This is a genomic window from Rhizobium leguminosarum bv. viciae USDA 2370 (assembly GCF_002008365.1).
In the GTDB taxonomy this organism is placed as follows: Bacteria; Pseudomonadota; Alphaproteobacteria; order Rhizobiales; family Rhizobiaceae; genus Rhizobium; species Rhizobium leguminosarum.
In genome coordinates this window covers 113,988-162,746 of sequence record NZ_MRDL01000009.1, presented here as the reverse complement: position 1 = coordinate 162,746, position 48,759 = coordinate 113,988, and the positions used below count along the sequence as shown (strand labels likewise).

Genomic DNA, 48,759 nt, shown 5'->3' with positions numbered 1-48,759 from the left:
CGCTATTCCGCCGATCCTCGCCGAAACCTGCCTGAAAGGCCGGAAAACCAGGGGTTTCCGCGCATCCAGGCCGACCGACATCGCTGATTTGCGACTCCAGATCAACTACCATCGATAAACGCTGGTTATCGATGGTTAGACGTCGCTCCGATAAAAGCGGCCAGTAATGAACTCTAACTATGATATAGCGTTCGTTTAGCAAATCATTTACCATGATTTCAATGGCTTACGATATTTCGAAAATCAGCATATCAGCCCTGATACGGCCGGCTTTCGACGCCGGCATCGCGCTTGCGCGTTTGGACGAGCGCATCGCCCGTTCCCCAGTTGGCCAAGGCTTCCTAGAACGCTGTCAGTTCACCGACGCCTGCGCCTCGCTGTGGATCGAGGGCGAACTCGTCCATCTCGAAGACCTCGTCCTCCACGACGCGACGAAGGATATTCGCACACCCACCCACGAACTGACAATCGCCCGCGACGTGTTGCGCACCCGCCGGCGTATCGCGACCCAAATTCCGGAATGGGCACTCTCTCACGACGGCATCCGCACGCTGCGGAAGACCTCGGAGATCGGGTCGGTTGGCGGGGACGAGGCGACGACGACCGGCGTGTTTCAGCCAGCGGTCGCGATCGATCCGGAAGGAGAGAGGGACGATGTCGACGACATCGAAAATCTCCCCGGTCTCGACTATGCTGCCATTGATGCGATCCTCGCGCGCTCTGACGCCGCGATCGAACAAGCCAAAAAGCCTGGCCGGGCTCCGGCCAATCCGCTGGTCTATGATCTCGACTGGGACGAGGACGCGCGACTCGACGAATGGCGCGGCGTTTTCCGACAGGCGCAAGACCTGCCGGCGGTGCTTCAGGCCATCGTTGCCCTCGATGCCTGGAACGAGCTGTCGGTCCTGCAGCACGCGCCTTGGCTCGGGCGATTGTTGGCGGCGTCGATCCTGCGCCAGGCTGGCGTTACCACTGGTGCCCATCTCGCCGCTATCAATCTCGGCCTGAAAACCGTCCCCGTCGATCGGCGCCGCCACCGTGATCGGGAGACGCGACTGCTCGCCATTGCTCTCGGCCTGATCGCGGCCGCTGAGATCGGGCTGAAGGAGCATGACCGGCTGGCGCTGGCGCGAAAAATGATGAAGCGAAAGCTGGAGGGGCGGCGAACGTCGTCAAAATTGCCGGAGTTGGTCGAGCTGGTCATGGCGAAACCGCTCGTGTCGGCAGGCATGGTGGCCAAAACGCTCGAGGTCACGCCGCAGGCGGCGCGACGGATCGTCTTGGAACTCGGCCTCAGGGAGGTGACGGGGAGGGGGAGGTATCGGGCGTGGGGGATTTTGTAGCCAACTAAGGACGCCGCTGTCTTGAGGCGCCGCATTCAACCTCGTTAAATGACTGATAATGCAAGGTTATCGGACATATTTATGTCACGACATGGCGTGCTGTTGAAGTCAGCAAAGCTGGTGCAAACCGCGCACCCGATTTATACTTCGGCGCATGGATATCGAAGCGCGTCGAGGACGCTGGCCCACTTAGCCGAAATGCGGTTCAAAGCGAAATCGCCGCCTCCGAGGGCGGCGAAGAGGATACAGACGAGGAAGCATCCTTTAATGGATGATGCCGTTCGTCTGCAGCCGCTTTGTCATCGACGCGGGGCTGACGAGCATCGTCGTAGAGGCAAGTGCTATAGACAGGCCGAGCTTCATCGGAAAGAGCAGCAACTGATCCAACAATTGGCTGTAGGAAGAGGAGACTTCGGCGCTGCCGTCGGAGACACCGTACTGCAGCCTCGGTGGCGACTGGTTCAATGCCATTGAGATGGACGCAGGTTAAGACGGACATCGATCCGAAGCGTGTCCCCGTCAGAACCGTCCCGCCGCTCCCTTCCAAGACATCCGCATGGCGAGGCTATTGCGATGGCCAACGGCCTCTTGAACAGGCGGTCAAACGCCTGAAGAATGCAAGATGAGCGCCCGAAGTCGATCGCGGCCTTGGTATTCGCAGTGGTACCGCAAAGCCTTTAGGGGACGTCTTTGTAAAGCTCGTTTACCGAAGAGATATCGGTAGGAGAGAGACCGAACACTTTGAACCCGATCTGCCCAGGTTGGATAGCCAACTCCTCAGCGCGTTTACGCCCTTTCTCAGTTAAATCCATACATGCGAGCTCGTAATCGTCCGGCTTGAGTTCTCTCTTAAGGCATGCTTCGAAATCTTTATTGAGGTGGTAGTGCATGATCGATTTAAGGTCATGCTCGCCGATGTCGCGACCGTAGTTGTAATGACGGAAGAATATATCCGACTGAAACTCGCACTTTTCCTCCTGGTGCCTGCCACAAATACGGCCGGATTGACCAATTGCTTCATTCGCGGTGCTTCCTGGAAACTTGACCTTCAGGAGTTCATCGCGGTCGGCACGCTGCTGTTCGTGATATAGGCCCACAGCGTGTCCAGTTTCGTGCAGAACGGTCATGCCAAGGCGAGACCCCTGGTTTTCCACGCATACATCACCGATGACGATAGGGTGGGGGCTATTGGATCCAGTAAACCCGGCCTCAGTGAAACACCATCTAGGCCATTTTCCTGTCTCTAAGTTGCTGTCGTCCTCTTGCGCCAAGTAAAGCAAATATGGCTTCTTTCCGGACTTGTCTCTCGGCACCAGTTTCACCGTCATCGCCGACGCGTTCCACTCCGAGATTGCCTTCAGGACGACATCAGGTTTTGCAAGGCATTGCACCTTGGTGCAAACATCCGGCACCCCATTGCGGCAATCGCAAACCGCATAGGGTATCTGTTTAGAGGGCCATAATTTGTCAGCTTCGACGCCGGCGCCTGCACGCGCTTGCGCATTCAGCATGGCAGCGATGAACAAGGTGCTCAATATACCTACTACAAACTCGCGTGCCACGATCTTCATTTCAGTACCTCGCATCCAGAAAGGTCTAAGTTGGCCGTCTCGGCCCTCAGGCTAGTTCGACGGAATGGATAAAGGTCATTCTCCTCGTGGCGGGAACGCCGTTATGCTTAAAGCCCTCATCGGGCCGTACCTCGGTATTTTGTTCTAACAGGTAGATTTCGTACTCGACGATTGTCAGTCGCCATTTTCCGTCCCGCTCCGGAATTTCACCATTCCAAGTCATGAGTTCTGCGCCCTCGCGCTTCGCGGTAAGTGCAATCGTGTCACCCGTCGCCTGCCACAGGACAGCTTCTGCAGAGGGAGCATCCTTCAATGGTACTTCGGAAAACACTTCGACAACGCTCGTCACCCCAGACGAACCTCTCTCGACATAGCTGAAGCCAGATACAGTTACGGCTCTTTTGCCATCCTTTATGCCGCCCACGTACACGGTACGGGTCGGCGAAATCTGGACGAAGTCGGACGTCACGATCTTCGAAAGCGTTGCGCCGGCAATCGATTTTGGCTGATAGCGCGCGACGGCATACCTTATAAATGGGAAGTAAGCTCTGCCCGGATCCACCTGAACATCACACCAAACGACGTTCCGTTCAGCGTCGATCTCCACGTCGTAAGCAGCCAACGATATACGGCCAACGGGGATTAGGGAACTGTCGGCGATGTCGACCTGGTAGACCGGGACGTCAATCAACTTTTCACTGGCATTGACGAAATCATCGAGCGTGGGCCATCTTGATGTCGGGGCACCCAGTTTTCGCGGGTTGAACGCCCAGGATGATACCGCGTTGTTCAGTTCAGGCGGCGTATTCGAGAGCTCCGTTTCGCGAACAGAGAAAGCGGCCATCTCACCGGGGCCAGACGATAGCCAGGGACGTTCGAACAGGAAGCGATGTCCAGTGACATGGACATGTGATCGGCCGTCCTCGGTCGTCTCTTTCTTAAAGATTGGGAGGATCGCCCTTATTTCCGGCGCGTCCGGTGGTGCGCTGTTCAGAACCTCGACAGTTGCCGATCCAAATTGGGACAAAGCGTCCGGGTCTTTCAGAATCTCTTCCGGCATGAAGGAGCGAAAGCGCGAAGTTGCGCGCGCGCGATACGTGACAGTGCGATACCTTGTGTCCGGAAAGGCATGGACCGTTGGTCCTTGGCGGTTTGCAGTCTGCGCTTCGCGCTCCTTTGCAACCGGTCCATCGTTGCTCGCGCTATTTCGCCAAAAGCTCGCAGGGTGTCCCGCGACACCAAGCAAGGGTTCATCCGACTCTGTTAAGTTAAACCCAAAGGGCGGAAGGGTTGCCGGTACCTCCCGGTATACCTTCGACCACGGTTCATCAACAATGTCCGTCCACGACGCATGGAATTCGACCCGCCCGGTGCTGGGAACATGAACCGAGAATGCTTCGTCTACGAGTTTCACAGCGAGTGAATTGAGGATGCCTTTTTCTGCGCGGAACCGGTCTCCAAAGTGAGGTGTTCTGATTGGCCGTTGCGTGGCATGCACGAACATTACCTCCATTGGAGGAGTAACGAGATATTCCGAACCCGCAAGCACCTCGCCCCTCATGGAGGCTGTCAGTTCGGATTGATGCTCGGCGGCAAACGCTGCAATTGTCTCCGGTTTTTGAAAACTGAGAAGTGTTTCGAGGGAACTGGAAACCCAAAGGTTGCGATAGTCTTCTCCGCCAAGCGCCGACGACATCAACGCCCTGACAGTCTCGCCTGGAGGAACAGAGACTGTGATGCTGCCCGCGGCACTCGCAATTGAAGGCTTGCTGTCTGGGGCTCCCGGTCTGACGGATAGATTGACTGATCGCAGAAGGAGACGCTTCTTAGCCTCGTCGATACCGGGCTGTGATGGAAATGTGACTGGTCCAGAGTCGAGATCCCCCGACGAAGACCTTATGACAACGCCACGGCACATCGGGTCGGGAAGAAACGGCACATCCATTGTACCAGTGCCCGGGCCGGCAAGCTCTCCGGCTGTTTTGACGATGACATCATACGACTGGTCATCGCTCATCGCGTCAAATGATCCGTGCTCGTCCACCAGCCATAGATCAGCATCCGATGGCACGATCTGAACCGTGCTATCCGCAGCCGGACGACCGTCCAGTGCTCGGATGGCGACGGTTGTCCCTTTTTCACCTTGCTCGCGACCACTTTCAAATATCGACGGTGACCGTATCGGCTGGAGTCTCTGATTTTCGATGGTTGCCGTGCGAACGCCGAGGGTTGCGTCAGCGAGTATTGAAGATGCTTCCTTCAAAGACCACGCCTCTCCGGCAAGATCGACCGGTACAACGCAGAACTCATAGGTTTCACCATAGCGCTTGGTCTGAAGTGTGTCATCAACGACCACGCATTTAACGGCGAAATTTCTGAAGACCTCATCAACGATCTCCTGCGCACGACCGTCCTCGTCTACAGGGTTGTCGGTGCGCGGAGCCACAACGCTCCAGCCGTCCCAGTTGAACAAGAAAGGCGAGGTTGCGCTCTGGCCTGCCTGATCCGCCAGTACCTTCGTTATCTCCCCTTCATCCGGCCCCGGTGACCACGTAACCTCCCTCAGAGGACCACCGTTGAAGGAGTAAGTAAGTTTCCTGGAGCAAAGACTTCGCCAGACGCCCTCTGAAATGCTGCGGATGTAGACACGATATCCCCGGATCAGGCCGTCATCGGAGAAGATCAATTGACCGGGTTCAGGCTGCTGGGCGCTGACCCGGCGTGCCTGCTGTGTGTCGAGTGCAAGCAATCTCGTATTGTTGGATTTGAATTCGGTGACCAGGGGCAAGTCTTGACCGGCCCCTGGATTTTCGTTCGGCAGGTCAATTAGTGAGATGCCGCTCTGACGGAGGGCAGCAAGGGCTTTCGGAAAGGGTGGAGCAGAATGATAATCAAGCGGGACGACATCCGCTGCGACTGTCTGTCGAGCAGACTCTGCCAACTGTAGCGCCAACCAGTCAATTTCAAGATTCGTGAGCCTTCCCGTACTAGCTTCAAGTGATCGGAACCCTGCCCAGTCGGGTTGCTTGGAACCGTCCGATCGGCGTGGGTGAAACACTCCAAAATCGGTTGTGCCGATCTGCTGCTGGACATCACAGACAGTCCAAGGAGCCGAGACGAGCGTCTCATTCAACGACAATCGTACGTCAATCTTGACCCGTGCGATTGCGCCCAGGCCACCGACGACACTCTCGGGTATTGGAACATCGAAGCGAAGGACCAAACCGAGTTTCTGCGCCAGGCCGTTATGATCCTGAAGTGCCGAGACGATTTCGTGGAACTCCATTTCTGGCTGGATGGCCAGCGCGGTCGCTGGCGCGACCGTCTGGTTGACCGTGTGAAATGCAGAAAACTCTTCGAATGTCTTGATGATCTGAGCGGCGTCGCCGTTGGACAGCGCCCGAAACTTTGCGTCAGGCTCGGCACCTGTCAACGCCTGTATGACAGGATTTGCGCGTAAATCCGTCGAAGCGATTGAGAATGCTCGCTTGACAGTATTCAGTTCGGCAAAATACCCAAGTGACAGGATATTTGCGAGTGATCGGGCGTCGTATGATTTGACGTTCAGGGCCTGTGGCGCAGACGGTCCGAATGGCCGCACAACGGTATTGCCGGGGAAAACCGTTTCCCAGAACTTGGTATCTAACTCCAGTCCAGGCATTGGAAGAAAATTAAGTTCCGGGCTGAACGAGGCTTCAGTTCCCGCGCCGTCGGCCAGTTTCAGGGTGAAAGTGGCGGTATTGAGGGTGTTCGGCCACTTGACGAAGTCATGATATTCCGCGTCGGACAGAAGACCCTGATCGGTCCGGTCCATTCCTAGTTTGATTGAAGGCACGAGGCCAATCCGCAGGATCAGATTGCCATCATCCCCTCTTCGCAAACCGGATGGAACCGTCGTCCATGCAAGGTAATTTGGCACCTCAGTTCCCCCCCGCAAAAGCACGACGATATTGTGTCCATTGCGACTTCGTCAGCATTTCCCGCTTGGCGCGGCTGGACGGATCCGAAGACGCAATCATTGCCGAGCCGGCTCCAGAGCCATTGAAGCGGCGGCGGAAGGTCAATTTGAATGACTTTTTGAAGAACCCGTTTTTAACCGAGTAGGAGACCTCGACAAGGCCCTCGCTATAAGATGGCGTTCCCGTCGCTATTTTCAGCGCGAGATAGAAATCCACGCCGACCGTGATGAACCCAAGTGCGGTGACCGAGCCATAGGCGCGAACGTAGAACAGATACTCGATATTGGTGGTGGGGACGCCGCCAACATCCGCCTTTTGCAGCCAGTATGAAAGGCCACCCAGCAAAGCGGCACTTCCCGAAGCGATCCCGAGATCAAGCCGCGCAAAGGCGCCGAACCCGAAAGACGCTGAAAAGGAGCGAATTTCGCGGGTATCAACAATGAAAGCAAACGAGCCCGCACCGCCATAGATCCCGACAGCGACAGTGAAGGGATTATCGGGTGTAGAGAAGTTGAACTTGTAACTGGTGGGCTGTGACCGGAACGAAATTTCGACCGAACTGGCGATGTTCAGATTCTGGAGCAGGAAAGCCCCAAAACTCAAGCTTGGAAAGTTAAAGGACGGCAGTTGGATTTCAACGCCGCTCGGCAAAAGATTGATGGAAATTCCGATGTCGCCGAGAATATCTTTCAACAACTCTTGAAGAGCTTGGATGAACGCCATGATTGCGCCCTTCAGCTCGACAGAATCGATGTCCGGCCTGAAAGTGGTCGTTCCCGCTGCATCGATCACGAACACGAATGAGCGGAAGCGGATTAGGACGCCATTGCCCGCGAAGAGAAGTTGGAGCGAGAAGTTGCTCAGCCGGGCCGACACCGTGGCCTTTGGTCTTAGAGTTGAATCAAGACTGATGCTCGCCTCAGCGCTCAACGTGAAGCGCGTCGGACTTCCGCGTTCAACAACCAGGTCCGGTGAATTCTGCTGTACAGCAAAAATCGGCGTGCTCGGGTCCGGCCAGCTTTGGAACTGTTCCGTCATCCAATCGATGCTCTGGCGCATTTCGGCAGGGATATCCGGATAGGCCCTTATACGCTGGATGACCTTTGGCATCTGTGCTTCGGCGACCGAGAGGCCCGCTTGCAGCACATCCTTGATCTTGATCCCGCCGAAAAGAACCGTATCGTCGCCAAAGTAGTCGAGTGGATTGAAAGTTTGCGGTCCCCCAGATGTGAGGGTTGTCGTCGTATTTTGCTGTCCGGTCGCGCCATAAACACGTGAAACGCCACCCACCGTCATATCTAGCGAGAAAAACCCACCCGATTTTTCGCTTTGACCTGAACAGCCCAGCCGGATGCGCTTTTCATCGCCGGCGATAATTCCCGGTGCAGCCTGGAGAAACGTCTCCATTTCGTTACGGTCAGGGTCCTGTATCGAAAACCAGCCAATGTTTTCGCTCTCACTCACCGTGGCCCGCAACATTGGCAGGCGCGCCTGAATCTGGGGAGCGGCCAGATCGAAGAGCGAATTGATCACGGGGCAAACCGATTGAAGCCCGGTCACCGCATCGAACTGGACTTTCATCAACTCGACGCTTGTATCAAGAGGTGTCCGCGGAACTGCGACGGCAACTGATGCATCGTAGACGCCCGTCACACCTCGGCCGCTATTCCTATATTCGGCCTGCACGTGTTGCAGCCGCTGCCAATATGCATCGGTTTCTGCGACAGGGGCGGCATCGACCGAAGTGGCGTCGAATTCAATGAAAATGACCGGGACGGACAGCCTGATCAATTTCCCTGACCAGTCTTCTGCCAAACCCGAGAACATGACGGGCTTGCCACCCGCGCTTGGCCAAAATGCCTTTTCGGCCCATAAACTACCGTCAGGCTTCGCTATCGAAACTGATGCGGAAACCGGCTCATCTAAAGGCGGGCTGAGATCGTCTTCGAAACGTATTGATCGAAACGGCAAGGTAACGGCGCTTGCCATTTCCGCGTAGGACCGCTCCTGTTGCTTGAACTGAATGAAAAGCCTCGTGCGGAGATAGTCGCCCTCAACCGGTAAAGCACCGGCAACGGGAAAAACCTCGGCCGGTTCTCGGGTCGTCGCCCAGACAGCTTCTACTTCATGGCCAAACGGATAGAGGAACCCGCGACGGGAAGTGACGACATCATTGTCTTGTCCATAAGACGAGCGTTGCGAGACGTGAGTGAGCGAAATTGCACTCGTGCAATCATAGGGGAAGTCAGCTCGAAGGTTGAGAAAGGCACCCTGTCCCGTCAGCATCAACCCGTGGGCTGTGATCGGCGTCGCATTTACATTGGCACCATGTGTCAGCTTGACAATATCTTCGCGAGTCCGGTCATCGATCGGCGCTCGCCCAAGTGAAGGATCATGCTTGCGGGACCACACGGCAACAACTTTTGCGCTTTCGAAACCTGTACGCAGGTCGGCATTCGGAATGCCCACGAGCGACGCGTGCCAAATCTCGCGAAAGCCACTCTTGCCAATTGCTCTATTCGCCTGGCGCCATGAGTGATCATCATGAGGAGCGACGTAGAGCCCGTAGGGGGCCTCGATTGCTGTTTCGGAGGAGGGTGGCTTGAGGAATGCATTTTGAGGAACTGGAGACGTCGGCACCCTGAACTTGAACCGTTCCCAGTCGAGGAGTGTGTCGATGGAAAATGGCAATGGGCCATCTCCCTGATACTCAAAGACAAGCCGGGCAGGGTCCCCTAGCCGAACCTGCGGATAGTTCCTTCCGCACTAGGTTTAGTTCAACTTTGCCACAAGCTTAGACTGAACATGCCCTCTACCGACGTAGCCGGTGCCTGCGTCTTCGACGTTAGCAATTCGACCTGCATATAGGTCTGGATCGAGTGTGCTGCCGCAGTGCGGTTTTCCAGCATTTTAAAAACAACGTTCATTCGTTGCAAAATTCCGTTTGCCTTTTCTCTTGATGCCGGGAGCCGTGTGCCGTCTTGCGAAATGTCTGTTACGAGTGCCATGAACTCCTGGATGAACTCCCCGGAGAAGATCAGTGGCTGCGTCGCCAGAGGCTTCGTCTTCTCCGCCATCAGGAATGCGAACCGGTCGCTCCCTTTGAACGGCTTTCGCACGTCGACGTGAATGCCGTTTTCGCGCACCCGAATTGCGCCGGAGAGATTTTCGAAGATCATCGGCGCCTTGATCAAGCCGATGCGACCGAGATCGGACAAGAAGTCAGCCTGTACGGCCAAAAAGTGGTCGGACTTTAAACGGCCGATCCAGGTGAGCTCCTTGGCGACGATCTTGCGGCGCAAATCTGCAACCGTTAGCGCCTGTGGATATTTCTTGTCCCATGCGACCTCATAGAACCTGTCTCCCACGACCATAATCTGGGGGTCGCGGTCATGTTTCAGGGTCGACGGCTGGAGCGCGCCGCTCAAGAGCAGAACGGATTTCGCCGATGGTCCGTCACCCCTCCGATCGATCAGATCGCATGCGGGGCTCATCACGGCGACCAGTGACTTGCCGGTAAGACTACCTTTGCGTTGGGGCATGGCGCCGACAAGGTAAATATCGCCGCTCATCACATCGTAACCGGTCGGACCGCGATAGCCCCGGTCGCTTGACATGCGATTGGCACTGTAAAGTTCCGCGAACGCATTCGACGGCGGTTCAAAGTAGCCGAAGCTTTTACCGAAGGGATCGATGCGTTTCTTTGCAGGCACGTAGTTCGAGAACCCAACAACAATTCGTTCGGCGAGCGCACCTGCCACGAGTTCGCGAACATAGTCCTCGAACGGTTGTCCCTCGGTGTTTAGCCTCATGTGGTGAAGGCGGCCGAAATCTGAAATGTCGAGATTGAGCAGGCGCTCGTTGAGCCATCCGTGCGCGTCGTCGAGAACGCGTTTCCAAGCTTTCTGGATGGGTTCGACGATCGCACAGGCCGCAGCGGTTCGGAAGATGTCCCCGATGGAAAGGATCGCTTCGGCATCCGGCTTCTGCAGCGACAGTTTGGAGACGAACCTGAAACGCGACGCCATCTGACCGGCGCGCTGCCTGAAGGACGAAGCCTTTTGTTGCGAGCCGAGCGACGAGATCAGGATGAAAGCCGGTGCGACCTTCTCAAGATTGTCCTCGGTCACGGCTCTGACTTGACCAACATAGGAGATCGCCCGCTCCCGCGCTCTGTCCAGCACGGATTTGGGGATCATGTTGTTGTCATCGATGGATGGTACATCGCTGGACAGATAGAGGTCCAGGAAGACGACGTCCGCCGCCGCGACCAGGCTCGGATCGGCGTCCGATCCGAATTTGACCAGCGGAGCGACGCCTTCAAGCAGGTCTTCCAGCGGCTTCAGCTGCGTCAGCTTGCTGATGCGATCAACCATCACGTCGGAAAACAAAGATGTCAGAGCCGCGCGCATCGCCTCGCTCTTGTCCAGTTGCATGGTCCCAACATGCAGCTTCCACAACCGTTGGACGACGGCTTCTTCGTGAACGAACTCCTCCCAGTCCTCTAGGTGGTTGTCATCCAGGCCCGTTTGGGCGGCCTTGAGCGCCGCAAGCAACTCACCGTCGTTCTCTGCGGCCTGCACAAACATGTTATAGGCATTTTCCGAGATCTCGGAGCCTGCGGGTGGATCGTAGGCATCATCGACAATCGCCAGCAGCTTGATTCCGCCCGTGGTGGCAGCCTCCGACAGAAATTCCCTCATGCCTTACTCCCGGGCGTCAGATCCAAGACGAATGTGTTTAGCTGCTGTGATGGCTTGGACCCCGGAGCGAGATAGAGCTGCCAGTTGTGATATTCGGCCAGCTCGCGGCCGATATAAAGCCCCAGGCCGCTTCCGTGACCGGGCGGTTTGGCGCTGACGAATGGCTTGAATACCTCTTCTGCCTCTTCAGCGGGAATACCCGGCCCATTGTCGGTCACCGAGATGGTCTGCCCGCCGGCGTCGATAGAAATTTCAATGCGCGGCTTGAATTTTGCGTCGATGACCATCTGCTGCTTGAGCCAATAGAACGAGTTGGACAGCAGATTTTCGAGGATTTGGATCAGCATCCCCTTGACCGCTCGTATGCGCCACGGCTGTTTGAGGTCGGATGATATGAGCACAGCGACGCTGTGGCGCTGCGCCTGCGCCGACCGAGCGTCAACGATCTGCTGAACGATCTCCTGTACGACAAACGGCTCTTTCGTCTGACGGCGTGCCGTACTTAGGGGATCGAGCGTCTGTATCCGTTTCTGCAACGTTTTGAGCTGCGTTTCCAGGGTGGTGAACACGGCCGGCAGTTTTCCCGGCAGTATTGCCGCATCCACGCCTTCGAGGGTGCTTAAGGTGTTGCCACTGGCTCGACCCAGCTCATGAAGAATCAGCTCCACCATCAGACCCAGGCCGGCCAGATGAACGAATTTCCGGCGCTCATCCTTGTAGTCGTCAATGATCTCATCGACACCGTCGATTTGGGCGGCGAGCTGCTTCACCAAGCGCTCCACCTCATTCAAGGCTCCTGCTTGGCTGGGAGCGTCAACGGCGATCTGCCGGATCCGCTTTTGTAGATCTGTCTTTGCGGATGCAACGCGGTTCTTCAGGACATCCAGGGAGGTCAGGTCCTCTTTCTTGAGGTCGTCGTCAACCTGCTGGCTGAAGGTCTTGAAGTCCTCCAGGATTCTTTGAAGAACGGCGACAAGGGCTTCCTTGTGCTCGTTGTCAACAAGGCCCTGCCGGTTGGTCTGCTCAACGAGGTGACGGTTGCGCCAGGAAAGATTGACCCTTCCTATGACCTGTTGACGGTTCAACTTATAGCCGCGTCGTCCAAACGCGCGCTTGTCCAGCTGTAGCCAGTCGTCATCCGGCCCGCCATAAGGATTGATTCGAAAGCCGTCCCTGAACACCATCAGGCCACCAGACCACTGTCGCACCAGGTCGAGGACGTCGTTTTTGGTCCCGAGCCCCTCAAGCGCAGTGAGATGAATTCTGTTGAACCACAGAAACTCGACCCTGAATGCACCCAGCGATCGAAGGACCTTTGAGGATTTCGTTGCCGCCAGGCTGACGAGCTGGACTTCGTTGAGGTTTATTGTCTTTTTCTTGTGGGTATGAAGCCGGTAGTCCATTTCGCCGGTGAGCTTTGCCGCGCCGTCATCGGTATAGGCGAAATCACAGACGACAACCGCGTGGGCGAGATCGAAAAGCCGTTTGGCAATCACCGGAAGCGTCACTTGCTCGCCGTTATATGTGATCCGGAATAGGCGATTCCCCCTCCGACGGTCGAAAGGATCAACCATCCTGCTGAAATCGCTCTTTAGCAGGTCGCCAAATTTTTGCCTGTCCCAGTCAGATCGAAGCCGCGATATTCTGATGGTTGTGCCACTGACCTTCGGGTCCGCCTTGACCTGTCCGACGTTAGGCTCGACATCGACCTCGTGCAGCAGGGCATCGGAATCGTGGTTGAAGAGGCCCCAGTTGATATTGAGTTCATTCCAGCGGCGTTCTCCCGCCGTTGACGTCACGACTTCAAGCCGATCCCCCAGCCGCATTACCGAAAGCCGGCCAACGCCCTTGTCACCGAGAAGCGGGCGGGGGGGCGTCGTCCCGTCTCTGGTCCATTCCGCTTTTTTCTTTCGGCGCGATCGCGTGCCAATCGTCAAGAAGATCTCATCGAGATCGCGGAGAGACATTCCATCGCCATCATCGGCGACCTGGATATAATTGCCGGCCTCATAGGCGGAAATAATGGCTTGGCGAAAGGACGACGTATTACTTGCGGCGTCGAGAGACGCCAGGAACCGTCGTTTTGCTGCGACCGGTGCGTCTGCGGCAAGCCATCTTTCGACATTTTGTCGAAGGTCGGCGACCGGCACGCTGGCTTCGTCCAGGATCTCGAGCGCTTGAATGTAACGCGAATAGGGAAGAATGCACTGAACGTCTACGCGAACCACGTCTGAATCGGCGTCGACAGAATTCTTGACCAGTTCGTAGATAGCGACCGAATCCGAGCTGATCAGCTCTGCGCCTAATTCTAGCAGCGTCCGGGCCGTTATCTTAAACGCCATTATCGTCTCAGTTCAGCTTAAATAGGGTTCATATGATCGGAGCGACCAGAGTGGTGTAATACATGCAAAAGTAGAAAATTCACTAAATAGAGCAAACCAGGCATCCGTCGCGCAGATGGCTTTCATCCTCCGCCTCCAGCCCCCCCAGCGTTTCAACCAAGGCCAGATTTTTTCGCTTCGATCGTTTTCGCGCTTGGGAAATGTCCCAGTCGGACTTGATCTTGGCAACACGCTCGGGAAGGGCCAGCTCTCGCAGCGATTCACTTTGGCACCAATAGAACTGGTCGCCAAACTGCACCGATTTTTCCTCATATTCCATAGCTAGCGAAAACAGCTCGGGATGGGTTTCCAGGAGACGCACCCATTCGATCTTCTGCTGGTAAAAGCAGAAGTAGCACCCCGATCTTGACCGGCCCCAATCCATGTAGGGTGGAAGACCCAGGCCGGAATCCTCGAGAATCTGAATGATGTCTGCCCGAACGAGGCCGTCATCTTGGAAAGGGTAAACAGCCAAAATATTCGACTTCGTGCTGATGTAACCGGTACGGTTCTCGTCAGCTCTCAACCCGACATAGTTGATGACGGGACCGTCGCCGACATATGCTTCGAAGGGTTTGAGCTTCAGCATTTTCGTGCACCACCGGCGATGGTTCGATGGCAGCATGCCACGGTAGACGGAAAGCCAGTGATCGAAGCTGTCAACCGGGGTCGTGCGGACAATCGGCTTGCCAAGGATCGCTTCGAGCCTCGCGATATAGTCGTATGTCTCCGGCAGCTCCTTATCCGTGTCGTGGAAAATATACTCGATCTCGGGCACGCGATCGCGCAGGTAGATCGCGAGCGCCGCGCTGTCCTTTCCCCCGCTAAGGCTGAGGATGTGGCGAGGCGTCTTGCCACCGAACGTTGATGCGATGTCGGAATCATAAAGCTTCATTTTTTGAACTTACCTGCAAGATCCGCGCGGTCAGATGGTGCTGCAGCGGCATTCGGTTGGGTCTTTTCCAGTTCCAGCCAAAGCAAATTGGTCAGGAACTGGATCCGCTTCGCGTCCCCTTGGGGAAGGCTGGCAGCCAGTGCATCGAGCAAGGGCTGATCTTTGACAGAAAGTTTGATGTTCTGGAGCACCCGGACCAGATCCTGTCCGTCCCCCCGCGTCAAGTTCAGCCGGATAGCGTCGACGGCTGGCCGATCATCACTACCGCTGAAAGCGGCCGCTTCCACTTTTGCGAAGAGTTCCGCCAAAGCGCCGATCTCTTCTCCGAAGCGAACCTCATCGCCGGGCATCCAGCGGCTTGGGGGGCGAGCAACAACGAAGCTTGCAAGCGCCTCCGCCCAGGCGTCGTCAGACAGTCCAGGGTCTCGCAGTCGCAGCGCAAATGCACGCAGCCGCGGTTCGCGAGCAGCCAATGACACCCTGGAAGCGCGTCCGGCTAGATCAGCCCGATGGAATGCTCCGCCTTCCAGGCCGGACGCTTCGGCGACCCTCAGCACAATGCGCTCCAGCAGTTGAGTGTACGCGCCTTGGAGATCGTTGACCGCTGAATTCAGGTTGATGACGAACCTTTCGGCATCGGCGTACTCGCCACCACCGTCGGCGTCGAAGGGCTCCAGGCCACAAGCCTTGGGAAGATCCTGAAACAGCAGGGTTGCCGGCTCGCGCGCTGCCATCAAGGCTTCGCGAACGGCGAGCGCCATCGGCGACAGGGTTTTTGATTTGCGCGTGTATTCCGGTAGTTTCGCCGCGAACTGGCACAGTTCCTGGACAACATCCAGAAGAACCGGCCGGCGATCCTGAATGCCCTTGGCAAATGCCTCGGCAAGCCTCGAAAAGACCTCGGAGCGCACGCCTTCCACGCTGCAGTACTGAATCTCAAAGGAGGCCGCTGCCTTTGAAAGGCGCAGGAATTCATGCGCGCCAAAACGGGCTAGGAATGTGCCCTCTTCATAGACTGCGAGCTCGTGGCTGTGGATTTTCAGGACAAGGGCCAGGAGCAAGGGAGCCAGCCCGTCTCGAACGCCGTAGGGCTCATTCTTTAGTTCGTGGAAAATTGACGGAACGGAAATGCGGTGCCCCTTGCCGCCTTTGATCAATGCAATGATCTTTGACAAGGCGGGCTTCAGGATCAGCGGATCGTGGTCCGTATCCGGCTCGACAAGGTCGAAACGACCGCCCTTTTCGACATGGATGCCACCGGCTTGCAGGACTGAAAGATACATCGATTTTTCAGGCGGCGCCTTATCCGTCTCAATTCCCAGCAGTGGTTTGTCACTGGCACCAAAGATGCCTTCTATCAACCGCATCCGCGCAGAGGCGGCTGCGCTGCTGAGTATATTCCGGTTGATCAGTTCGTTGGCAATTCTGGGCGCCAGCGGGAACATCCCGTCGCATAGCTTGGAAAGGGCGTTGGAGAGCGTCCCTTCGATCTTTACGACCTCGCCGCGGTTCCACCATTCGACCCTACCGGCGCCACGCCGTGACAGCCCTGACATCGCAACAAATTGTGACGATAGCAGTCTCTTGGCCTCGTGCAACTGGCGCGAAACCTCGGCCGCAGCAAACTCATCGTGCAACAATTCCGGCGTATGATCTTCGATCCACTGCCATCGCTTTACCTCGGCGAGTTCCTGTCCCAGGCTCGCCAAGGGTTGAAGCACGCCAACGATAATGTTGCCTTCCATCTTCGATGGGTCGGATTGAAGGCTATCCAAAGCAACCTGCCGGTGATCATCGGTATCGGCAAGGACCAAGAGGACGAGCCCGTCCGCATTCGTCGCTTTCAGAAGGGATTTTTCGACGGCCTCGGCCTGCACGTGGCGAACTTCGAAAAACCGCATCGTGCCCGATTCAATGTAGTGTCTGCGCGCCAGAATGGGCGACGTATCGAGGAACTGCGCGATCTGCCCACTGACATTGTCTACCTCCAGAACTGCACGTTTGGCATTTTGCATGGCGGCATGAAGATTGACGCTCGAGTTGGGCCACAGGCGATAACCACCCCGTTCCCCTCGTTTGAAAAGCAGGCCGCGCGATGTCAGGTCCTTCAATGCGTCATTCACGGCAGACGCGGCTTGGTTTGAGAAGCAGGCCTTGAGCGACCGTTCGTTGGCAACCAGATCGTCAGCGTCAAGGAGATTGAGGATGCCAACAGCCTTCAGCACCTTGACCTGCAGAGCGTCGATTTCCGCGGCTGTGTCGATGGTCGAGACGATCCGGAGCCAATGGCTCTGGTAGCTGGCGCCGGAGAGCCGGTGCCCAAACGAAGCGCGGACATAGTCATAGAAATCGGCAAGATCGTACCATCCGTCGCCGATGGCGGTCTGTTCGGCAAAGGCTTGCAGTCCAAACGGCTCAGATGAGAGCAAGAAACCGAACAGTGACCGTTCGTGCTGCCCGAACCGTGCGAAAAATCTCACGAGCGGGGGCAGGAGAGTAGGGTGGAGTGGGTAGAGTTGCGCCGCGTCAAGATTTGCAATGCCGCTCGTCGCACCACCCAGCCAGCCCATAGAGCCGGCGGCGTTGGCGGCTTCCCTTGCCTCGGCCGCAATCCTTGGTGGGAACAAAGTCGACGCGCTTCCAAGGGCGCCAGCTATCAGGGCCGCCGTATGGGCTAGGGGCTGGTCGAAAACAATTTCTTCGAATCGTCCCGCCACTTTGTCCCACTCGTGGCGAACGGCAGCGGGCAGGCGCTCGGCATAGGCCTGAAAACCCTGATGCAGAATCCCGAGCAGCAGGAATGGCTGATCGTTGCTTCTCGACGCCAGTTCCGCCAGCCGTTGCAAGGCGAAAACATCTTGTCCGTCTGGGTTTTGCGCCGCGTATTCGAGAAGTTTCCCAAGCTCGTCAACGATAAGGACGATGCCCGTTCCATCGTTGAGCGCCTTTGTGCGAAGGGCCTCCAAAAGGCGCTCCAACGATCGAGCCGTGGAGGCTTTCCGGCAGTCTTCCAGCGCCTTGTCGATGGCCTCCCATCCGGCCGGGTTGGTTCCCCGCCTGAACTCGACGTTTTCGCGGATACCGCGTGCGATGGCGTCGACAATCCCCTCGCGGCTGCCGGTGATCAAGATCGGCCAAAGCGGCCGCCGGCTGGATTGCTCCTCCGTCCATCCGATCGAGTCGGCAATCCTTGCCGTATCGTTGCCTGCAGAGTGCGCAAGCAAATGGGCGAGCACGAGTGCGAAGGATGACTTCCCGACACCATAGTCGCCGGTGACGCGCCAGGCTCGTCGGCTTGACCCATCGCACAGCCCATCGGTGATCCGAAGCAATGCCGCCGCCATCGCCGGGGTGACGATGTAATTTTCCAATGCCCGGGTGTCGTGAAAATCCTTCTCCAGCTGCGCTGAGCGAAGAAAGCGCGCCGGGACGTTCAGGAACTCGGAGATTGTCCGTCGCGCCTTAAGCATGGAAAAGGTCCTCTTCATAAATGTCGGCGAGGGTGGGTCGTATTCCCACTTGTCGCGTCAGCAGACCTTGAACTGCCGATGGCTGATAGTTGAAACCACGATTGCCCGCCTGCGAGATATCCTCAAGCCGGCTGCGTACTTCCTCCTCCGCGAGTTTGAACACTTGTCCGGGTGAACAGGGAGCGGAGGCGACCGATCGTAACACCAACGTCTTTTCGTCCGGACTGACCCGATCCCAGTAATCCAGTACGCAATATTCGAACATGCGCGAGGTGATTTCAGGTTTTGCTTCACGTCGGAAGGAATAGACGGTTTCCCAGCGACCGGCTTCGCCCTTGCGTTCGCCCGTTGGAATGAGAAGGTTGAGATCCACAAGTGGCCCGTCCAGGGAATCCTCAACCCCGATTTTCCCGCTCTTGTTCGTATAGTAGGTGTGAACGAAGACATCGAGATGCTGGGCAAGCGTCACTTCGGAGTGCTTGTGACCGAGTTTCGTCGACTGACGCTTGAACGCCTCCAGCGCTTCTGACCGCGTGAACTCGGGATATGGCCATTGCCCGACCATGTAGTGCCACGCGAACAAGGCCGAGCTGGTCCTGGAGGAGACGTTCCAATGCAACAGCCAGAGTGTGCGCTCATCCTCCAGGAATGGATCAAACCCCTCGGGCCCAAGGACCGAATGCCCAAATTCCGTCAAGGCGTGGCACTTCAACCCGTCTGGCGACGCAATCCCCATGACGTCGACCCAGAAGCGCAGCGACCGTACCATATTCTTGCCGATGCCAAGTTCGACCATCGCAAGATCTTCATCAAAGAAAATCGCGGGATTTGCAGCAATGGCGCGATATGCCTTTGGAAGCCAAGCATATCGGCACGCAAAGGATTCATGGCCCGAAAAGCGAAATGCGATTGCCGTCGGGGTGAGGGCTACAGCGTCATTCATAGTCTTGTCCTGCCATGGCATTTCGGACATCGTTCACGGCCGCGACAATTTCAAGGGCGGCGTTTTCAATGTCACTTTCAGATGTAAAACGTCCCAACCCGATGCGTAGAGCACCGTCCTGCAACCCATCCGCCAACCCCATCGCACGCAGAACATGGGAAGGGCTCTGGGCGCCAGACATGCAGGCCGCTCCCGTCGAAATCGCCACTTTCTTTCGGAGGCGACTTAGGATCAGATCGTTGGGTGTGCCGGGGACCGACACGTGCAGATTGTGAGCCAAACGGTTTTGCTTGTCGCCATTCACAACCAGATCCGGAATTTGTCGGAGAAGCTCTGCCTGCAACCGGTCACGCATATCGGCGATCCTGTGCGTTTCGATCGCGCCTTCAGATTGCATGATCCGGCAGGCTTCGCCCATTCCTGCGATTCCGGGCACGTTGGGTGTCGCATCATGGGTCGCACCCAATCCGTAAACCCGACCAGCGTCATAGACACCGGAGACCAGCGCGCCCACCCCTTTCGGCCCGTAAATCTTGTGGCCGCTGAATATGAGGTAGTCGATGTCGGCGCCGATACCACCCAAACCGATACGTCCTGCGGCCTGTGTGGCGTCTACAAGGATTGCGGCATCATGGCTGTGGACGAGGGAGATTATCTCTTCGAGAGGGTAGATCGTTCCGACCTCGTTGTTTGCAGCCATCACACAGACAAGATCGGCTCCACTTTGCAAGGCAGCGAGAAGGCTCCCGGAACTTATACGCGCCTGCTGATCGACGTCGATCCAGGTGACGACGGCAATACCGAGCCGTTCAGCAAGCCTCACTGTGTCGATCAGGGCCTGATGTTCGACACGGGTGAGGGCGATGTGCAACGGTGAAGCACGAGCCGGACCGATGGCATGGGATATTGCGAGCCTGATGGCCTCCGTTGAGCCCGAGGTGAAAAATACATTGGCTGGGTCCGAGCCGACTAGCTCTGCAACATTGCTCTTTGCGTTTTCCACGATCGTCGCCGCGGCCTCGCCAAAGGTATGATCGATGCTATTGGCGTTGCCAAAGGTGGATACCATCATATTGAATACGATTTCAGCGACACGAATATCGACGGGGGTTGTCGCATGATGATCGAGATAAATCGGCGTCTTTACGGCCGACGCCGTTGCGAAAGATAGGCGGGATTCAGTCATGAATCACCGCCCGCACGTCTCCTGCTTTCGAGCCCGGAGCCCGGTTGACGTGGACTTCTATGTCGCAGCCAAGCGCTGTAAGCCAGCAAAAGAGCTTGTCGACTGTGACTCCGACATTGCGGCCTTTCAGAACCTTCGAGAGCGTCGGCTGATCCGTCGCGCAAATTCGCGCCGCATCGATCTGACTGAGCTTGCGGGAGGAAAGCGTATCGGCCAACGCCACGGCAAGGGTCGATCGGAGCGCCCGCCCGGATTTGTTCGGTGAATGGGGCGGCGGCTTGCCAAAGCTGGTATCTTGACTATCCGTCACGCGTTGCCCGTATGGTCTGATTCGATGAAGCCATCTTATGGCAAAAAAACCATAGGTATAGAGCTCACGTTTGGGTTGCGGATGTTTTGAACCGAATTCTGGTCGGTTCGACCTGGGAGCAGATCGATGCCGGCGGCACAGGGACGAAGACGCAATGACCGACAATAATACGCTTCGCTTCTACGAAGAAAACGCCGTCGATTACGCGCGATCTACGTCGGGCCGTTCAATGGACGATGCTCTCGTGCGTTTCTCAAAGCTGGTCGTTCCCGGCGGCTCGGTGATTGATCTTGGCTGCGGTAGTGGTCGTGATTTGTCAGCGATGCTGGGGCTCGGTTTCAGACCGGTGGGCCTCGACCTTTCGCGACAGCTTGCAGTGATTGCGGCGAAAGCCTCCGCATGTCCGGTGGTCGTTGGCGACATGACCCAAGCTCCTTTTGCGGGCTGTTCGTTCGAGGCTGCATGGGCCTCGGCCTCCTTGCTCCATTTACGGCCTGACGAGTTGCCTTTGGCGCTGGCCGAAGTGGCACGCATTCTCAGACCGCCCGGTGTCTTCTTTAGCTCTGTAAAAGCAGGTCAGGGCAGTCATCGGGATACGGACGGTCGGCTCTTTTCCTATTACGAGGAAGATGAGTGGCGGGATCGGATCGAAAGCGCAGGATTCGCCGTGTTGGAGCTGCGCACCGGGCGGCGCGATAAGACCCGCCTCGGAAACGACGGGTGGATTAGCTGCATTGCGAAGCGCAAAGGGTTTTCAAAAGAGAAGCGGAAATGAAAATAATCGCTTTCACCGCGGGATTCCTTTGTCTTCCAGGGGCAATGTTCGCTCAAACCGGCGAGACACCAACTGGTAATGCTCCGGTCGCGACGCCTGTGCAAGCGCAAGCGGTCGAGAAAACCGTACAGGATGCCGGCATGCCGTCACCAGCGCCGGTCGGATCAAAGGAGCCCGTTGATCAGCCGGCCGCCGCGCAAATCGAAAGGACAGCCAGCGCTCCATGGTGGGATAAACTGCTTCAGCCGGGGGTAGCAGCGCTCGCGGGTCTGGGTGGGGCATTAATTGGAGCGCTGGTTGGCCGTTGGAACAACGTTGCTGCGATCAACCAGAAAGCCAATGAGCAGGAGATCAGGGAAATCCAGGTGAGGCTGAACGACTTCTATGGGCGATTCCAGCAGGTGGCTGAAGAAAACCAGCTGATTGCACGGGAATTCAAGGCCCATCACAGCGACCCTAGCATGCGAACTCTGTTGAAACTCGTGGACCCTGCGTGGCGCGCCTCGCTGTCTCCGTCCGACAAGGCGATCGTCAAAGGCCTCGTCGACAACGGAAACATGTTGCGCACTCTCATCCGCGAGAAATCTGGTTTGGTCGATCCCGCTATCTTACCCTATCTCTCGCGCGCAGCCCTACATTTTTCGATGCTGGATCTTGCCCATTCGGGGCAATTGGAGAATGAGCCCGATCGCTTCGAAAAATTCGTCTACCCACGCGCATTGGACGATGTGCTCGCCCTTGAAATGAGCCGGCTGAAGAGCCGAATACGCGAACTTGTTCAAGACAGCAGTAGGGCACATGCTCCGTTAAAAGCGTTGTACATCCCGGCAAATCTCGCGCTTGCAGAGTGGATTTAGCGTTGCCGGTTTGCCGCCGCGGCGGCGCTTGCCATTGTTCCAGATTGTTCCAGATGCAGTATTGACGCCGTGGCGCCCGCAATGTAGCGTTTGGGAACAATCTGGAACAATGAAATGCTCGACACTTTTACAGCTTCCAAGACCAGAGCCAAAGACGGCGCCGTTTGGGTTCTTGCCTTTCGTCATCCGTTGAAACCTGACCCCAGGGGCAAGCTCGGGCGCAAGATGCGCCGCAGCACCGGCACAGCGGATGAAGCCCGCGCTCAGATCCTTGTCGAGCAAATGAATGCACTCCTGAGCGATGAGGGCTGGTTCGACACCTCACGCCAGAGCGAAGCTTCCAAGACTTTTGACGAAGTCGTCGTGCGGGCCTTTTACGATGATCTGACGACGCCAACGGACCGTTCGTTCGACATCCGTGAATCGCGCTTGCCGCTGCCGACGAAATCCCAAGGCTATGCGAGGGTCCTCCTTGTTGGATCGACAGGCGCCGGCAAGACGTCGCTTTTACGCCAACTTATCGGATCCGACCCCAAAACTGATCGGTTCCCGTCCACCTCCGCATCACGCACGACCATTTCCGATATCGAGGTCGTCACCGGTTCGGAGGACGCCGGTTACTCCTGTGTTGCGACGTTCTTCAGCGAATGGACGGTTCAAACGTTGGTGCATGAATGCGTGGCGGACGCCTGCGCCAGCCTTTGGGATACTGTATCCAACGAGAAGATTGCGGAGCGGCTGCTCCAGCACCGGGATATGCGTTTTCGCCTGAGTTACATCCTTGGCGGATGGGGACGTCTTGAAACTGAAGGCGCAGACGAGCTTGATGGCTTCGACGACGATGGTCCCGATTTTGATTCCGCCGGCGAACTCACGCCCACAGACGTCGAGGTCGATGCAATGCAGGCCGTACTGCGCGGCTATGTTGAGCGGATCAGGGCACTTTCAGATGAGGCGAAAGCGACAATCCTTGCCAGTTCGGATTTCGACGGCAGGGAAGCGCGTGAGGATGCGCAGGATCGCTTCGAGGAAGCCGTCCAGATGCTACCCGACTTCGATGAGCTCGTTGGTGATATCATGGACGAGATCCGCAAGCGGTTCGACACGATCACCGAGGGCTTATCTCGGCGACCTGGGGGCTGGCCGGAAGCCTGGACGTTCCTGTCGAGCAAGCGTGACGAGTTCATTCCCACCATCAGGCGCCTGTCCAGCAACTATGCCCCCTCTTACGGCACGCTCCTGACTCCGCTAGTTGACGGCATTCGCGTCAAGGGACCCTTTCAGGCACCGGTCCGATCAAGCAGCCGGAAATTTGTGCTGTTCGACGGGGAGGGGGTTGGCCATACAAAAGATTCGGCGGCTGGGATATCGTCCCACGTTACGGGTCGTTTTGAAGACGTCGACGTGATCTTGCTTGTCGATAGCGCCAAGGCGCCCATGCTTGAGGGGCCGACCTCGCTATTGAGGGCAGTCGCTGCAAGCGGGTACCACCAAAAGCTGGCGATCGCCTTCAGCCATTTCGACGGCCTGAAACGTCAGGCGAACCTGCCGACCGCTGCCGCGAGGCAAGCGCACGTCATGGCATCCGTGACACAAGCGTTGGGAAGTCTCCGTGACGTCGTCGGAGCGCCACTTGTTCGTGCTCTTGAGCGCGATATTGACGATCGGTGCTTCATGCTCAGCTACCTCGATCGAAGCATTAGTGACGCGAACCCGGCGCCGGCAAAAGAGCTTCGCCGCTTGATAGAATTCCTTGCATCGAAAGGTGCGGAGCAGGCGACACCAACAAAGGCAGAGCCGGCCTATAATTTGGCGCGCCTGCACTTTTCAATTCAGGGTGCTGTCAACGAGTTTCATGGTCGTTGGGACGCCATTCTCGGGTTCGGTGGCACGCCCGGGGTCAGACGAGCCCACTGGGGAGAAATCAAAGCGCTCAACCGCCGCGTTGTCCTTCGGCAGGAAAACTGCGAGTACAAAGCCGCGAACCTTATGCCTGCCGCAGACCTGGTCGCCCGTCTCGCGGAGAAGATCACCCGCTACCTCGACACGCCGCACAAATGGAACGGTCCCGCTCCGAGTGACGAAGATGCGGTGGCAATTCTGTCTCGAATTCAGCGCGAGGTTTACGCCAAGCTCAAGCTGCTCGCGGCACGTCGTTTAATCGACGATCGACACGAGCGTTGGGTTGCTGCCTTTCATCTAAGGGGGCGTGGCTCGACGTTTGAGCGAGCCCGGGCGATCCAAGGAATTTTCTTGGAAGGCTCGCCCCTGCTGGGGCCAGACCTTAGCTCGACGTCGGCGGAATTTTTGGAAGAGGTCCAGACCGTTGTCCATGATGCCGTTCGCAATTCCGGCGGCACGCTGACCAGTGGCATTATCTGATCGAGCTCAGGCTGGGCGAAGGGAATCCAACATGGCAAAGACAGCGTTAGACGCCAGCGTTGATAAAGGCGGCCTCATGCGCAATACGGACATCCAAGGGGAACTTCATGGTTTGCCTCCGGATGTGTGTCACGATATCCTTGCGACCATCCGCCATGAGCGGCAATGTCAGTCCACGGCAAGGATTGTGTTGATCGTCGCTATGTTGCTACTCGTGAGTTGCGTATTACTCTTCCTGACAGTCGCGTCGTTGCTGACGTGTTTCCTGTCGGTTCTTGTCCTTCTGGCCCTTTCGCATTTTGTCTTGGCGTCCCTACACGGCAAAGAGGCATCGACAAACTGGACCAATATCATCGGCCAGATCCGATGGTTTCGGAGCTCAGACACCGATTAAACGCCCCAATAGTGCGCCAAGATACTGACCGTCTTGAAGTAGCAGCGGTGGGGCTAAGTACCTGCTCTACCTACATAGTCTGCTCGAAAGCGAACAAAAAACTTGCTGGTCGCCGATCCGAATCCCATCAAGGCGATCACGTTGCGTGGGTCGCTTGCGTGCGCTTCGGATCCTTTCCACTTGGTTCAAGGTGGCCAACATCATAGCGCTCGACCTCTGCCGTCAGCGCAAGGTCGTCTTGCCAAACTCCATTTCGTAACCCGCGCGCGCCTGAGATTCGGCGTTACTCTTTGACGCGATTCCGGTCGCGACACTCGCCCCGCGCGGATGCGGATCTACAAATCTCAATGTTCAAAGCCATGGCCGAGCAGCAGCATTTTGGCAGCGCAGCCGCCAGGATTGAATATCGCGCAGCCTTGTTGAGCGGGGCGGTCCATCTTCACCGTCTCGGCCACTTCCGCCCTCGCAGTCAGGAAAACCTTTCAATAAATGCATCGGCCCTGAACCTGCTGTCGACGCTATTAACTAGGATACAATCTACATCGACCCCCATCGCTAACGCCTTTGGTGAAGTGGAATAAGGCACAGGCCAAGCGCACTTGGAACAGCAGTAAGTGCCCGACAGCCATTAGGGAAGGATACCTTTAACGAGTCCGCTGAATAGCGGGCTTGCCTGCGTAAGCGAATATGCAAAGAACGCAAACAACACCTTGACGACAATCGATTCAAGCATTGCGATCGTAGAGAAAAGAGCCCCGCGTGTATTGTCATATCCGTATGAGAGCTTCAACGCGGTCCTGCAGCTGAAAGCGATAGCAAAATAGATTCGCAAGGCATTTTTCACAATAATGCCTCGGTCCGCGCCCACCGATCTAAGCTGTGTCCAGTAGGCCGCCGCAAAAACCAATATAACGATTGTGGCCCAAGCGACCACTCTCAGTGGCCGCAAACCATATCCCCATACAATTCGAGATGCCCAGCTCGATATCCAGTCGACACCCACTTGTTTACTTTCAACAAACATTCGAACCCGGTAGGACGCATCATTCTCTAGCGGCAGCTCGTGCGCCTTCTCGAAGGCACGTCGAAAATCCTCCCAAGCGCTCGGGGGAGATATCTGAAATCGCGGCGCGTCCGCGCGCCAGACTTTCCACCATGTCGGTTTTCGTAGCCATTGATCGCTGGAAACGGAAAGCGCGCCGTAAAACCGTGAACTCGTTAGGAGAAGATAGGAATGCTTGCACGTTTCGTTCGCCAAGGAAGCATCATCCATGACGAGATCACTATAGAAAACGCTCCAGACCGCTTGGAGCTTGCATACGCTGCTACCATCGAGCCTGACGGGCTCTTTGAGAACGGCCTTTATGAAGGTGAGGTGATCGATTTCGGAATTCTGTATGTGAAGCTCTCCCTCAAACTGCGTACCGAAGACCCCTCCGATCTCCAATTGGCCGAGCTTGGCGCCGCTGATGATGATCTGATCCTGAACGACCCCGCCGTCGAATTTCAAGCTCTTCCCTTTAATGGTGGAAAACGAAACCGGACCACGAAAGATCGTCGAACCGAAATACATCCGATAAAAGGAGGCGCCATCTAGGCGGAGCTTTGCGTTAAACTCGGTCCGCCGGAATGGCCCGAGCGACGCTTTGCCCCAGATCGAACCCAAAAAAGAGGCGTCCATTCGGAAATCGGCTTCTGCAAACGAGACGTCACTTTGGAATTCGGCCAAGACAAAGTCGGCATAACGCTGAAAAACGGCTTCCTGAAAGTCCACTGTCGACCAGAACCGTACGATTTGTCCTATGCCGACCCCCATTTCGACGTTACCTTGAAAACGGGCCTTCCGGAATGAGGCTAGGTTAAACCAAGATGTGGCGGGCGCGGAAAGCCTCTCGGCAAATTCCGCCTCATCGGCTCGAAACTCACCCCAAAACTGGGACTGTTTCAGCAGAACCGACCTTTGAAAGGTTGAACCTTGCAGATCGACCCTGCAAAGAAAATTGACGTAGCCTACTTCGACAGCTCCCGAAACTGTGCTTTCTCGAATGGAAACCGCGATCGGCAACAACATATTGCGATGGCGAGCGGTATGACCAATTGGCTGGACAATGTCCGTCTCACCTAGCGCAATGTCGCCAACGATCAGACTCTTAACGATATTCAAGCTCCTCGTCTTTTCACAACCCCCGGACCGGGCCGAATAACCAAGAAGCGCCTTCGCTAGGTCTGCTCCCTGGATCGTCCTACCCTTGATCTCAACGCCAGCGTCAATGGCTTCTAGCAGTTCGCCAACAGTGATGGGGATCGGTGTTCCCGAGACTGAGTTTTCAAGCGTCGCCGCCCGGCACGCGCAAGCCAATGCAATAAAAGGAATGAGTGTTACGAACACGAGGCGACGAACTGCCAGGATCATCATTTGAATTCGCCCCCGTCGGAACAAACAAATCTCTCTCATTTTTCCACGGCAACCAGCCGCAGCGGCCACTCCATGTCCAGCATGCTCGGGGAAAACCAGCTGGCGCCCCGTCAGCGCGATGAGGTCAAAGTTAGGCTGTGTCGACTTGCGCTTTTTGAGAGGAAGTGCGCCTTGACTTCGGGAGCCAAGCCACCGGCTCCAAAGAACCCTTCGATCTTCTGCCAGAGTTTCAGGTGTTTGGTGGCGCAGCGTGCTGACGAGCAATTGAACCACAATGTCGTGTCGCCGCCGCCACTCAACGGTATGGTTTTCACAGCCTTCAGATATCCTTCGACGACGTCTGGCTCCGGGTTGTGATGCTCACCATCACCACAAAAAATGTAGTGGCTGGCGCGGATGCTCTCGACGAATTTCTTTGAATAGCTGTTGTCCGCGCCATGATGGGGCACTTTCAGCACGTCGACTTCGAAAGGTTTGTTGTCTCCGATTAACTTCGCCGCAGTCAGATATTCGAGCAGGCTTTCGTCGCCGGCGTCTCCTGTCAGAAGAATTCGGCGGCCGTTCTCCTCGACGAGAAGCACGAGGGAGGCGAGGTTCGGGGGAGTGACATCCTTTTCGATCGCGAGCGCCAATTCCTGTGCTCGGCGGGCGACGTCCATGGGTGACAATCCGGAGCGAAGGTCTTCGACATCCCGGCGATGCCGATTGCGCAGAGTTTCGACGTAATCTTTCTTTTTCTTCAGCCAGTCGACCCAATCTTTGCGCAGCTCATCGAGCTGTACCTTCGTTGGGCCCAGCACGGTAATGGTCATAGAGCCTAACGCAATCGGCTTTTTCGGACGCGCGACCATGAATTTCCCAGCAAAGTCTGGGTTGAGCGGTATGCTCAACTGATCGTCTCCGATCCGCCAATTGACTTCGATGGCGTCGCCGACGCTGAGCGCGAGCATCTCGACGCGCTCTGCATTCCTCACCATTTCCGGGGTACCCAACCCGGCGGCATTGAGGCCAGCCATCGCGTTGGCACTGGCCGCAAGTGCGCTACCCAGTTGCACGCTTTCAGACTTGCTGATGTCGTCGAGGAAGGCATTGTGCCAGAGCGCTCGAATCGCCGGCGGCCTGGGCATCGCGGGCTGTTTGAACTTCTTGCCCTTGAGCCGCATGTGGTCGAAGGCTCGCCACTTCATCTCGTCATCAAGCATCCGGAGCACGCCACCGATATGGTCGCGGTCGATGTGTGAGACATAAACGACGTCGATTTCCTTTTGCGCCGCCCTGAGTTCGGAGAGTGGGGTCGCGATGAATTCGTCATAGGCGTCCGGTAGGCCGGCATCGGCCAACAGACGCCGGTCATCGCTCGAGGTCAGTAACAGGCAGTCGCCGCTGGCGGCAGGGAAAACTTCGATCTGCATCAACTTTTGCCCTTCATTCGCTTCTGAACACTGTCGGTCAGGTCATCCACGGGCTGGACCATTCTCACCACCTCCCGCAGGCACGCGCCCGGATCAATGACACCGAAACCAGAGCCGTTTTGCCATTCGTAGCCGGAACCCGGAAGCGGTTGTGAAGTGCGTTGGATGACCCCACCGATCTGGGCGGCAGTGAGTTGCGGGTTTAGCGAGAGCATCAGCCCGGCAACGCCCGAGACATAGGGGCTTGCCATACTGGTACCTGTCATTTCAATCCACTTGTTTTGCGAATCGAAACCGCAGGCCGCGACGATCCCAGTGCCCGGCGCCGCAATCTCTGGCTTCATCCTCCCATCGCGGGTCGGCCCTTGGCTCGAGGACGCGTTGAGCAGTTCCCGCGCCTCATCGAGATTGGCTACGCCGATGACCCGCGGACCGCATGCCAACGAACTCAGCGTCGAATGGTCGACGAAGGTATCCGGTCCAAAGAACGAGGGTAACCGCCACTGCGTGCGTACCCGACCGCGTGACGGGTCGTCCCGCTCGATCCACGCATCGTAGGCTCCGTTACGCACCACCTTGCCGGTAAGCCGCACCTTCCAGCCGCCGGCTGTAATCCCCACGATTGGCTCGCCCATATAGGGACTGAGATAGATCGAAATACGGTTATCCCCATTTTTGGGGTCACTCAGGACGTTGTAGATCGAAACGACTGTGCGATCGGCCAGCAGCAGGTTCTCCACCCTCTGGCCGGGAGAGACCGGCCCGATGCGAATGCCGTTAGGGGTAAAGAGCTCAACGTCGAATTCATCCTGTGCGCTGTACCAGACTTCGAGCTCATTCTCGGAAACGTCTTCGACACCGTTGCCAACCACGAGCCATTCCAGATCGCGCCGCAGCGCCGCCGCTGGGATTCGACCGCTGGAATGCACCCGCCCAGACCAGATGCCGGTATCGCCTTCGAATTCCAGCGCATCCTGTCCGGAGTTCCCGGCCGCGACGCAAATCGACCGGCCCGGCTCGGTCATCGATGCGTCGATCCAGCGTGAAAGAAGCTCCGAGCCATCGTGTGCGCCGCCATTGGTGCCGAGGCTGATATTGATCGAAATCGCCTCGATATCCTTGTCAGCCTCCGCCAACGCGAAGAGATACGCCAGACCGTCGACAAGGCAGGTCGTGTCGTAGAACGATTTGCGACGATCGTTGTCAGCGTCGGGGAGCGACAGGAGAACAGCGGCGATCTTTGCCCTTTTGCAGAGACCGGAGCGGCCCGCAGCGATGCTTGCAACATGGGTTGCATGAGAACCGCGGATTTGCTGTGACTGCGGCGCAAGATCGTAGAGTGATACCCGCGCCGCCTTGGCTTCTTTCAGCGCAAAGGCGATGTGCTCGGCCGTGATTTCAGACCCGCGGCTTTGGGCTTTGCTTGCCTTCCCCTCGCTGACGGCGAGTTGCGGTGGGTCGAAAGCATCACCGCCTTGATCCCAGATGCGGATGATACGTGAATTGCCGGCATCGTCCATGAAGTCTTCGTGGGCGAAATCAATGCCACCTACGTCGATTATCCCGATTAACACGTTCTTGCCAATGTCATCGATCGTTCGGTTCTTGCCGGCGACGCCGACTGTGCCGCTATTGTAGAGAACGTAGCGGTCGGCGGATGGTTGGCTGGGGGTGTTGGCGCCAATCTGAGGGTCCGGCGCCCGCAGCGTCTCGGCGAGCTCGATGGATTGCACCACGGGATCCGAGTCGAGCTTTTGGAGGTCCGCGATGCTTACGGTGGCTGTGCCGACACGGCCGTTGCGGCGTGTGACAAGATCAGGAGATTTAGCGCTCTCACGATTCAGAAGGACAAAGACGCTGACCTCGACATCCTTTGGTAGGTCCTTCTGTTTCGGGCCGCGGGCGATTGCTGCGATCTCATGCTTCAGTTGCTTGATGCTGTCGTCGGTCGTCAAGCTGACGATATCAGGCACTTTCAGTTTCTGCGCCGCCGGTTTGAGCCGCACGGCACCGTTCTGCTGCGCGCGCACCGCGTTCACGTTAGAATCGCCGTTTGCCACGCAACGCAGACGACTGTTTAGTTTGCGCATCCGATCAAGTGGATTGGCCATCTCAGCTCAAGGTCCTTTTTCAATCCGAGGATTTTACTGCGACAAGTACTTTCTGAAGTGGACACACAGTTCTAGAAATCGGCCCATCGGCGCCATGAGATACTGAAGTCGCACGTGAGCGTTTGTGGCGCGTGACGCTTCAATCCGTTGGCAAATCACTCCACACGAACCAAGCGAGCTAGTTCAACCGGGTAGGCAGATTGAACTGCGTCGGACTGAGGTCCAGTTTCTGTTCAAAAACCTTGAGATCGGTAGGCTCCAGCACCATGCCACCTGAAACATCGCCTCCCTGCGGAAGGGCGCTACCTTGGATGTCTGAAAAGCTGGGAATCTTATTCTCCGGCCAATCGTCTATAGCGTCGAGCTGGATGCGCTTCGGTTCAAGGACAACACCAAGTGAATTCGGATCTAGCCGATATGCTGACGTCGCGAAAATCTCGCGGGTATTCGCAGCGTTACTTTCAATGCTTTCAATCGAGGCGGAGACCGTTCCGGTCGGCAGAACGTCGAGCGTTGCCCCGTCCGACGTCTTGAGATTACGAGCGATTGCATTGAATTTTCCAACTGCGACAGCCAAAGTTTCTGGATTTTCGAGATTAACGCCCGGTGTGGCAACCGTCGCCGTGACAACTATGGGAACTGAAGTGCATAGACTGCCGGTGGGTCCAGCGTGGCACTGCAGTTCGTTCACGACCTTTGTTTCCAGAGTCCAGTCTGGTCCGTACGTCGCGACCGCCCAGTACATTGCCTTTGCTTTCCATTCCGCCACTCCGTTGGCCCGCATGCCATAGTAGAAGTTCCGGTGCGTGTCGTGAGCTGTGCGATTTTGCTTCGTGCAAAAATAATCATGAATGATGGATGCCTTCAGATAAGGCCCTTCGAATGGCCCTCCAATAATCGACCAGAAGGCCTGTGGAATAGATGCGCCATCTACTTTTTCACCGGCGGGAACGTCCCATTTGAGGCCATTCGGGTCATCGAAGCTGAAGTTGTTTGACAATTCAAATAAGGGTCGCGGATCAGCGTCTATGAACTGACCCGACGGTCCGCTCGAGAAATTGCCGAAGAACTCAGCCGCGTTGATTTCGATCGCGCTGCAACAAAGGAGAGCCGCGGCCAATAGTACGCGCTTAAAGGAACTGTCCGAACTACCGCTTTTAGCTAAAAGGTCACGTTGCATGTTTGAAACCCTCCCCAGTCTCAGCTCCGCAAAGTCCGAGCATGTCCCCCCAGAAAATAACCCATGATTGCAAATTCTATCGATGGCGTCAAAGAGCGTCAGGAGGTTGGATGGTTGATGCGCGCTTCTCACTTTCCGGAGGGGTACCAGCGCCAGGCGGTCCGACGATTGCGCCGCCCCAGTCATCCAAGCTCTGCTATACGAAATCGGGGGAAAGCACCATGGTGAGCCTTTGCAACGGCCCGTTCAAGGTCGCCGAAACCACCGAATCCATTGCGTTGTCGCGCGGAATTCTACCCTGCGGCTGATAGCCGCCGCAGACGTTCGTTCGCTTCTGGCCCATCGGCAATCTGGTGACCGCGCGTTGGAACGCAGGCTGAGGGTGCTTGCGATCAACAACCCAAGAGCTGTAGCTGCGTGAAACTGCGAGATTGTAAACCTTGCTCGCGAGGTTGGCTGAAATTGCACCCCCCACCAACAAGGTTGATCTGCCGATCGTGCCGTGTTTTGAAGTAGGAAAATTGGCGGCGGGGCTTTGACAACAGGAATGGCAGAACAGTTTGACATGTTTTCGGAGCAAGCTCCGCGCGACCATGTGGTCACGCGTGGCTCCTCCAACTCTGTCAAACCCGACAAGCATGCCATCACCATGACTGAAGAGGACATGGTCCGACATCTGTCGGAGACAGGTCGATATCGGATCCTGCAGAAACTTATGCCGCGCGCAATCGCTCCCATCGCCCGGCCAGCGTACCCCCTCAAGGGCATCATTCTCGACACCGAGACCACGGGGCTCAACGCTCGCAAGGATGAGGTCATCGAGATTGGCGCGATCGCTTTCACCTTCGATGCGACAGGAAGCATTGGTGACGTGACTGGCATCTATGGTGGGCTTCAACAGCCGAGCGTTTCGATTCCCACTGAGATCACCAGGCTCACCGGGATCACAGATGGTATGGTGGCCGGGCAGTCAATTGACACGGCGGCGTTGCAGGCGCTGATTGGGCCGGCCGATCTGCTGATCGCCCACAATGCCAGTTTCGACCGCCCATTCTGCGAGGTGTTTTCTCATCTGTTTTCCGGCAAGGCTTGGGCTTGCTCAAACTCCGAGATCGACTGGTCGTTGCGGGGATATGAAGGCACCAAGCTCGGATATCTGATCGGGCAAGCAGGATATTTTCATGAGGGTCATCGTGCGGTCGACGATTGCTTTGCACTTCTGGAGGTCCTGGCTCGAGAAATCGACGGACCGGCTTCCACCGCTTTCGCCGAGCTCTATGAAGCAAGCCAGAGGTCACGTGTGCGGATCTTTGCGGAGAACAGCCCCTTCGACATGAAGGACGACCTGAAGGCGCGAGGCTATCGCTGGTCCGACGGAAGCGACGGCCGTCCCAAATCCTGGTGGATCGAGGTTGGGGAAGAAGCGCTCGATGATGAGCTCCGCTATCTCAGAACCGAAATCTACCGCTATCCAGACGCCGATCCACCAATCAAACGCCTCACTGCCTTCGACCGGTTCCGGGCCTGATCGCTCCCTTCAGCCCATCTTCTGATCGGACCCATGCTTTGAGCGCATGGCCGACCTGAGACCTTGTGCCTTATCGACGGGCGGGCAAGGGCCTATATTCCAATCATCGAAACGACGTTGGAACCGAAGCATGGTTGCTGGCGTCGAGAGACCTCACGAAAGGGGATCATCATGAACGTAGCACGCTCTTTCAATAACTGGCGCAAGTATCGTCAGACCGTTACCGAACTCGGCCGCATGAGCTCGCGTGAGCTTCAGGACCTCGGCATCGATCGCGCCGACATTCACAGCGTTGCCCGCGCATCGGTCGCTCGCTAAGCGGCTTTTCCCAGGCCATCTTGAATGACTATATGCCCGCTGATGACGCGGGCGTTTCTGTATCTGGCCTGCCAAGAAGCCCTGAGTTGGAGATTTCTTTCGTCAGGAAGATGCCGTGCATTTTCCGCATAGCTGCACTGCAGCAAAGTCTATTTAATATGCGGAGAGAATGGGTATCTTGGTTTTCATCGAAGCGATGCACCTCCTCCCGCAGAGCTTCGATTTCAGACGGCCCACTCCTCCTCCCAAGGGCAGTCTGTCGGAACAGCGGCACTCCTCCTCCCAGCTGCTGTTCGGTTCTTTTCGGAAAGCCTGCCGCACCTCCTCCCGCGGCAGGCTTTTTCGTTTTCAGGCTCGGCGGGATCAAAGTCACAGATCGAGTTGCGGTTCTTGCCCGCTTTCTTCGGTGTTGAGCGATGACAGGGTGATCCCTAAGAGCCGCACCGGACGTTTGAACGGGAACACCGAGGCGAGCAGGGTCTCTGCAATCTCCAGCATCTGGTCGACGTCGGAAACGGCTCCGGACACGGTCCTGCTGCGTGTCGCCTGACTGAAATCCGAGTATTTGATTTTGACGGTGATCGTCTTTCCCGTGATGTCGTGCGCCCCGCAATACCGCCAGGCTTTCTCGGCCAACGGTCGGAGCTCGGCTTTGGCCAGGTCGAGATTGTCGATATCCTCGACGAACGTATCCTCGGCGCCGACGGATTTTCGGATGCGGTCAGGCCGGACCTGGCGCTCATCGATGCCCCGCGCGATGCCATAAAAATAAGCACCGGACTTTCCAAAATGCTCCTGCAGGAAGGCGAGCGACTTCGATTTCAAATCGAGCCCGGTTTCGATCCCGTATTTGCGCATGCGCTCAGCCGTCGCCGGCCCGACGCCATGGAATTTCTTGACGGGCAAGGCTTCGACAAAGCCTGGTCCGTTCTTCGGTGTGATGACGGCCTGGCCATTGGGTTTGTTCAAGTCGCTGGCCATTTTCGCGAGGAACTTGTTGTAGGAGATGCCGGCCGAAGCGTTGAGCCCGGTGACCTGCTTGATCTTCGCACGGATCTCCAGCGCAATCTCGGTGGCGATTTCCATGCCCTTCAGATTTTCCGTCACATCCAGATAGGTTTCGTCCAGCGATAGCGGCTCGATCAGCGGCGTATATTCGGCGAAGATTTCGCGGATTTGCTGGGAAACCGCCTTATAGACGTCGACGCGCGGCGGCACGAAAATCAGCTCCGGGCATTTCCGTTTTTGCGGTGACCGACGGCATGGCCGAATGGACACCAAAGGCACGCGCCTCATAGCTTGCGGCGGCCACCACGCCGCGTGCTGCGGATCCGCCGACGGCGAGTGGCTTACCACGAAGTTCCGGGTTATCGCGCTGCTCGACCGACGCGTAAAAGGCATCCATGTCCACATGGACGATTTTGCGGATCGGCGTTGGCGTTTACCTCGAAGCTGACCTTGTCACCTTCTCTGAGCGAACCGCCTTGCTGCAAAGCGGACACGTGAACGAACACGTCCGTTCCACCATTCTCTGGGGTAATGAGGCCAAATCCCTTATCACCGTTGAAAAATTTGACAGTACCGGTCGCCATCTCAGTTCCTCTTCAGTCTTTGCGGCATGTTCACGCGCGAAACGAACCTAAGCGGGAGCAATTGCCAATCAACGGATGAACCTCGTCTATAGAAGGCGCGGACTCTTTCGCCGCGCGGGACGGAGCTTTGCATAGCAGTTTGCGTTTGTTTGCTGCGCAGTACATATAGACATTTCCGCGGATATGCGGCATAAGAGTTATATTTGCTGCGCAGGGAATATCTATGGAAGAGTCCGTAGCCTTCGATATGTTGAGTGAGTTGACGGCCAGCCTCGCGGAGGCAGGCGGGGAAATCACGTCCGAGCCCATGTCTGAGTCGCAGATGGGAAACTCTCACGCAGATTTCCTTATAGATGCGCGATTTTTTGATGCGCCTCTCAAACTTGTTGTCGAGGTCAAAAGATCAGCTTTTCCAAGAGACGTCAGGGAAGCAATCTGGCAGCTGAAGAAATACATTGCCGCCATGCCGCCAGGCAATTCCAGAGTTCTCCCCCTATTGATGGCCGATACCATTTCCCCAGGCGCACGTGCACTCCTGCGCGAGGAGAAGATCGGTTATTTCGATCGTAGCGGCAGTCTCTATCTTTCGGCCGACAATCTCTTTGTTCTCGTCGAAAAGCCAGCCTCGAAGCAGCAGGCTCGATCGCTCAACAATCTGTTCGTTGGAAGTCGCGCAAAGGCCCTCCATGCCGTCTGGACATTTAAGGACCAATGGTTCGGTGTGCATGAACTGGCCGAGCGGGCATCCGTATCTCCCACAACTGCATCCCAGGTTCTTATCGAACTAGAGCGCCGCGAATGGGTGAGCTCCAAGGGTGCCGGTCCATCGAAGGAAAGGATACTCTCCAATCCCCGCGCGCTGCTTGACGAGTGGTCTTCCTATGTCGCTTCGATCAAGCCGAAGCCGCTCCGCTCGTACTATATGCGGATGACCAATATCGATGAGGCGATCCGTGAGATTGACCGCATCTGCGATGAGACGGGAGTTCGCTACGAAATTTCCGGGCTCATGGCCGGGCAGATCCATGCACCGCACCTCTCGAAGATATCCCAAATCCATTGCCGCATCGATCATGGCGGCGAAAGCCTTCTTCGAAAACTGGGAGCAAAGGCTGTCAAAGAGGGCTGGAATCTGGGAGTTATAGACTCTAATCCACGCCACGACTTTCTGTTTCGCCAACGGGTCGGTCATGTCTGGGTCACAGATCCACTTCAAACCTACCTCGATCTCCTGCAGCTTGACAGCGGTCGCTCAAAGGAACTGGCCGACCATCTTCGGCTGACAAAACTCGCGGTACCCGAATGACAAAGCCCCAGATACTGACTGAATACAGTGCCGATGTTACCCGCGACTGCGAGCGCGTCCTGGTTACGCTCTTCAGCGGCCTCGGCCCCTGGCGTGATTCCGTCTTTCTGGTCGGTGGGCTTGCACCGCGCTACATCGTCACCAAGAGGCCGCCTGACGTCCCGCCTCATGCAGGAACCGGTGATATCGATGTCGTCGTCGATCTGTCGATCCTCGCCGACACAGAGGCATACCGGACGCTCGAGCAGAACCTCAAAAAAATGGGTTTCGAGCGTGCGCAAAATGACAAGGGCAATAAGGTCAACTGGCGTTGGCAGACCATGACCGAGCACGGCATTCTCGTCATTCTGGAGTTCTTGGCAGACGATCCGAAGCTCCGGGGTGGCGCATTGCAGGAACTGCCGACGGAAGGAAATGTTTCTGCGGTGAATATCCCTCACGCGTCCCTCGTGTTCGGGCACCACGATCGGATGGAAGTCACCGCTGATCTGTTGGGTGAAAAAGGCCGCTCGACAGAATCCATCCCCTACGCCGATATCGTGGCATTCACATGCCTCAAGGCGTTTGCCTTTGATCACCGGCGTGAGCGCAAAGATGCGCACGATCTCGTCTACTGCCTCGAACACGGAGAAGGCGGGCTCGCCGGCGCAATCGCCAAATTCCAAGAGGCTCTGAAAGGCAACGATCGGGAGGTCATCGAACGTGCCCTGACGCTTTTGCTCACCCGCTTTTGTGATCCGGCGCCAGACGAAGGCTACCTGCGCGAAGGCAACGTTGCCGTGGCGCAGTTCGAAATTGAAGGTGCTGCAGACGACACGGAAATCAGAGAAGCCCGGATTTTGCGCCAGCGTGCCGTCAATGACATCATGCTCGAGTTTTTAAGCGCGCTTGGTATTGCGTTCAAGTGATGCTCGGAGCGCGGGCCGCAGGCGGTGAACTCGACGTCGAGCATCATCGCCCTCCGGCCAACGCGGCCAGAAAGCGCAGGATTTTTCCGCACCACAAATGGCCGAACACGGGCAAGACGACGAGGCAAGTGCCATTATATGTGCGGCTACCGCGCGACTCCATCAAGCAAGAAAGTATCAGTTGCCCGAGCTGCTTCCACTGGCGCAATGGTTTAACGCAATCTTGGATCGACCGCGCCAGGGTAGGCGCGTCTTTGAACGGAGGCACCGTAGTCGGTAGTCAATATGGTCGCTGCTCCGCTGGCCTATGCGAGTATTCCGACTGTTGCGACTTGTCACAAAGCATCGCGAAAGGCGCACCTAAACATACCACTTACTGGATCAGGCGCACGTCACTTGTAACCGGCAGCGTCCCCGGGGTAACGCTGAGCGCAACAAGCTGGGCGAGGATCGAAAAGACTTGTTTGGTGTTTTCGGCGCCCCTCTCTGGGACGCAATAAGCCGAGCCACGGTAGACTGTGGCGGCAAAGCAGTTGTGCGATCGTCCCCGAGTGACTTTGATAATCGATGTGTCGGTCGCCCGCCGAAGGGCCTCCTCCGTCTGGAGCCTGAAGGCATTGGGGTTGGATCGCATCAATGCTCCAAGATAACGAAAGACAGCAAAAGGCGAGCGCAGGGAAATGGAGAAGGTGAAGGAAGCTTCACCTTCTATATCGTTGTGAAACCTTACTACGAGGTCCTTCGGCGTCGCGCCCGTGCCCGACCAGTTCGCGCTGCAGATCTGGCCAGGGCCCTGACGGACTAGGTTGCGCTTGAAGGCGTCGTCGCTGTGTTCGGGTCGGTCCCTGATTTCATAATCACGATCGATGCCAACTTCTGGATGTCTGCAAGCGACGCTCGGCCCGCGCCCTCATGGAGCATGAGCTATCGCACTGTGCGCAGGAGCTCGACGACTTCGGAGCCCCGAAGTTCCGCAAGCGCTGGATGCACCCGAAGCCGCGCACAACGCCAGGGTCGCAGAAGCCCAAAACAGCCTATTTTTGCGCCATCACAATGACCCGCTGGCAATAAATTTCATTTTTTTATGGACATCGAGCGTATATCCACCTACATAACGTTCAACGCCTCCGCCGAAGCGCTGGTTTCGAATGGAATATGAAGCGCCGAACGCAGACGTTACTGTCGATGATTGCCATTATGGCAGAGCCATACTTGGATGGCCAAATACGTGATTAAATCAATAGCGCTTTTCTACATTGAAAACACAACCGACACTTGGAAATGCACAGAAAATACTGTCGTCTCGACAAGCATCGGCTAAAAAAGGAGAATGCCTAGCCTCTTGAGCTCGGCGCCCAAATTATATGAATTCTGCAACTGAAAAAGACGCGCCGACACAATCGGCAACGACCAAGATCAGCCTCAAGAACATCTACAAAGTCTTCGGCGAGCATCCGAAAAAAGCCTTCGCACTACTGCGGGCCGGAAAGACCAAGTCTGAAATTCATGCAGCAACGGGCTGCTCGATCGGCGTCAACGACGCCAGTTTCGATATTCGTGCCGGCGAGATATTCGTGATCATGGGCCTGTCGGGCTCCGGCAAATCAACGCTGCTGCGCCTTCTCAACCGACTGATCGAACCGAGTTCCGGATCGATCGAGATCGATGGCCGCGACATCACCGGCATGTCGCGCAGCGAGCTGATCGCGCTTCGCCGCCGCGACATCAGCATGGTCTTCCAATCCGTTGCACTGTTGCCGAACCGCACGGTCCTCAACAACGCCGCCTTCGGTCTCGAAGTCGCCGGTGTCGGCGAGGCCGGCCGCAAGCAGAAGGCACTGGCGGCGCTGAAGGCCGTCGGCCTCGATGGCTATGCCGACAGCCGCCCGGATCAGCTCTCCGGTGGCATGAAGCAGCGCGTCGGCCTTGCCCGCGCACTGGCCAGCGAGCCGACGATCCTGCTGATGGACGAAGCCTTCTCGGCCCTCGACCCGCTGATCCGCACGGAAATGCAGGACGAACTGGTTCGCCTGCAGTCGGAACACAGCCGCACCATCGTTTTCGTCAGCCACGATCTCGACGAGGCGATGCGCATCGGCGACCGGATCTGCATCATGCAGAACGGCAATGTCGTGCAGGTCGGCACGCCCGACGAAATCGTCACCCAGCCGGCCAACGACTATGTTCGCTCGTTCTTCCGCAATGTCGATGTCGCCCATGTCTTCAAGGCCGGCGATGTTGCCCGCAAGTCGCAGGTGACGATCATCGAGCGCGAAGGCGTGTCCGCTGCCGCAGCGCTCGAGCGAATGAAGAACTACGATCGTGAATACGCGATCATCCTCGGCCGCGACAAGACCTATCACGGCATGATCAGCCAAACTTCGCTGATCGAGAAGATGCGGGCCAAGGCAGCCGACCCCTATCGCGGCGCTTTCCTGACCGAGATCCAGGCCATTCCGGCTTCCGAGCCTTTGTCGAACGTGCTCGGCAAGGTCGCCGCTAGCCCATGGCCGGTACCCGTCGTCTGCGATCGCAACCGCTATATCGGCTCCATCAGCAAGTCGGCGCTGCTCGAAACGCTCGATCGCGCCAGCTGACCCCAAACACATCGGATATACTATGAACTTCGATATCGGAAACGGCATCGACGCTGCCGTCAATTACGTCCTCGACAATTTCTCACCGCTGCTGGACGCCATCGCCGCGACCATCGGCTTCGTCACGGATGGCATCCAGAATGCCCTGCTGGCTATCCCCATGCCTGTCGGCATCGCGATCTTCGTGATCCTGTCGCTCTGGCGTGTCGGCATCGGCTTTGCGGTGTTCACCGCGCTCGGCCTGCTGCTCGTCAATCACATCGCCCTCTGGGGCCCGATGATGGAGACACTATCGCTGGTGATCGCCTCGACGCTGATCGCCATGCTGGTCGGCCTGCCGCTCGGCATCTCCATGGCGCGCAAGGATTCCGTCGCCGCCTTCGTGCGCCCTGTTCTGGACCTGATGCAGACCATGCCGGCCTTCGTCTACCTGATCCCGGCCGCGATGTTCTTCGGCCTCGGTGCCGTACCCGGCGCGATCGCCACGGTGATCTTCTCGATGCCACCGGTGGCCCGCCTCACCAATCTCGGCATCCGCCAGGTGGATGGCGAATTCATCGAGGCCGGCAATGCCTTCGGCTGCACCGCTACGCAGTTGCTCTTCAAGGTGCAGTTGCCGAATGCCCTGCCCTCGATCATGGCCGGCATCAACCAGACGATCATGTTGTCGCTGTCGATGGTGGTGATCGCCTCGATGATCGGTGCCGGTGGCATCGGCAACACGGTACTGACGGGCATCCAGCGTCTCGATGTCGGCACCGGCTTCGAAGGCGGTATCGCCGTTGTCATCCTGGCCGTCATTCTCGACCGGATCACCCAGAGCCTCGGAAAACCCCGCGCCGCCTTCTGGCTGGGACTGTTCCGCAAGACCGAGCGCGAGGAACTGGCGACCGCTACCGCCTGACCCCCGCGTCAGACCAATGCGGGCAACGACCCGTCTAATGCGAACCTTCACAAAAGGAGCACATATGTTCAAAACACTCGCAACCCTCGGCCTCGCCGCCGCCCTTCTCGTTGGCACCGTCACAGCGACCATGGCTGCGGATGCCAAGCCGGTGAAGATCGGCTGGGCCGCATGGTCCGACGCCGAATTCGTCACTAAGCTCGCTGCCAGGCTGATCGAGACCAAGCTCAACCAGAAGGTCGAGCTTGTGCAGGCAGACGTGGCGCCGCTCTACCAGGGTGTCGGCCGCGGCGATCTCGATGCGATGATGATGGCCTGGCTGCCGCAGACCCATGCGGACTATTATGCCAAGGTCAAGGAGAAGGTCGAGACGCTCGGCACCGTCTATGACGGCGCCAAGCTCGGCTGGGTCGTCCCGGACTACATTCCCGCAGACCAGATCGGCTCGATCGAGGATCTCAAGAAGGAAGACGTCCAGAAGAAGCTCTCCGGCACCATCCACGGCATCGACCCCGGCGCCGGCCTAACGCGCCTGTCGGAGAAGGCTGAGAAGGATTACGGGCTGGGCAGCTACAAGCTGCAGATCTCCAGCGAAGCCGGCATGCTGACCACCGTCGATCGCGCCGTGCGCGGCGAAAAGTGGTTCGTGGCCACCGCCTGGAGCCCGCACTGGATGTTCGGCAAGCACCAGCTGCGCTACCTCGACGACCCGAAAAAGTCGCTGGGTGAAGCCGAGCACGTCGACATTCTGGCGCGCAAGGACTTCAAGTCGGAATATCCCAAGGTTGCCGACTTCCTGTCGCGCATGAAGCTGCCGATTCCCGATCTGGAAGCGGCGATGTTTACCGCGCAGCGGAGCTCCTATGATGAAGCAGTCGACAAGTACATTGCCGACCACCCCGACCAGGTGAAGAGCTGGATCGGCGAGGAAGGCTGATCTCCGACATCATGCTCCCCAGCGCCATCGTGCTGGTGAGCATCTTCGCAAGATCGAGCAGGAGCGACAGTTGTATATCGACAGCCCGGACACGTTCTACACGACTGACGACACCATCGGCGGCCGGATATCGCTGGCGCGCGACGCGAACGGCCTGTCGGTCGAAGCCGCCGCCCTCGCAATCGGCATCGCGGCAGGCACCTGGATCGACTGGGAAAACGACCGTGACGCTCCCTTCCCCGACCGCCTCGTGATGATTGCCGAAGCGCTCGGGGTCAGCCTGGCGTGGCTCGTCAGCGGACGTGGCGAAGGGCCAACCTGGATCACCAGTGACAACATTTCTGCCTTTCGTCCGGACTGACGGCCAACGGCCGCGCCAAACGATTTCAGCAGGACAAGGAACGACATCGATGGATACCAGCACAATCACATCCGAACTGACGCAGAACATCCCTGGGGCGCCGGCCCTGGAAGCAGGATCGACAACCGGCCAGCCGATCGATCTCTCCGCCATGCACGCCCTCTATTCGGATATGGGATGGCTGATCGCCGAGCGTTTTTCATCGCTTGAAGACCGCCAGAGGGTATTCGAGCTGATCGAGCTCGGCATGCGAAGCGTTGACCCCAAACTGAAGCATGCGGTATCGACCGGCTTGATCGAAGCGATGATTTCCCGCACCGGCGCGCAGCCGGCGAGGTGGCGACAGATCTCGGCGGAGCTCGGACCGTTGTCCGCTGCCTATATCCACGGATAGCTTTTTCCCCTGCCAAGTTCCGCCCATCTCGGCCGGCATCAGCGTGGATCGCAGATGCCGGCCTGTTCGTCCTCGGCCAGCCCCCTTCCTCGTCACGTGCAGGATAGACAGCGCCGGCGAAGGCTGCCGGGTGCGCCGATTGCCGACGGCGCGATCCTGCGAACCCGATCCCCTTCGCCTACCCCTTCGCAATTGCGACAGAAGACATCGGAGTTGAGGAGGTGACCAGACGAAAGGATCAGACGCCGGACTGATGTTCAGGTGCGCCGTGTACAAGCTGAAACTTCGGCGAGTGAACCAGATGAAGATAACGTTTGAGAGCGCCGGTGCAAAAGTCGGCCACGGTAACGGCGCGATAATCTCGCCGTAGGGGCGGAGTAAAATCCGGCCACCTATCTTCCTTCTGCATTGAACGCAGGAGGGACAAGGGGATCTACACCGTTGAATTGTACCTAAGGGTTCGCTTGGCTGTTTCGGAAGGAATGAGCCGGCGTTAGGCTGCAAAGCATTTCAACATATCTCGCGACAGCGTTTCCCAGGTGGTGTTGTATTCGACACCGCCCGGTTATCAGCGTCAGTCGCCGATCCGGCGTCCTAAGCTGGATGCGTTCGTTTCAACCATCGCGCATTGGCTGGAGGAAGACCTGAAGGTGCCGCGCAAGCAGCGCCACACGGCCAAGCGGGGTGTTTGACCGGCTCCGGGACGAATGTGGGTTCACCGGCGGCGTGGAGCGGAAGGCCCACTTCTTCGTGGTATGCGCCGTCTCCATCCCTCGGCGTTGTCCCGACGCTCTGGCAACAGTTATATGCCGGCAGATTCCGTTTTTCAAATGCAACTTAGACATTATCGGCAATGATTTCAGGAGGATGGAACGGCCCGCACTATTGTGCAGTTGAGCATGGGCGAACGTCGCGTTGTTGGGCGGATGCATGAGAAGAAGATCAGTCAGGCGGAGATCGCGCGCCCCTTGGCCGAGACCCTTCGACGATCTGCCGCGAGCTACGACGGAATCTCCGTTATCCTTGATTGGTACTGCGACAGACTCGCTCGGAGTTGGAAAGAGACGCATCGGGTTTCCTAAGACGCCATGCTAGCCAGCGGTTACAAAAGCCGAAGGCGAATTGCTGTTCTAAGCCGTCTATGCGTTTGGTCCGCGCTGGGGTTATCTCATCCCTGGGGAAACGTGCGCGGATCCACGGAAGTTTTTCGTTATAACAGTCGAGAAGACAGCCTCATCCGACACTATTCGTTTTCACTGTCGGATCGACTGGAGATCGAACTGCGGAGGCGTGATCACAATCGGCTCGGCTTGCCATTCAGCTATGTTTAACGCGATACCCGGGCCGGTTAACCTGACGGTGCCAATCACCCGTCCTTGTAGTAATAGCTATAGCCGTTGAGCGCCGGGGCGCCGCCGAGATGGGCGTACAGCACCTTCGAGCCCTCGGGGAAGAAGCCCTTGCGTGCGAGATCGATCATCCCCTGCATCGACTTTCCCTCATAGACTGGGTCGGTAATCATCGCCTCGGTGCGCGCCGCGAGCCGGATCGCCTCGTTGGTCTCCTCCGAGGGCACTCCATAGGCGGGATAGGCGTAGTCAGGGTTGATGACGATCTCGTCTTCACGCACCGACCGACCAAGGTTCACGAGTTCCGAGGTCGCATCGACGATCTTCCGCACCTGATTCCGCGTCTGCTGGAGGGTGCCCGAGGCATCGATGCCAATCACCCGGTCGGCCCTGTCTAGTGCGGCAAAGCCGACGATCATTCCGCCCTGGGTTGAACCGGTGACAACGCAGACGATGATATAGTCGAAGATGAAGCCGAGGTCCTTTTCCTGTGCCGCGACTTCCTCGGCGAAGCCGACATAGCCGAGGCCTCCGAACTTGTGTACCGAAGCGCCAGCCGGGATCGCGTAGGGCTTGCCGCCCGCATCCTCTACCGACTGAATCGCATCCTCCCAGCTCTTGCGGATGCCGATGTCGAACCCATCCTCGACCAGCCGGCTGTCGGCGCCCATCAGTTTCGTCATCAGGATATTGCCGACACGGTCATAGACCGCATCGTAGTGCGGTACCCATTTCTCCTGGATGACGACACATTTCATGCCGATCTTCGCCGCAGTCGCAGCCACCATGCGGGTATGATTCGACTGGACCCCACCGATCGACACCAGCGTATCCGCGCCGGAGGCGATCGCGTCGGGCACGATATATTCGAGCTTCCTGAGCTTATTGCCGCCCATGGCGAGGCCGGAATTGCAGTCGTCGCGCTTGGCATAGATGTCGACCTTGCCGCCCAGCGCCGCAGTCAGCCGCGGCAGGTGCTCGATCGGCGTTGGGCCGAAGGTGAGCGGGTAGCGTTCGAACTTTTCCAACAGTGACATCGATCAGGGCCTCCGTGCCGAATTTGTGGTCGAAGGCTAGTAGATATCGTTTGAAAGGTGCTCTCTAATTTTGCTTTAAAAGCTTTCTTTATCGGCGTAATTTTTCGGTGGTAGAATCCACTTCTTCAATAATACGAGGTAAAATGAAAGAGTCTTCCACAGAGGATTTCGATAGGATAGACCTCAAGATTTTGCGCGCCCTGCAATCGGAGGGCCGGCTCAGCAATGCCGATCTCGCCGAGCGCGTGAATGTCAGTGCTGCAACTTGCCACAGGCGAACTCAACGCCTCTTCGAGGAGGGCTACATTACCGGCGTGCGGGCGGAAGTCGCGCCGGGCGCCGTAGGCCTCGGCGCGATGGTCATGGTTGGCGTGGTACTGGATCGCTCCACGCCTGAGAGCTTTGGTGCCTTTGAGGGCGCGGTCATGGAGCTGAAGGAAGTACTGGACTGCAATTTGGTCGCCGGAGATTTCGACTATCTCCTGAAAATCCGCGTCCGCGACATGGCCGATTTCAACAAGCTCCACGGCCAGAAGCTGATCGCCCTCCCAGGCGTGCGCCAGACGCGCACCTTCTTCGTGATGAAGGAAGTCAAGGAGAACGCGAGGTTGCCCTTCTAGCGTCGTCGGCAGCTATTGTGGATGCAGCATCTATTGTCCGGTTCCGCGCAGACAGCGGATGTCAGGCGACTTTTTCTGACATCACCGGCCCCACGCTCTGTGCATCAAACATACGGTCTCACCGTTCACACGATGGAGGCACTCCATGGCGAGGTTATTTGTAGGTCTGCGATAGTTCAGTCTCCCGACGATCCTTGATGCGCAGCTGCACCAGCTTGACGCCAAGCGGTACCAGCCGGGCAATCCACTCGGCGCCGTCGACGATCAGGTAGAACGGATCAAGCTTCATGTGAACACCGCCTTTCCGATCACCGGCGTGGAGGGGACGGCCATGTCGCGTGGCTCCAGCACGCCAGCGTCAAAGGCCTGCTTGCCGGCGGCGATTGCCGCGGCAAAGGCGGCTGCCATCGCCGCGGGATCTCCGGCGCCGGCAACGGCGGTGTCGAGCAGAACCGCATCGAAACCGAGCTCCATGACCGCAATTGCGTGCGACGGCCGACCGATGCCGGCGTCGACGATCAGCGACACGTCGAGAGCGGGATCGAGATGCTCGGAATGAAGGAATGGGAAACAAAGGGCGTGAAGGTCGACCTAACTGATCTAATAAGGCGTCGCCGGTTCAGATCCTTTCAAGAGCAGGCATGGCGCATCGACTGATCACCTCAACCAGTACCCAAAGAGAACTAAGGTCGGTGGACTGCAATCACCACCGCGGTTACGCCTCTTCATCGCTTTGCTGGGATATGGCCCAGGACAGTCTCGATGATTTGAACGGCGTCGCCATCGCCATCTCCGCGCCAAGCGATGACCTGGTCTGGCCGAATGAGCACAAGCGGCTCGCGATAAATTGCCCGGAGTTGATCCTCTTTTATATCGACGACGGTAAGATCCATTCCGGCCATTCTAGCGGCTGTAACGAACTCGGTTCCTGGCGAGGAGGAGGGGCGAAGCCGCAGGAGGGTCCATTCAAACCCAAATCGGTCGAACAATGACGTTTGACAGTTCAACCAAACATGGGGCGCTCTGCCCCCGGGCGCGGCATTTGGAACGTAGACTTCCGGCAGGTCCGGAGCTTGTCCTTCCCCTTCGGCGAGGATTATCGGTGAATGGTCGTAGCGAGCGCCGAACGTCACGCCGGGTATGTTGAACTCGGACCGCCCATGTGCCTCCAGATAGGCGCCGGCTTCCCGTCGCAAATCCGATCCGAGATCCGAGTCCGCCTCGATGTCGGGTTTCGGGACGTAGTTTCCGATGGATTCGGCGAACGCCCGAGCGAAGCCGGTGTTTCGCACGGCCACCGGGCGTCGCTCCAGTTCATAGGTATCGAGAAGGAATGACGGTGCATTTCCTTTCACAACAGAGGCGAGTTTCCAACCTAGATTGACCGCGTCATCCACCGCCGTATTGTACCCCAAGCCACCGGCGGGCGTAAAAAGATGAACCGCGTCACCGCCGAGAAATATCCGCCCAGCCTGAAACTTCTCGGCGACAAGGGCAAACCCGGCCGTCCAGGTGCCGCGAGAAAGAATTTCCCCCTCAACGGGATACCCGACCACCGTCTGGAACATCTTCAGCGCTTGCGCATCGGATATATCGTCTTCGCTCTCGCCTTCCTTTAGTTGGGTGTGAAAAGCAAACTCGCCTTTGCCGTCGACGGCGGCCATAAACGCCCGGCGCTCAGGATTGAACGCCACGTTCATCCAGGCGGGTGCAAAGGGAACAACCTCATAGAACTGCGGGCAGCGAAGATAGAGGGCAAACATTTTCCCGCCGAAGAAATCTCTGACTGCCCCGCCATCGCCCTGATATCGAATGCCAAGTGTCCGACGTATGAAGCTTTTCGCGCCGTCTCCTCCAATAAGATACTTGGCTCTTACGGAGCGCGTGCTCTCGGAGCCGACCTGACTTGCGGTCATGGTCACGGCGTCACCAACGTCTTCGAACCGGGATATCCGCCACCCGTAGTTCACCGAAACCGTAGACAGAGCTTCGGCGTGCTTACGCAGAACTCGCTCGACAAACTTCTGAGAGACACGGTGGGGCAATTCGGCCGCGCTCCAGGATCCTGTCATTGTCAGGATCTTCTCGCGCGCCTCTTTGGCTGAGGGAAGGCGAAAGCGTGCCAATTCATGGCGAGCATATCGCGTGAAATATGCGATATCGGTTGGAAAATCTTCAGGCATGCCGAGTGCACGGATCTCATCCGCAAATCCCAGGCGTCGAAAATGCTCCATGGTCCTGGCCTGAGTGGCATTGGCCTGCGGATTAAAAGCCGTCGAAGATTTCTCGTCAAAAAGAACGGTTGAAACGCCTCGGCGGCCAAGCTCATTGGCCAGCATCAGTCCGAATGGACCGCCACCCGCGATAGCGACATCGTAAACTTCGTGAGTCACGGTAAAACCTCCCAAATCCGCTGGCGCGAAAATAGTAAGGAAACCGGACCAATGTCAATCGACTTGATCAATCTCTTTGTTGATTTGACACTCTACATATTTCCCGAGTGCTTCCACCATGAGATCGACCATTGCCGGCCCGAGCTGATCACGCATCTCACCTTCTGCCACCTCCAGGCTTTGATGAAAGGCCTCCAGCCAAACGAAGCCGCTGTCTGTGAAGCATA

Annotated in this window: 37 protein-coding genes and 4 pseudogenes (1 of these 41 cut by a window edge); 19 read left to right on the top strand and 22 right to left on the bottom strand. The window is 57.2% G+C overall.

Translation table 11 applies throughout. The features are described from left to right. Positions 1–212 precede the first annotated feature (212 nt). Positions 213–1,343 (top strand): RHE_PE00001 family protein, encoded by a 1,131-nt coding sequence (locus BS629_RS05290; protein WP_077988046.1) that lies wholly within the window; start codon positions 213–215, stop codon positions 1,341–1,343. 264 nt (positions 1,344–1,607) lie between these two features. Here BS629_RS05290 and BS629_RS38065 read toward each other — a convergent pair whose 3' ends face one another. The 11 genes from BS629_RS38065 to BS629_RS05235 all read right to left on the bottom strand — a co-directional run bounded on the left by BS629_RS38065 (position 1,608) and on the right by BS629_RS05235 (position 20,761). Continuing rightward, positions 1,608–1,814: a hypothetical protein gene (locus tag BS629_RS38065; RefSeq protein ID WP_143529700.1), complete on the bottom strand. Its 207-nt coding sequence runs from the start codon at positions 1,812–1,814 to the stop codon at positions 1,608–1,610. 206 nt (positions 1,815–2,020) lie between these two features. Next, on the bottom strand, positions 2,021–2,914 hold the full coding sequence (locus BS629_RS05280) for a M12 family metallopeptidase (RefSeq protein ID WP_158081450.1): 894 nt from the start codon (positions 2,912–2,914) through the stop codon (positions 2,021–2,023). A gap of 46 nt (positions 2,915–2,960) precedes the next feature. After that, complete coding sequence (locus tag BS629_RS05275) at positions 2,961–6,833, bottom strand: hypothetical protein (RefSeq protein WP_143529699.1); 3,873 nt, start codon at positions 6,831–6,833, stop codon at positions 2,961–2,963. Position 6,834: 1 nt separating this feature from the next. Beyond that, on the bottom strand, positions 6,835–9,564 hold the full coding sequence (locus tag BS629_RS05270; RefSeq protein WP_143529698.1) for a hypothetical protein: 2,730 nt from the start codon (positions 9,562–9,564) through the stop codon (positions 6,835–6,837). A gap of 86 nt (positions 9,565–9,650) precedes the next feature. Further along, positions 9,651–11,576, bottom strand: a complete 1,926-nt coding sequence (locus BS629_RS05265) for a hypothetical protein (RefSeq protein ID WP_077988042.1) — start codon at positions 11,574–11,576, stop codon at positions 9,651–9,653. Then, positions 11,573–13,918, bottom strand: coding sequence for a sensor histidine kinase (locus BS629_RS05260; RefSeq protein ID WP_077988041.1), 2,346 nt, complete (start codon positions 13,916–13,918; stop codon positions 11,573–11,575). The genes BS629_RS05265 and BS629_RS05260 overlap by 4 nt, the downstream gene beginning before the upstream one ends. Before the next feature lie 82 nt (positions 13,919–14,000). Next, positions 14,001–14,852, bottom strand: a complete 852-nt coding sequence (locus BS629_RS05255; RefSeq protein WP_077988040.1) for a phosphoadenosine phosphosulfate reductase family protein — start codon at positions 14,850–14,852, stop codon at positions 14,001–14,003. Next, complete coding sequence (locus BS629_RS05250) at positions 14,849–18,322, bottom strand: hypothetical protein (protein ID WP_077988039.1); 3,474 nt, start codon at positions 18,320–18,322, stop codon at positions 14,849–14,851. Before BS629_RS05250 ends, BS629_RS05255 begins: the two co-directional genes overlap by 4 nt. Further along, positions 18,315–19,265 (bottom strand): DUF4007 family protein, encoded by a 951-nt coding sequence (locus BS629_RS05245; protein WP_077988038.1) that lies wholly within the window; start codon positions 19,263–19,265, stop codon positions 18,315–18,317. Before BS629_RS05245 ends, BS629_RS05250 begins: the two co-directional genes overlap by 8 nt. Continuing rightward, the gene (locus BS629_RS05240) at positions 19,258–20,451 is read right to left on the bottom strand and encodes a cysteine desulfurase family protein (protein ID WP_077988037.1); all 1,194 of its coding nucleotides are present in this window, start codon (positions 20,449–20,451) and stop codon (positions 19,258–19,260) included. Before BS629_RS05240 ends, BS629_RS05245 begins: the two co-directional genes overlap by 8 nt. Next, complete coding sequence (locus BS629_RS05235) at positions 20,444–20,761, bottom strand: helix-turn-helix domain-containing protein (RefSeq protein WP_158081449.1); 318 nt, start codon at positions 20,759–20,761, stop codon at positions 20,444–20,446. The genes BS629_RS05240 and BS629_RS05235 overlap by 8 nt, the downstream gene beginning before the upstream one ends. 154 nt (positions 20,762–20,915) lie before the next feature. On the opposite strand from BS629_RS05235, the gene BS629_RS05230 reads away from it, so the two are divergent. The 4 genes from BS629_RS05230 (at position 20,916) to BS629_RS05215 (ending at position 25,169) form a co-directional block, all read left to right on the top strand. Next, on the top strand, positions 20,916–21,536 hold the full coding sequence (locus BS629_RS05230; RefSeq protein ID WP_077988035.1) for a class I SAM-dependent DNA methyltransferase: 621 nt from the start codon (positions 20,916–20,918) through the stop codon (positions 21,534–21,536). Continuing rightward, on the top strand, positions 21,533–22,393 hold the full coding sequence (locus BS629_RS05225; protein WP_077988034.1) for a hypothetical protein: 861 nt from the start codon (positions 21,533–21,535) through the stop codon (positions 22,391–22,393). The genes BS629_RS05230 and BS629_RS05225 overlap by 4 nt, the downstream gene beginning before the upstream one ends. 114 nt (positions 22,394–22,507) lie before the next feature. After that, positions 22,508–24,775: a P-loop NTPase family protein gene (locus BS629_RS05220; protein ID WP_077988033.1), complete on the top strand. Its 2,268-nt coding sequence runs from the start codon at positions 22,508–22,510 to the stop codon at positions 24,773–24,775. 31 nt (positions 24,776–24,806) lie between these two features. Further along, complete coding sequence (locus BS629_RS05215; RefSeq protein ID WP_077988032.1) at positions 24,807–25,169, top strand: hypothetical protein; 363 nt, start codon at positions 24,807–24,809, stop codon at positions 25,167–25,169. Between the two features lie 628 nt (positions 25,170–25,797). Here the strand turns inward: BS629_RS05215 and BS629_RS05210 are convergent. The 4 genes from BS629_RS05210 to BS629_RS05195 all read right to left on the bottom strand — a co-directional run bounded on the left by BS629_RS05210 (position 25,798) and on the right by BS629_RS05195 (position 32,288). Beyond that, positions 25,798–27,585, bottom strand: coding sequence for a pentapeptide repeat-containing protein (locus BS629_RS05210; protein WP_077988031.1), 1,788 nt, complete (start codon positions 27,583–27,585; stop codon positions 25,798–25,800). Between the two features lie 110 nt (positions 27,586–27,695). Next, a complete protein-coding gene (locus tag BS629_RS05205; protein WP_077988030.1) occupies positions 27,696–28,997 on the bottom strand; it encodes an MBL fold metallo-hydrolase in 1,302 nt (433 codons plus the stop codon). Further along, a complete protein-coding gene (locus BS629_RS05200) occupies positions 28,997–31,108 on the bottom strand; it encodes a S8 family serine peptidase (protein ID WP_077988029.1) in 2,112 nt (703 codons plus the stop codon). Before BS629_RS05200 ends, BS629_RS05205 begins: the two co-directional genes overlap by 1 nt. A gap of 178 nt (positions 31,109–31,286) precedes the next feature. Then, positions 31,287–32,288 carry a DUF1353 domain-containing protein gene (locus tag BS629_RS05195; RefSeq protein WP_077988050.1) on the bottom strand — a complete coding sequence of 334 codons (1,002 nt, stop codon included), beginning with the start codon at positions 32,286–32,288 and terminating at the stop codon, positions 31,287–31,289. 110 nt (positions 32,289–32,398) lie between these two features. Here BS629_RS05195 and BS629_RS38060 point away from each other — a divergent pair, with 110 nt between their 5' ends. The 3 genes from BS629_RS38060 (at position 32,399) to BS629_RS05185 (ending at position 34,134) form a co-directional block, all read left to right on the top strand. Further along, positions 32,399–32,596 (top strand): hypothetical protein, encoded by a 198-nt coding sequence (locus BS629_RS38060; protein WP_143529697.1) that lies wholly within the window; start codon positions 32,399–32,401, stop codon positions 32,594–32,596. A 239-nt stretch (positions 32,597–32,835) separates the two neighbouring features. After that, the gene (locus BS629_RS05190; RefSeq protein WP_077988028.1) at positions 32,836–33,816 is read left to right on the top strand and encodes a 3'-5' exonuclease; all 981 of its coding nucleotides are present in this window, start codon (positions 32,836–32,838) and stop codon (positions 33,814–33,816) included. Between the two features lie 171 nt (positions 33,817–33,987). Continuing rightward, positions 33,988–34,134, top strand: coding sequence for a DUF1127 domain-containing protein (locus BS629_RS05185; RefSeq protein ID WP_077988027.1), 147 nt, complete (start codon positions 33,988–33,990; stop codon positions 34,132–34,134). A 369-nt stretch (positions 34,135–34,503) separates the two neighbouring features. Here the strand turns inward: BS629_RS05185 and dinB are convergent. Both dinB and BS629_RS05175 read right to left on the bottom strand, forming a co-directional pair. Next, positions 34,504–35,539 (bottom strand): annotated as a pseudogene (gene dinB, locus BS629_RS05180) (DNA polymerase IV). Further along, positions 35,502–35,726: a cold-shock protein gene (locus BS629_RS05175; RefSeq protein WP_245315061.1), complete on the bottom strand. Its 225-nt coding sequence runs from the start codon at positions 35,724–35,726 to the stop codon at positions 35,502–35,504. The pseudogene dinB and the gene BS629_RS05175 overlap by 38 nt, the downstream one beginning before the upstream one ends. A 223-nt stretch (positions 35,727–35,949) precedes the next feature. On the opposite strand from BS629_RS05175, the gene BS629_RS05170 reads away from it, so the two are divergent. From BS629_RS05170 to BS629_RS39625, 10 genes and pseudogenes are all read left to right on the top strand, one after another. Beyond that, the gene (locus BS629_RS05170; protein WP_077988026.1) at positions 35,950–37,032 is read left to right on the top strand and encodes a hypothetical protein; all 1,083 of its coding nucleotides are present in this window, start codon (positions 35,950–35,952) and stop codon (positions 37,030–37,032) included. After that, the gene (locus BS629_RS05165) at positions 37,029–37,940 is read left to right on the top strand and encodes a nucleotidyltransferase family protein (protein ID WP_077988025.1); all 912 of its coding nucleotides are present in this window, start codon (positions 37,029–37,031) and stop codon (positions 37,938–37,940) included. Before BS629_RS05170 ends, BS629_RS05165 begins: the two co-directional genes overlap by 4 nt. 97 nt (positions 37,941–38,037) lie before the next feature. Continuing rightward, positions 38,038–38,220, top strand: a complete 183-nt coding sequence (locus BS629_RS40455; RefSeq protein WP_077988024.1) for an aminoglycoside phosphotransferase family protein — start codon at positions 38,038–38,040, stop codon at positions 38,218–38,220. 1,084 nt (positions 38,221–39,304) lie between these two features. Further along, the gene (gene proV / locus BS629_RS05150) at positions 39,305–40,537 is read left to right on the top strand and encodes a glycine betaine/L-proline ABC transporter ATP-binding protein ProV (protein WP_027513131.1); all 1,233 of its coding nucleotides are present in this window, start codon (positions 39,305–39,307) and stop codon (positions 40,535–40,537) included. Between the two features lie 22 nt (positions 40,538–40,559). After that, positions 40,560–41,441 carry an ABC transporter permease gene (locus BS629_RS05145; RefSeq protein ID WP_011654140.1) on the top strand — a complete coding sequence of 294 codons (882 nt, stop codon included), beginning with the start codon at positions 40,560–40,562 and terminating at the stop codon, positions 41,439–41,441. A 64-nt stretch (positions 41,442–41,505) separates the two neighbouring features. Further along, positions 41,506–42,378, top strand: a complete 873-nt coding sequence (locus BS629_RS05140) for a glycine betaine ABC transporter substrate-binding protein (protein ID WP_077988023.1) — start codon at positions 41,506–41,508, stop codon at positions 42,376–42,378. A gap of 70 nt (positions 42,379–42,448) precedes the next feature. After that, complete coding sequence (locus tag BS629_RS05135; protein WP_077988022.1) at positions 42,449–42,739, top strand: helix-turn-helix domain-containing protein; 291 nt, start codon at positions 42,449–42,451, stop codon at positions 42,737–42,739. A 49-nt stretch (positions 42,740–42,788) separates the two neighbouring features. After that, positions 42,789–43,133: a hypothetical protein gene (locus tag BS629_RS05130; protein ID WP_028756061.1), complete on the top strand. Its 345-nt coding sequence runs from the start codon at positions 42,789–42,791 to the stop codon at positions 43,131–43,133. Positions 43,134–43,615: 482 nt separating this feature from the next. Beyond that, positions 43,616–43,859: pseudogene (locus BS629_RS39630) on the top strand (IS21 family transposase); the annotation flags it as partial. A gap of 497 nt (positions 43,860–44,356) precedes the next feature. After that, positions 44,357–44,484: pseudogene (locus BS629_RS39625) on the top strand (DUF4158 domain-containing protein); the annotation flags it as partial. 15 nt (positions 44,485–44,499) lie between these two features. On the opposite strand, the gene BS629_RS05115 reads toward BS629_RS39625, so the two are convergent. Beyond that, a complete protein-coding gene (locus tag BS629_RS05115; protein ID WP_077988020.1) occupies positions 44,500–45,519 on the bottom strand; it encodes a 1-aminocyclopropane-1-carboxylate deaminase in 1,020 nt (339 codons plus the stop codon). 143 nt (positions 45,520–45,662) lie between these two features. On the opposite strand from BS629_RS05115, the gene BS629_RS05110 reads away from it, so the two are divergent. Further along, entirely contained in the window at positions 45,663–46,139 is a 477-nt protein-coding gene (locus BS629_RS05110; protein ID WP_018481129.1) for an Lrp/AsnC family transcriptional regulator, read from the top strand. A 154-nt stretch (positions 46,140–46,293) separates the two neighbouring features. Here the strand turns inward: BS629_RS05110 and BS629_RS40205 are convergent, their stop codons facing one another. From BS629_RS40205 to BS629_RS05095, 4 genes and pseudogenes are all read right to left on the bottom strand, one after another. Continuing rightward, the gene (locus BS629_RS40205) at positions 46,294–46,428 is read right to left on the bottom strand and encodes a hypothetical protein (RefSeq protein WP_018516652.1); all 135 of its coding nucleotides are present in this window, start codon (positions 46,426–46,428) and stop codon (positions 46,294–46,296) included. Continuing rightward, positions 46,425–46,670, bottom strand: a pseudogene (locus tag BS629_RS05105) (hypothetical protein); the annotation flags it as partial. The pseudogene BS629_RS05105 and the gene BS629_RS40205, both read right to left, overlap by 4 nt. A gap of 194 nt (positions 46,671–46,864) precedes the next feature. Continuing rightward, entirely contained in the window at positions 46,865–48,532 is a 1,668-nt protein-coding gene (locus BS629_RS05100; RefSeq protein ID WP_077988018.1) for an FAD-dependent oxidoreductase, read from the bottom strand. 54 nt (positions 48,533–48,586) lie between these two features. After that, on the bottom strand, positions 48,587–48,759 hold the 3' portion of the coding sequence (locus BS629_RS05095; RefSeq protein WP_077988017.1) for a MarR family winged helix-turn-helix transcriptional regulator. The gene runs 247 nt beyond the window's last position; 173 of the gene's 420 nt are visible here — the last part of the coding sequence; the start codon falls outside the window, past its right edge — the gene reads right to left on this strand; its stop codon occupies positions 48,587–48,589.

Excerpts from the sequence above, each read along its gene's own strand:
- BS629_RS05290 (WP_077988046.1), top strand. The coding sequence starts at position 213 with ATGATTTCAATGGCTTACGATATTTCGAAAATCAGCATATCAGCCCTG.
- BS629_RS38065 (WP_143529700.1), bottom strand. The coding sequence starts at position 1,814 with ATGGCATTGAACCAGTCGCCACCGAGGCTGCAGTACGGTGTCTCCGAC.
- BS629_RS05130 (WP_028756061.1), top strand. The coding sequence starts at position 42,789 with ATGGATACCAGCACAATCACATCCGAACTGACGCAGAACATCCCTGGG.
- BS629_RS05255 (WP_077988040.1), bottom strand. The coding sequence starts at position 14,852 with ATGAAGCTTTATGATTCCGACATCGCATCAACGTTCGGTGGCAAGACG.
- BS629_RS05200 (WP_077988029.1), bottom strand. The coding sequence starts at position 31,108 with ATGGCCAATCCACTTGATCGGATGCGCAAACTAAACAGTCGTCTGCGT.
- BS629_RS05205 (WP_077988030.1), bottom strand. The coding sequence starts at position 28,997 with ATGCAGATCGAAGTTTTCCCTGCCGCCAGCGGCGACTGCCTGTTACTG.
- BS629_RS05115 (WP_077988020.1), bottom strand. The coding sequence starts at position 45,519 with ATGTCACTGTTGGAAAAGTTCGAACGCTACCCGCTCACCTTCGGCCCA.
- BS629_RS05245 (WP_077988038.1), bottom strand. The coding sequence starts at position 19,265 with ATGAATGACGCTGTAGCCCTCACCCCGACGGCAATCGCATTTCGCTTT.
- BS629_RS05145 (WP_011654140.1), top strand. The coding sequence starts at position 40,560 with ATGAACTTCGATATCGGAAACGGCATCGACGCTGCCGTCAATTACGTC.
- BS629_RS05140 (WP_077988023.1), top strand. The coding sequence starts at position 41,506 with ATGTTCAAAACACTCGCAACCCTCGGCCTCGCCGCCGCCCTTCTCGTT.
- BS629_RS05250 (WP_077988039.1), bottom strand. The coding sequence starts at position 18,322 with ATGCTTAAGGCGCGACGGACAATCTCCGAGTTCCTGAACGTCCCGGCG.
- BS629_RS05225 (WP_077988034.1), top strand. The coding sequence starts at position 21,533 with ATGAAAATAATCGCTTTCACCGCGGGATTCCTTTGTCTTCCAGGGGCA.
- BS629_RS05280 (WP_158081450.1), bottom strand. The coding sequence starts at position 2,914 with ATGAAGATCGTGGCACGCGAGTTTGTAGTAGGTATATTGAGCACCTTG.
- BS629_RS05165 (WP_077988025.1), top strand. The coding sequence starts at position 37,029 with ATGACAAAGCCCCAGATACTGACTGAATACAGTGCCGATGTTACCCGC.
- BS629_RS05170 (WP_077988026.1), top strand. The coding sequence starts at position 35,950 with ATGGAAGAGTCCGTAGCCTTCGATATGTTGAGTGAGTTGACGGCCAGC.
- BS629_RS05260 (WP_077988041.1), bottom strand. The coding sequence starts at position 13,918 with ATGGCGTTTAAGATAACGGCCCGGACGCTGCTAGAATTAGGCGCAGAG.
- BS629_RS38060 (WP_143529697.1), top strand. The coding sequence starts at position 32,399 with ATGGTTGATGCGCGCTTCTCACTTTCCGGAGGGGTACCAGCGCCAGGC.
- BS629_RS05240 (WP_077988037.1), bottom strand. The coding sequence starts at position 20,451 with ATGACTGAATCCCGCCTATCTTTCGCAACGGCGTCGGCCGTAAAGACG.
- BS629_RS40455 (WP_077988024.1), top strand. The coding sequence starts at position 38,038 with ATGGCCGAACACGGGCAAGACGACGAGGCAAGTGCCATTATATGTGCG.
- BS629_RS05190 (WP_077988028.1), top strand. The coding sequence starts at position 32,836 with ATGGCAGAACAGTTTGACATGTTTTCGGAGCAAGCTCCGCGCGACCAT.
- BS629_RS40205 (WP_018516652.1), bottom strand. The coding sequence starts at position 46,428 with ATGAAGCTTGATCCGTTCTACCTGATCGTCGACGGCGCCGAGTGGATT.
- BS629_RS05195 (WP_077988050.1), bottom strand. The coding sequence starts at position 32,288 with ATGCAACGTGACCTTTTAGCTAAAAGCGGTAGTTCGGACAGTTCCTTT.
- BS629_RS05265 (WP_077988042.1), bottom strand. The coding sequence starts at position 11,576 with ATGAGGGAATTTCTGTCGGAGGCTGCCACCACGGGCGGAATCAAGCTG.
- proV (WP_027513131.1), top strand. The coding sequence starts at position 39,305 with ATGAATTCTGCAACTGAAAAAGACGCGCCGACACAATCGGCAACGACC.
- BS629_RS05210 (WP_077988031.1), bottom strand. The coding sequence starts at position 27,585 with ATGATGATCCTGGCAGTTCGTCGCCTCGTGTTCGTAACACTCATTCCT.
- BS629_RS05175 (WP_245315061.1), bottom strand. The coding sequence starts at position 35,726 with ATGGCGACCGGTACTGTCAAATTTTTCAACGGTGATAAGGGATTTGGC.
- BS629_RS05230 (WP_077988035.1), top strand. The coding sequence starts at position 20,916 with ATGACCGACAATAATACGCTTCGCTTCTACGAAGAAAACGCCGTCGAT.
- BS629_RS05215 (WP_077988032.1), top strand. The coding sequence starts at position 24,807 with ATGGCAAAGACAGCGTTAGACGCCAGCGTTGATAAAGGCGGCCTCATG.
- BS629_RS05185 (WP_077988027.1), top strand. The coding sequence starts at position 33,988 with ATGAACGTAGCACGCTCTTTCAATAACTGGCGCAAGTATCGTCAGACC.
- BS629_RS05110 (WP_018481129.1), top strand. The coding sequence starts at position 45,663 with ATGAAAGAGTCTTCCACAGAGGATTTCGATAGGATAGACCTCAAGATT.
- BS629_RS05220 (WP_077988033.1), top strand. The coding sequence starts at position 22,508 with ATGCTCGACACTTTTACAGCTTCCAAGACCAGAGCCAAAGACGGCGCC.